Raw genomic sequence first — 56,828 nt, forward strand, 5'->3', positions numbered from 1 at the left:
AACCTGACAGCCGACGTCGACTTTGTGTAGACTCATTTGCCTCGGAAGGGCATTCGGCACGTCGCGCAGTCCGCCGGACCGAGGAAAGAGTATCCAGGCGCGAGCCGAAGGAAAGCCCATGGCGCAGGCGCCCTCATTCCGCCGCCACATCGCCCATCCGGGCCTGCGGGAACTCTATGACCACTGGCTGCAGCACAGCCGCGAGGGCATCGGCATGCCGCGCGACGCCTTCGACCCGACGGCCATGCCGCGCCTGCTGAAGAACCTGATTCTCTCCGACGTGGGCGACGGCGGCCGCGCCATCCGCTACCGCCTGGTCGGCACGGAGATCGTCGCCGCGCACGGCTTCGACTACACCGGCCTGACAATCGAGGAACTGACCAGCGGGTCGACCCTGGCGTTCGCCCGACGTCTCTACACCCTGGTGGTCAGCCGCGCCGCGCCGGTCTATTCGGAGGGGAACTTCCGCTGGGCCGAGAAGGAGTTCCACTGGACCAAGCGCCTGCATCTACCGCTCTCGCGCGGCGGCGAGGCGGTCGACATGGTACTGGTGGGCCAGTTCTACGAGGCGGTGGTGGGGGAGGACGACCTGCTTCTGCCGGCGGAGCCGGCCGAGCTGGCGGCCGACCGGGCCGCCGCTGGCTGCAGGGGGGCCTAGCTGCTGGACTGGATGATCCCGGCGATCTCGTCCTTCAGGGCCAGGCGGCGCTTCTTCAGGTTCTCGGCCCGGACGTCGGAGGCGGCTTCCACGTCCGCCTCGATACGGTGAATTTCCCGGTTAACCTCGTGATACTCGTCGGCCAGCTTGGCGAAGTGGTGATTTTCCAGCTTCAGCTTGTGCAGGGTCTCGGCCGCCTCGGGGAATTCTTCGTGCAGTTCGTGGGGGACGTGGGTCATGGAGTAAGGCTCTTTCTCGCGAAATGGGGGCTCGGACTTGGATTTAGCGCAACAGGCCCGGTTTTGCCAGAGCCCGTGTTGATCCGTCTCAAGGCCTTGATTCGGGGCACGAATTGTCCGGCGATGTGTTCTAACTGTGATTTCCCCCACGGCGCGGGGCCGCGATCTGCGCTCTTTGCTATCTTGTCCTGCCCACGGGGGCGGTCCGTAAGCCTGGGAGAAGGGGAATAGGTCGATGAGCGACGGGATCGAGGGCCTGGATAAGGCCGCGGTGACCCTGGGGCCTGGCGAGGGCCGGGCCGAGAGCAGCCTGCGCCGCCTGAGGGTCGGCGGGCAGCCGTTCTTTTTCCTGAAGCAGCGCGGCAGCTTTCCCGACATGGCCTACGACCACGGCCGCCTGCTGGCGCAGGAGATCGAGACCGGCGCCTTTCCGGAGATCGTCTCCACCATCGCCCGCAGCGTGAACCTGGAGAGCGACCTCTTCAGCCAGGTCGCCTCCGCCCTCTACCGCGCCTACAGCGACCGGGTGCTGGCCCACTCCAGCGACGAGTTCCAGGCGGCGGTGGACGGCCTGGCCGCCGGCTACCGGGACGCCCGGCCCAACCCGAAATTCTCCGAGCTGGAGGTACGCGACGCGCTCATCGCCATCGAAGTGGGCAACGTCGTCGACGGGGTGCTGCACGCCTTCTCCATTCCCGGCCTGCGCGCCGCCAAGGCGCCGGGCGTGCTGGCCCTGGTGCTCTCCCGCCTCAGTGATCCGGAGGCGCGCAGCTACCTGGAATCCGCGCAGCAGGACACCGCCAAGCAGAAGGACGTGGCCCGGGTGCTGCAGGCCCTGGGCGGGCCCAACAACCGCGTCGACTTCGCCTGCACCGGCTTTGCGGTGCCGGCGCCGCTGGCCGCCAGAGGACTGCACCTGCACGCGCGTAACCTGGACGCCGATCTCTACAACTGGAACAAGGCGCCGGTGCTGTCCCTGCTGGACGAGACCGGCGGCAACGCCGCCTGGCACAAGTACGCGGCTTTCGGCACCGCCGGTCTGATCTACCCGGGCGGCATCAGCGGCCTCAACGACGCCGGCATCGCGGTCTCCCTGCACCAGATGTCGACCACCGAGGTGGAAAGCGGCTTTCTGTTCGACAGCGGCGACATCGCGCCCTTCGTGCAGCAGCGCATGCTGCGCGAGGCGGGCAGCGTCGACGACGCGGTCGCCATCGCCGAGGACACCCGCCACTTCGCCGCCTGGACCTTCTTCGTTTCCGACGCCAAGAGCGGCAAGGTGCGCCGCATCGAGGTGAACGGCGAGCGGGTGCGCGTCACCAGGCACGAAGGCGAGGCGGTTGCCCAGACCAACCACTTCCTGCACCACGACATGATGGAGCGCGTCTTCGACGGGGAGGACAACCATTTCACGCCGACCTTCGGCAAGTGGCTGGAGACCCACGCGCGCTTCGATTCGGTCTCCGCGGCGCTGAAGGCCGACGCCGGGCAGCAGCGCATCGACGTTGGCTGGGCCATCGACTGGCTGGCCTCCAGCCGCGACGGCAGCCTGGAGAAGATCCGCCGGCAGCTGCCTCATCCGCCGGACCCGCTGGCCGCCGAGCGCGCCTTTGGCCGTGTGCCGCGCAAGGTCTACGGCCAACTCGGCAGCATCGTGCTGGCCGACCCCCAGCGCCGCCCCTGGCGCGATCAGGTCTGGATGACCACCGGCGACCGCCAACCCAGCCCGCACAGCAGCTACGTCGGCTGGCAGGTCGACTGGGAGGGCTTCGAGCTGAATCCCCTGGCCGATCCGACCCTGCGCCGGGTCGAGCACTACGAGAAGCAGGGCCGGCGCAACTGGGAGGTCTCGCTGGAGCGCTATCTCTGGGCCCGCCTCGCCCGTTCGCGGCCGCGCGACGCCGCGGGCGAGCTGCTGCGCCGCCGCCCCACCGCGGCGGAGGACCGCGACGGCGTGAACGGCGCCATCCACCTGTTGGGCTCGGCCATCGACCTGGCGGCCCTGGACCGCTTGGTCGAGGTGCCCTACCACTACATGCGCGCGCGGTTCAACCACGACGCCGGCGACTACGCCGCGGCCGAGAAGGACTGGCGTTTGCTGCGCGCCATCTGGGCCTGGCAGAACGACGCCCCGGCCATTCCCGCCGACTGGCCGGTCTCGGTCCCGCGGGTCATGCCCTTGATGAACGCCTACGACGGCGCCCTGGTGGCTCTGCTGTCGACGGCGACGGAAGACCTGCTGCAGGGGAACACCGCCTGGGACGGGCGCGGGGAGCGCCTGGACCAGGCCCGCAGCCTCTTCGCCCAGGTGAAGCAGGAATGCTTCGGCGACAAGCCGCCCCACTTCGACCTGGCGGCCTGGATCGACCTGGTCGACGAGGTCGACACAAAGGGCGGCGGGAGGGTCGAGCTGCCGGAGCCCAACTTCATTACCGCCGAATAGCGGCGGCTGTGATGCCGGGCCAGGTTCTTTGACTCGGCCCGGCGGAAGGGCTATGGCAGAGACGTAGCGCAATCACCTGTCAGGATCGCCCGATGTTGCTGAAGTTCTGCGGGGCCGCCGGCACGGTGACCGGCTCCTGCTACTGGATGCAGACCGATCGCTGTCAGTTCCTTGTCGACTGCGGCATGTTCCAGGGCTCGAAGACCCTGAAGGAACTGAATTACGGCGCCTTCCCCTTCGATCCCGCCAAGATCGACTTCCTGCTCGTGACCCACGCCCACATCGACCACTCGGGGCTGATTCCCAAGCTGGTCAAGCAGGGCTTCAACGGGCCGATCTTCGTCACCGAAGGCACCTTCGATCTGCTGACCTACATGCTGCCCGACAGCGCCTATATCCAGGAAAGCGAGGTCATGCGCCTCAACAGCCGCAATGTTCAGCGTGGCAAGGCGGCGGTTGAGCCGATGTACACCCGCGACGACGTGGACGTAGCCCTGAAGGCTTGCTCCACGGTCGCCTACGAGACTTGGCGCGAGGCCGGCGAGGGGGTGCGCGTGCGCTTCTGGAACGCCGGCCATATCCTCGGGGCCGCTTCCATCGAGGTGGAGATCGCCACCGGGCAGCGCGACCGCCGGCTCTGCCGCCTGCTGTTTTCCGGCGATATCGGCCCGGAGCACAAGCTGTTCCATCCCGACCCCGAGGCGCCCGACAACTTCGACTACGTCTGCTGCGAATCGACCTACGGCGGGCGCAAGCGCCAGGACGCCACCCCCGAACAGCGCCGGGCGATCCTGGCCCGGGAGGTCAAGTCGGCGCTGGCGCGCGGTGGCAACCTGCTGATCCCGGTCTTCGCCGTGGAACGCACGCAGGAGCTGCTGCTGGACCTCACACTGCTGTTCGACAGCGGCGAGCTGCCCAAGGTGCCGGTCTTCCTCGACTCGCCGCTGGCCATCAAGGCGACCAGCGCCTTTGAGAAGAATGCCGACGCGCTGGAGGATATTGCCCGGGTCCCGAACCTTTTCCACCGGCCGAATATCCGCTTCACCGAGTCGGTGGAGCAGAGCAAGATGATCGCCCGCTTTGCCGGCGGGACCATCATCATGGCGGGCAGCGGTATGTGCGATGCCGGGCGCATCCGCCATCACCTGAAGCACAACCTCTGGCGCGGCGACGCCACCGTCCTGCTGGTCGGCTACCAGGCGCCAGGCACGCTGGGCTCGCTGCTGGCGCGCGGCGTCTCCGCCGTCAAGATTCAGGGCGAGGACCTGCGGGTGAAGGCGGCGATCCGCCAGATCGACGTCTACTCCGGCCATGCCGACGGAGATCAGCTGGTCGACTGGGTGAAGCAGCGCCTGCCGGTGAAGTCGGCGGTCTTTCTGACCCACGGCGAGGAGGAATCGCTGGAGGCCTTGCGCGAAGCCCTGGAGAAGGAAGGCGTCCCGGCGGAGCGTATCATCGTGCCGCAGCTCGATGACGTGGTCGACCTGCTGTCCGGCGACGGCGAAGTGCAGTTCCGCCCGGTGCCGCACCGCCTGGCGCGCGAATCCCTGCGCGGGCGCGACTGGCACAACGAGCTGGCGGAATTCTCCCTGGATCTGCGCGAGCGCCTGGAAAAGGCGGCGGACGACAAGGCGCGCGGCGTGATCCTGCGCCGACTCGTCGGCGCCCTGGAGGGCAAGGAAACGCAGGGCGGAAAACACAAGGATACGCACAGGAGCAAGCACAGGGAAAAGCGCAAGGGCCGGCACTGACGCGCTTTGCCCGCGGCGTCAGCGGCCGCTTTGCTGCAGCTCCTCCTCGGCGGGCGCTTGTTCCGCTGCGCCGTTTTCCTGTGCCCTGGTCTCGATCTCGTCCAGCAGCATCAGCGAGGCCTTGACCAGCTGCTCGACCATGCGCCGGGTGCTGCTCATGGCGTCCAGCAGGTGATCGGCCTGCTCGATGGACAGCAGGTGCACGGCGGCGGCCCGCAGCACCACCGCCTTGGTTTCCTGATAGCGGGCCTCGAAGTCGAGCTGATCTTCGTCGAGGCGTTCGCGCCAGTCGTTCTCGTAGCCGGTCTCGGCACAGACCATGAGACAGCTCTGGGCCGAGGCCAGCAGGGTCAGCACGCTGGCCTGGGTGGCGTCGTCGGTGATGCGGTGGCTTTCGATACTGAGGCTGTGGGTCCGCGACAGCAGAGTCGCGGCCTCGTCCAGATAGCGGGCGACACGCAGCAGGCGCGCCAGATACTCCGCCACCGTGCGGGACATGCCCTCCATGCGCACCTCGACGGCGAAAGCCGCCACCGCCCGGCCCAGTTGGGCAATGGCCTCCGCCCGGCGCTCGATGACGCGGGCGCGGTCCTTCTGCCCGGCGATGGCCGCCAGGCCGGTGCCGCAGACCAGGTCCTGCATGCGGCGCAGTTCCTGCTCCAGGGCCGGCACGGCGAAGGCCGGAGTCGCGGCGACGGTGCGATCCAGGTGGCGGGGCCGGCTGATGTCCTCCTCGGCGGTGGTGAAATGGCGCGACAGGAAGCGGCCGAGGCGGCCGATGAAGGGCAGCATCAGCGCCACGCCGAGCAGATTGAAGACGGTGTGGAACAGGGCCAGCACGATGGCCGGCTGGCGCGTCAGGCCCAGCAGTTCGCCCAGCGCCTCGACACCCCACAGCAGCGCCGGCAGGATGGCCAGGGCGATCAGGCCGGTGCCGGCGTTGAAGAGGATATGGCCGGCAGCCACCCGCTTGGCGTTGGGGGTGGCGCCGATCACGGCGAAGGCGGCGGTCGAGGTGGTTCCCACGTTGGCGCCGATGACGGCCGCCGCGGCCGCGCCCAGGCCCAGCACCGACTGGCTGGCCGCGGTGATGATCAGGGCGATGGCGGCGCTGGACGACTGGGTCAGCACCGTGGCGATCAGGCCGAACAGGGCGAAGAGGGCGATGCCGCCCACGCCGCTGACGGCGGTTGTGGCCAGCGTCGTGGTACCGAAGGTCGCGGCGACCTCCGAAAAGCTGTCCTTCAGGATCGAAAGGCCGAGGAAGAACAGGCCGAAGCCGGTCAGCGCCTCGCCCAGCCCGCGCAGGCGCTTTTCCTGCAGGGTCACGCGCAGGGCGACGCCCAGGGCGATGATCGGCAGGGCGAAGGCCTCGATCTTGAAGTTGAAGCCGACCAGGCTGACCAGCCAGCCGGTCATGGTGGTGCCGACGTTGGCACCGAAGATAACGCCCAGCGAGTGCTGCAGCGACAGCACGCCGGCGTTGACGAAGCCGATGGTGGCCACGGTGACGGCGCTGGACGACTGCACCAGCGCCGTGATGAAGGCGCCCGCCGCCACGCCGCGTAGCGGCGAGGAGGTCCAGCGCTGCAGGGAACGCCTCAGGCGCTCGCCGCCGAAGACCTTCAGGCCTTCGGTCATCATCGCCATGGCCAGGAGAAAAATGCCGAGGCCGCCGGCGGCGTTCAGGGCTAGGCCCATAGGTTCTTGTCCGTAATCTGACTACGGTCCTATGGTCGCGCAGTGAGGCGGCGAAAGTCTAGAGTCAGGACGCGCTTTCCGCACAGGAGCGATGACTGCTTCGAGCCCGGAGTCGGCCCTCTCTCAAGGTTAGATCTACTGCAAGGTCGGAGCACATCGGGTGTCGGTCCCGCGTCGCCCGACCGGGCGACTAGGACTAGGTCGTGTACTCATAAAGACGACTAGGCATTCCAGCTTGGGCGTGATCTCATCGCAGCCGCCCATCTTGTTGCGTGATGACAGTGTGCCGGTATGGGTAGTTTCAACGCATCCGCAATCCAAAGGACTGTCATGGCTTGTACATCAGCCATGGAAAATGTGTTTCCAGCAATAAAGGCACGGCCATCCGCCATCTCGGTTTCGAGCCAGGACCATTTCCCGGGAATGGCCGCTTTCAGGCTTTCGGCGAAGGCGGGGATTTGATCGACCACCTCCGCAAAGAGCGGAATGGAATGCCGGACAAGCAAGCCGTAGGTCATAAACAACTGCCCGTATATCCGCTGACTCCACATCTCAATATGACCCTGCTCGGCGGGATCCCGTCCCATCAGACTTGGCTCAGGGAAAGCCGCTTCGAGATACCTGCAGACGGCGAGACTTTCGGTGATGATCTGACCGTCATCCAATTCCAGCACCGGAACTTCGCCAAGGGGGTTGATCTTCAGGAATTGCGGCGCGCGCGTATCGACGCCAAGCTCAAGATCAACGCGCGGAATATCGATGCCTTTTTCGGCAATGAAAATTCGTACCCGCTTGGTGTTGCCGGAATTGGCATTATAGAGCTTCATCGCGCCCGCCCCCCTTCCAGAAGAACGGCAAGCGATTCCAGACCACCAGCCCAACCGCCGGTGAGCGCGCGGCGCGCTTCTGCCGACTGAAGCTGTTCATGGCTGACGCAAACTTCCACACCGCCGTTGCGGGGAAAGAATTCCACGGTCACGCGTGTCGGCGCACCGGTTTCATCCCGCCAGCCCTCAACCAACTCCTCGGATGCCCACGTGAATACAAGCCGGCGAGGCGGATCGATTTCGAGAAATGTTCCGAAATGATGAGAGCAATCGCCATTGGCGCCGATCATCCGAAACCGCCACGCACCGCCCACATAAAGGTCATGCGTGAGGATTTCGGCGCGGTAATCAGGCGGGCCGAACCATCTTTCCAGCAACGCCGGGTCGGTCCAGGCGTTAAACGCCGTCTCGGGCGAGACACTATAAACACGGGCGGCTTGCACAGTATGAGGGAAGAGAGCAGCGGCGCCTTTGATCATCGTCCAGGCCCCGCTGAGGTTGAGCGGCGTTTACACCGGTAGATGCTCATCACGACACCGTTCGCCGTTGTCGCCGACTTTGTGAGCGCGAGTTCTTGTTTGGTCGCAGCGGTGGAACCGAAGAGACGCTTGCCGGGACCGACCATCACTGGAAAAGTCCAGAGACGAATCTCATCCACGAGGTCGTGTGTGAACAGCGATTGTATTAGTGCCCAACTCCCATGAACCTGTAACAGCGGGCCAGTTTGCGTTTTTAACTGAGCAAGTTGCGCCGGGACATCACCGGTGATTGGGATCGAATTCTTCCAGTCGAGGTCTTTCGGCGTGTTTGTCGCCACATATTTTGTTGCGGCATTCATCATGCTCGCTTCGTCGTCGCCCTCAAGTTCTGAAAAGTGCGAAGCAAATAGCTCATAGGTCTTCCGGCCAAGCAGAAGATCATAGGGCTCAACCATTGCCTCATGGCGCACTTGCGCCATGACCTCATCCCACCACGGCATAGCCCAGCCTCCGTGACTGAAACCTCCCGAGCAATCTTCTTCGGGTAAGGCAGGCGCCTGCATCACGCCGTCGAGGGTCGTAAACGTCAACAACGCGAGCTCTCTCATATGGATGCCTTTACTTCTTTTTGCGCCACAGTTTTACGACCTACTAGATCGAGATAGCGTTGCAGGCTGATCAACGCGGCCTCCCATCCGCTCTCATGAATGCTGCATGCCCGATCGGACGGCAGCCCCTCATGAGTAATTGCAACTTCCGTTTCCCCGCCGTTGTCCACAAGCTCGACGAGAATGCGCATGGGAATGTTGGCCAGCGGATCGGGCGCCTGCCAAATCTAGGAAAACCCGATCCTGACCGGCGGCTCAATGCATTCATAGGCGCCGCTAACCGTTGGCCGACGGCCATCAGGCATTCGATAGCGAAAACGAAATCTGCCGCCGATCTCAAAGGTCAAAATTTCTATGTCAACGATAATGTCCGCACGCGGCGTAGACCAATGGGATAGCGATTCCGCATTCGAAAACGCATCGAAAACCCGCTCGCGCTCAGCAGAAATTGTCCTCCGAACAATCAAAGGTATTTGGCTGTCGGTCATCTTCGCCCCCCGGATTTATCCGTATCGAGAACGAAGCGCTCAAGGCTATCTAGCGTCCCTTCCCAGAATTGTTTCTGGCGTGTGATCCAGTCTTCGGCCTGACGCAGCGGCGCCGGGTTGAAGCGGCAACGGATTTTGCGCCCTTCCTTGATGCGGCTCGCAAGCCCGGCGCTCTCCAACACCTGAATGTGTCGTGAGACGGCGGCGAAAGACATGTCGTGCGGTTCGGTCAGCTCCGTTACATAGGTGTCGCCTTGCGCGAGCCGAGCCAAGATCGCCCGCCTTGTAGGATCGGCCAGGGCCGTGAACACACCATCCAAATCTGTTCGCGCTTGTCGTGCCATTTCGTCCCCTCAGTCATTCAACAAATTTGTAAAATAAAGCAAAAGAGCCCATTATTCAATAAAAATGTTGAATGATTGGGATTACTGATGCGCTATGAGCTATCCCAGTATGAGTGGGATGTTGTTTGCCCCGTTCTCAACGGCATCTTCTGGATTTTGCGTTCGGGCGCGCCATGGCGTGACTTGCCTGGAGAGTATGGCCCCTACACAACCTGCTATAACCGCTTCAACAAGCGGAGAAAGGCCGGTATTTGGGATGCCATTTACGACGCCGTAGCGAGGCTCGAAAATGCCGCGACTCAAATGATTGATACGTCGATCGTGCGAAAGGACCTGGGCGGAAAACGCACCTAAGCCCCCACCGGAACCGCGACGTTGTCGATGAGGCGCACCTTGCCCATCCAGCCGGCGACGAAGAGGCGGGCCGGGCGGTCGAGCTTCACCAGTTCCTCCAGGCTGTTGTCGGCGCGCAGCTGCAGGTAATCGAGGTTTTCGATGCCGCCGGCGGTCAGCTCGGTGTGGCCCCAGGCCAGGATTTCGGCGACCGTCTCGCCGGCGGCCAGCCGGCGGGCCATGGCCGCCAGGGTGCGGTGGATGACGGGGGCCTGGGCGCGTTGCTCGGCGCTCAGCAGGGCGTTGCGCGACGACAGCGCCAGGCCGTCGGTGTCGCGCACCGTAGGCACCGGCACGACCTGCACCGGGATGTCGAGGTCGCGCGCCATGCGCCGCACGACGAGCAGCTGCTGGTAGTCCTTTTCGCCGAAGTAGGCGCGCTCGGCGGCGGTCATGAGGAACAGCTTGGCGACCACCGTGGCCACGCCGTCCATGTGGCCGGGCCGGGTCAGGCCGCAGAGACAGTCGGAGAGGACAGGGACCGAGACCTTGGTCTGGAAGCCTTCGGGATAGACCTCCTCCACCGGCGGCGTGAAGAGCAGGTCGACGCCGGCCGCGTTCAGCTTGGCCGCATCGCTGGCCTCGTCGCGCGGGTAGCTGCTGAGGTCGTCGGGCCGGTTGAACTGCTTGGGATTGACGAAAATGGTGGCGATGACCCGGTCGCAGTCCTGCCGCGCCGCCTCGACCAGGGCCATGTGGCCGGCGTGCAGGGCGCCCATAGTGGGCACCACGCCGACCCGCTCCCCGGCCCGCTTCCAGCCGCCGACGACCGCGCGCAGTTCCGCGACTCCGCGGGCCACCGCCATGCTTCCGTAGGTTTCCTTGAGCTCTGCGCCCGCCACCTGTCACCTCCCCCACCGGTCTTTGTGGGCCCGATAAGAAGCACCTTGGGCCGGGGGCCGCAAGCCGGGAGGCCATCGTGGCGGGAAACCGCGCTTTCTTGCCGGGCCGTTTTCGGGACCGGTGGCGCGCTCAGGCCTGCTCGGCGCCGCGGAAGGCCCAGCCGACCAGCCGCCGCTCGGCCAGCGCGAAGATCGCGTACATGCCGACGCCCATCACCGCGATGACCAGCAGGCCGGCGAAGACCAGCGGCACGCGGAAGCTGGAGGCGGCGGTCAGCATGAGGTGGCCCATGCCGGCGTTGCCGGCCACGGTCTCGGAAATCACCGTGCCGACGAAGGCCAGGGTGACGGCGACCTTCAGCGAGGCGAAGAAGTAGGGCATGGAGCGCGGCACGCCGACCTTCAGCAGGATGTCCAGCTTGCGCGCGCCCAGGGCGCGCAGCACGTCGCGCAGTTCGGGCTCGAGGGTGGCCAGGCCGGTGGCGACGTTCACGACGATGGGAAAGAAGGAGATGGTGAAGGCGGTGAGGACCGCCGGGATGGTGCCGATGCCGAACCACACCACCAGCACCGGCACGATGGCCACCTTGGGGATGCTGTTGAAGCCGACCAGCAGCGGATAGATGGCCGAATAGACCAGCGCCGAGGCGCCGGTGACGATGCCCAGCGCCAGGCCGAAGACCACGGCCAGGGCGAAGCCCAGCAAGGTGACCCAGAAGGTGTAGAAGGCGTTGTGCCAGATCGCCGGCCCGTATTCGATCAGCGCCGCCACCGTCTTGCTGGGCGCCGGCAGCACGAACTCGGGGATGGCGAAGAGGCGGCAGGCGGCCTCCCAGAGGATGAACAGCCCGATGGTGGCGACCCAGGGCGCCAGCTTGACCGGGGTCAGTTTCAGGGAAGAGATCAAGCCGCCCGCACCTCGCTGATGTGGTCGCGCAGGACGTGCACCAGGGCGACGAAGTCCTCCTCGAAGGTGGTCTCCAGGCTGCGCGGCCGGGGCAGGGCCACCGGGCGCTCGTAGACGATGCGGCCCGGGCGTTTGCTCATGACGTAGACGCGGTCGGCCAGGTAGGCCGCCTCGCGCAGGTCGTGGGTCACCAGGATCACGGTGAACTTGCGCTGCAGCCAGAGGTTCTGCAGCACGTCCCACAGCTCCTCGCGGGTGAAGGCGTCCAGGGCTGCGAAGGGTTCGTCGAGCAGCAGCAGCTCCGGCCCGTGAATCAGCGCCCGGCACAGCGAGGCGCGCTGCTGCATGCCGCCCGACAGCTCGTAGGGCGCGTGATCCTCGTAGCCTTCCAGGCCGACGACTTTCAGCAGGTTGCGTGCGGCCTCGATGTGCTCGGCTTTCTTGCGGCGGAAGGTGGCGCGGGTGTCGCGGCTGACCTCCAGCGGCAGCAGCACGTTTTCCAGCGTCGAGCGCCAGGGCAGCATGGTGGCGTTCTGGAAGGCCATGCCCACCGAGGCCCTGCCGCCCGACGCCTGGGAGCCGGCGATCTCCCGGCCGTCAATACGGGCGTGGCCGCTGTTTGCCTTGGCGAGCCCGGAAACGATCTTCAGCAGGGAAGACTTGCCGCAGCCGGAGGGCCCGACCAGGGCGACGAACTCGCCCCGCTCGATATGGAGCGTCGCGTCGGCGACGGCCGGCAGCGCGCCGGCGGCGCCACCATAGCTCATGGTGACGCCGCTCAGTTCGATGAAGGCCGTCACAGCGACGGCCGCAAGGCGGCAAAGGAAAGAAAATCGGGCATCACTTGGCCAGCATACGCTCCTCGGCCGGCGGCAGGAACTCCGAGGTCCAGATGGCCGCGGGCTCCGGTGTCGTCTCCAGGCCGTAGGCCAGGGCGAGCTGGGCGATGGAATTCTTCAGGCGGGACTCGACCACGTCGCCGATGCCGTGCTCCTTCACGTAGGGCGTCAGCACGTTGACCTTCAGGGCCAGCTTCAGGCGCTCCAGCTCCAGGGACTTTTCAATCAGGGCGTCGTACTTGGCGACGATCTCGATGGCGCCCTCGGGGTCGGCGATGATGTCTTTCCAGCCGCGCAGGGTGGCGCGGTTGAAGGCGGCCACGGCGGCCGGGTGCTCGGCGATGAAGGCCCCCGAGGCGATGACGGCATTGCCGTAGAAGTCCATGCCGTAGTCGGCGTAGAGGAAGTACTTGATGTCCTCTTCCTTCACCCCCTTCGACTTCAGGTCCAGCATGGAGGAGAAGAAGTGGCCGGAGATGAAGTCGACCTGGCCCTGGACCAGCATGGTCTCGCGCAGGGCCGGGTCCATGTTGACCCGCTCCACCGCTTTTTCGTCGATGCCGGTTTCGTGGGCGAAGGCGGGGAACAGCTTGTAGGAGGCGTCGAAGACCGGCGCGCCCAGCTTGCGCCCCACCAGGTCCTCGGCGCTCTCGATGCCGTTCTTCTTCAGGGTGAAGAGGGAGAAGGGCGGCGCGTCGTAGGCCATCATCACGGCCTTCACCGACTGGCCCGGGTTCTTGGCGTTGAAGTCCACCAGCGCGTTGATGTCCGCGAAGCCCATCTGGTAGGCGCCGCTGGCGACCCGGGTGACGGCGCCGGCCGAGCCGTTGCCGCTGTCGATCGAGACGTCCAGGCCCTCCTCGGCGTAGAAGCCCTTGTCGGCGGCGACCAGGAAGGCCGCGGTCGGGCCCTGGAACTTCCAGTCCAGGGTGAACTTGATGCCGATCTCGTCGGCCGAAGCCGGGGTCGGGGCCTGGGTGGCGGCCAGCGCCAGGACGGCGGCCAGGGACCAACGGGTGGCGGCGCTGCGCAGGGTCTTCAACGAAAACATTTGATTGTGTCTCCCACTTCCGGTTCGGCGGAGCCTGAAACTGCACAGGGAGCAATTCCCATGCCATGGGGCAGGCATAGCCTTTCCCGGCCTTTCCCGCGCCCGCCCGCGCTGATGGGAGCATAACTTGTGCAGGTTGCGCGCGGAATGGGCATTGACTGGGGATAACCCCAAGGGGATGTGGCCGCGGCCACGGGCCCCGGGCTAGTCTTGGCCGGACACGCCACCGGGACCGGAGCCATGACAGACCGCCTTTTCGCTCGTCTTTGCCTGCCCCGGCGCCTCGCCTTGGGCTTGGCGCTGCTGCTGGCCGCCCCCCTGCTGGCCGCCCCCTGCAGGCCGCTGAGCCGGAGACGCTGGCCCGTTCCGGGACGCCGCAGACCCTGGAGGGCGACGGCGACCGGGTGCTCCTGGTCGAGGGGCCCTTCACCCTGGAATGGCGGACGGCCGGCGGCAGCTTCGCGGTGAACGTGGCGACCGCTGAGGCGCCGGCAGGCGAGGGCGGCGGCGCCACGGTGCTGTCGAGCACGGCCAAGACCGCCGCGGCGGGCGCCACCACGGGCCAGGGCCAGGGGCGCATCAAGGTGGGCGGCGCCAAGCACTACCGCGTGGCCATCACCGCCAGCGCCCCCTGGACGGTTACGGTCATCTGGTAAGCCGCTTCAGTTCTCGCCCTTGGTCTTGTTGTAGACGTCGAAGATCACGGCGGCGAGCAGCACCAGGCCCTTGATGACCTGCTGCCAGTCGATGCCGACGCCCATGATCGACATGCCGTTGTTCATCACGCCCATGATGAAGGCGCCGATCACCGCGCCGATGATCTTGCCGACGCCGCCGGACATGGAGGCGCCGCCGATGAAGACGGCGGCGATGACGTCCAGCTCGAAGGCGACGCCGGCCTTGGGCGTGGCGGTGTTGAGGCGGGCGGCGAAGATCAGGCCGGCGAGCGCCGCCAGCATGCCCATGTTGGCGAAGGTCAGGAAGGTCAGGCGCTCGGTCTTGATGCCCGACAGCTTGGCCGCCTTCTCGTTGCCGCCGATGGCGTAGATGCGCCGGCCGGGCACCGACTTGTTGGTGAAGAAGGTGTAGGCGGAGATCAGCACAGCCATGGTGATCAGCACGTTGGGCAGGCCGTTGTAGGTGGCCAGCAGGTAGGTGATGTAGATGATCGCCGCGGCGATGATGCCGTTCTTGGCCAGGAAGAAGCTCAGCGGCTCGTCCAGGTGCGAGAAGCGCGCCTGCTTGGCACGCGCGCGCAGGCCGAAGATGATCATCCCCGCGCCCACGCCGACGCCCAGCAGCAGGGAGAGCAGCTTGAAGTCCAGGCCGAAGGGGTCGGGGATGAAGCCGGAGCTGAGCGCCTGGAAGGATTTGGGGAAGGGGCCGATGGACTGGCCCTCCAGCAGCGCCAGGGTCAGGCCCCGGAAGACCAGCATACCGGCCAGGGTGACGACGAAGGAGGGGATGCGCCAATAGGCGATCCAGTAGCCCTGGGCCGCGCCGATCAGGGCGCCGGCCAGGAGGCAGACCGGCACGGTGACGATGACCGGCAGGTCGTAGCTGACCATCATCACCGCGGCCAGGGCGCCGATGAAGCCCACCACCGACCCCACGCTCAGGTCGATATGGCCGCAGACGATGACCAGCAGCATGCCCAGCGCCATGATGATGATGTAGCTGTTCTGCAGGAACAGGTTGGTCAGGTTCAGCGGCTTCATCAGCACGCCGTCGGTCCAGATCTGGAAGAAGGCCATGATGACGACCAGGGCGACCAGCATGCCGTAGTCGCGGATGTGGTGCTTCAGGTAGTCGCCCACCGAGACGTGGGTTTTCTGGGTCTCGGCGATTTCGGAAGATAGGGTCGTCATGGCTGCTTGCCTCTTACGATCATGCTCATGATCTTTTCCTGACTGGCCTCCGCCGCGCTCAGTTCGCCGACGAATTCGCCTTCGTTCATCACGTAGATGCGGTCGCACATGCCGAGCAGTTCCGGCATTTCGGAGGAGATCATCACCACGCCCTTACCCTCGGCGGCGAGCTGGTTGATGATGGTGTAGATTTCGAACTTGGCGCCGACGTCGATGCCGCGCGTCGGCTCGTCGAGGATCAGCACCTGGGGGCCGGCGAAGAGCCACTTGGACAGCACCACCTTCTGCTGGTTGCCGCCGGAAAGGTTGCCGACCTTCTGGAAGACGTTGGGGGTGCGGATGTTGAGGGCGTCGCGGAAGTCCAGCGCCACCTTGCGTTCCGCGCTCTCGTCGATGATGCCGTGGGAGGAGACCTGCTCCAGGTTCGACAGGCTGATGTTCTTCGCCAGGGTCTCGTCCAGCACCAGGCCCAGGGCCTTGCGGTCCTCGGTCACGTAGGCGATGCCGGCCTCGACCACGCGGCCGACGCTGGAGACGTCGACGTCCTCGCCGTTCATCTTCACGCGCCCGGAGATGTTCTGGCCGTAGCTGCGCCCGAAGAGGCTCATGGCCAGCTCGGTGCGCCCGGAGCCCATGAGCCCGGCGATGCCGACCACCTCGCCGCGGCGCACGGTCATGTTCACGCCCTTGACCACCTGGCGGTCCGGGTGCTGCGGATGGTGGGCGGTCCAGTCGAAGACCTCCATGAGGACGCCGTCGACCTGCGGGGTGCGCTCGGGATAGCGGTGCGCCATGTCGCGGCCCACCATGTCCTTGATGATGCGCGCCTCGTCGATGGCTTCGGCGTGGCAGTCCAGGGAGGAGACCGCGGCGCCGTCGCGCAGCACGGTGATGGAATCGGCGACGCGGCTGACCTCGTTCAGCTTGTGGGAGATCAGGATCGAGGTGATGCCCTGGCCCTTGAACTCCAGCAGCAGGTCCAGCAGCTTCTGGCTGTCGTTCTCCTGCAGGCTGGCGGTCGGCTCGTCGAGAATCAGCAGCTTCACGCGCTTGGACAGCGCCTTTGCGATCTCGACCAGCTGCTGCTTGCCGACGCCGATGTTGGTGATGAGGGTGGAGGAAGGCTCCTTCAGGCCCACCTTGCGCAGCAGTTCGTCGGCGCGCGCGTAGGTCGCCGGCCAGTCGATCGAGCCGGCGCGGTGAATCTCGTTGCCCAGGAAGATGTTCTCGGCGATGGAGAGCAGCGGCACCAGGGCCAGTTCCTGGTGGATGATGATGATGCCGCCGCCTTCGCTGTCGGCGATGCCGCGGAACTTCTGAACCTCGCCGTCATAGACGATGTCGCCCTCGTAGGAACCATGCGGGTAGACGCCGCTCAGCACCTTCATCAAGGTCGACTTGCCGGCGCCGTTCTCACCGACCAGCGCGTGAATCTCGCCGCGCTTCACCTTCAGGCTGACGTTGTCCAGCGCTTTGACCCCGGGAAAGGTCTTGGTGATCCCGCGCATTTCCAGAATGGCATCCATGCGACCCGCTCCGCCCCTCTGCTGGGGTCGTGGCTCAGCCCCACCCCCCGAGGCCGGGGGGCGGAGCCGATGCACGCAAGAACTCTAGTGCTATCCTTTGATCTGGTCGACGGTGTAGTAGCCGGAATCGATCAGGATCTTCTCCCAGTTGGTCCCGTCGACGGCGACGGGTTCCAGCAGGTAGGACGGCACGACCTTGACGCCGTTGTCGTAGGTCGTGGTGTCGTTGATCTCCGGCTTACCGCCCTGCAGCAGGGCGTCGACCATGCCGACGGTGACGCGCGCCAGCTCGCGGGTGTCCTTGAAGATGGTGGAGTGCTGCTCGCCGGCGAGGATCGACTTCACCGAAGGCACCTCGGCGTCCTGGCCGGAGACGATCGGCATGGGCTGGCTGGCGCTGCCGTAGCCGACGCCCTTCAGCGAGGAGAGGATGCCGATGGAGAGGCCGTCGTAGGGCGACAGCACGGCGTCGACGCGCGCGTCGCTGTAGTAGGCGGACAGCAGGTTGTCCATGCGCGCCTGGGCCACCGCGCCGTCCCAGCGCAGGGTGCCGACGGTATCCATACCCATCTGGCCGGAGCGCACCACCAGCTTGCCCTCGTCGATCAGGGGCTGCAGCACGCTCATGGCGCCGTTGTAGAAGAAGTAGGCGTTATTGTCGTCGGGCGAGCCGCCGAACAGCTCGATGTTGTAGGGGCCCTTGCTCATATCGAGCGCGTCGACGATGGAGCTGGCCTGCTGCACGCCGACCTTGAAGTTGTCGAAGGTGGCGTAGTAGTCGACGTTGCCGCTTTCGCGGATCAGGCGGTCATAGGCGATGACCTTGATGCCGCTGTCGGCGGCCTGCTGCAGCGCGTTGGACAGGGTGGTGCCGTCGATGGCGGCGATGACCAGCACGTCGACGCCCTTGACGATCATGTTCTCGATCTGCGCCAGCTGGTTGGGGATATCGTCCTCGGCGTACTGCAGGTCGGTCTTGTAGCCGGCGGCCTCGAACTGCTCGACCATGGAGTTGCCGTCGGAGATCCAGCGTGCCGACGACTTGGTCGGCATGGCGATCCCGATGGTCCCCTTGTCCTGCGCCAGGACCGGCGTGGCGGTCGACAGCGACAAGGCGCCGGCGGCCACGGCGAGTGACGCCAAAAGTGATGTAATCCGATTCATGAAGCATTCCTTCCTTTGCCCTGTCGGCCCGGCTTTACGCCGGACTTTATTCTTAGTTGCCGCGCCAGCAGCGCAGACTTGGCGGGGTGCAGCGACGCGCTGCTCCGTAATCGCAGGGTGGTCGGTAATCCCATACCAATCAAATCATATTTTTAACAGGTGATATGACTTTTCTGGTATATAAATCCTCTGCGGCCCTTTGGCCGAAAAAACTGGGAGAACAAGGCCTTGTCGGACGCGGCCGACCGTATCGCCCGGCGCCTGAAGCTGCCGCATCTGCGGCTCACCCTGGCGCTGGCCAACACCGGCCAGATCTCCGCCGCGGCGCGGGCGCTCAACATGTCGCAGCCGGCGGCCTCGCGCATGCTGGCGGAGATGGAGCGCATCCTCGGCGCCCCGGTCTGCCTGCGCGGCCCCAAGGGCGTGCACCTCAGCGAGACCGGCGGCGCCCTGGCGGAGCGCGCCCGGCGCATCCTCACCGAGCTCTCGGAGGCCGGGCGCGACGTGGTGGAGATCAGCGCCGGCATGGCCGGGACGGTTTACATCGGCGCGGTCACGGCGCCCGCCATCAACCTGGTGGTGCCGGCCCTGCAGCGCCTCAAGGCGGAGCATCCGACCCTGGAAGCCAACGTGGAGGTCGGCACCTCCGACGTCCTGGTGCCGCGCCTGCTGGAAGGCCAGCTCGACTTCGTCATCGGCCGCGTGCCGGGCCACATGGACCTTGCCTCCTTCGACGTGCGGCCGGTGCAGGGCGAGATGGTGCGGCTGCTGGTGCGCCACGACCATCCCCTGGCCGGCGAGCGCCGGGTGGCGCTGGCGGCGCTCACCGACTTCGAGTGGGTCATGCAGCCGCCGGGCACGCCGCTGCGCCGGGCGATGGACTACAGCTTCGCCATCCACGGCCTGCCGCTGCCGCGCGTGTCCCTGGTCTCCACCTCGATCCTGCTGTCGCTCAGCATGGTGCGGCGCTCCGACGCCGTGGTGCCGGTCTCCGATGAGACGGGGGCGCTGCTCGCCGGAACGCCGGGGCTCAGCCCGGCCGTCACCCTGCTGGACCTGGCCGAACGCATCGACGTCAGCCCCTACGCCATGATCACCCGCGCCGGCCGCCACCTCTCGCCGACGGCGAGCCTTTTCTATGAGGAGATCGGTCGCTTGATCGACGACCAGGCGGAAGGCCGCGTCGCCGCGCGCCAGGGCCTGGCAGGGCACAGCGGCTGGCAGGGCGGCTACCCGGAATAGCCCCCTTGCGGCGGACAATCCCACCGCCGCTCAGCCTGCCCGCGCAAAATAGCGGCGCACGATAGCCAGCAGCCTGCGGTGGACGTGGCGGTGGCGCAGGTGGGTGGCCAGGTAGACCGTCTGCGGGATCGGCGCCACGTCCTCGACGTAGCGGCAGGTGCCGGCCGCCACCAGGTCGCGCGCCGATTCCTCCAGCACGAAGGCGCTGCCGCCCAGCGCGCTCAGGAGCCCGCAGACCGCGGCGCTCTGGCCGCTGGCCACGGGGGCGTCGGGGAAGTCCTGCACCACCTGGCGGTGGGCCCTGTCGAAGGCCGGCGAGTAGTTGGCGAAGATGTAGCGCTCGCGGTCGACCTCGGCGAGGCGCGCCGCCTGGGTGCTGACCATGCGGTAGGCGATCTCGCCGACACTTTCGTAGTGCAGGTCGGGCAGGTGGCGCGGTGTGAAGAGGACCGCCAGGTCAAGCTCGCCGGCCAGCACGTCGGCGCTCATCTGGATGGAGTAGTCGAGCTCGATATAGAAGGATGTCTCCGGCAGCGCCTTGCGGAACTCGGAGACCCAGTCGCCGATGTGGCTGGCGGCGAGATCGTTCTGAATGCCGATGCGCAGCAGCTGGGCGAAGTCGCCGCTGCGCTTCACCGCGCGCCGGGCCTCGTTCCACTCTCGGCGCATGGCGCGGGCGTGGTCGACCAGCCGCTGGCCGGCGGCGGTCGGCTGCGTGCCCGCGCGGCTGCGGGTGAAGAGGCGCTTGCCGAGCGCGGTCTCCAGGGATTTCACCCGGCTGGACACCGTCGACTGGGTCAGGCCCAGGCGCTCCGCGGTGCGGTTGAAGCTGTTGGTCTCGATCAGGTCGAGGAAGGTGTCGAGAAGCTCGATCTGCATGGTCACCCCCATTGCCGGGATTATCGGCCAGTCTAATCGAATTTCTCGATCAATAAACCGTCGTCGAATCAATTGAAGCCGCCGCGAAGCCGCCGGATACTGCCGAAATCGGCAGGTCCCAAAGCGAGCGGGGGAAGCGTGAACGAGACCAAGAGCGGCCTTCCGGCCCAGGCCCGGGTGGTGATCATCGGCGGTGGGGTGGTCGGTGTGTCGGCGCTCTACCATCTGGCGAGAGCCGGCTGGACCGACTGCATCCTCCTGGAGAAGAACGAGCTGACCGCCGGGTCGACCTGGCACGCGGCGGGCAACGTGCCGACCTTCTCGTCCTCCTGGTCGATCATGAACATGCAGCGCTATTCGGCCGAGCTCTACCGCAGCCTCGCCGAGGCCGTGGACTATCCGATGAACTACCACGTCACCGGCTCGCTCCGCCTCGGCCACACGCCTGAGCGCCTGCGGGAGTTCAAGCGGGTGGTCGGCATGGGCCGCTACCAGGGCATGGAGCTCGACATCCTGACGCCGGAGGAGATCCGCGGGCGCTATCCCTTCGCCGAGACCCACGAGTTGGCCGGCGCGCTCTACGATCCCTACGACGGCGACATCGACCCGGCGCAGTTGACGCAAGCACTTGCGAAAGGCGCCCGCGATCTGGGGGCCACCATCGCGCGCTTCTGCCCGGCGACCGGCGTGCGCCGCGACAAGGACGACTGGGTGGTCTCCACGCCCAAGGGCGAGATCCACTGCGAGATCGTGGTCAATGCCGCCGGCTACTACGCGCGCGAGGTCGGCAAGTGGTTCGGGCGCGACGTGCCGATGATGGTGATGAGCCACCAGTACCTGCTGTTCGACGCTATCCCGGAGCTGGCGGCCTGGTCGGCGGAGACCGGCCGCAAACTCCCTCTTCTTCGCGACGTCGACAGCTCCTACTATCTGCGCCAGGAAAAGGACGGCATGAACCTCGGCCCCTACGAGCGCAACTGCCGGGCCCACTGGATCGCGCCCGACGACCCCATGCCGGAGGACTTCTCCTTCCAGCTCTTCCCCGACGACCTCGACCGCCTGGAGTGGTACGTCGCCGACGCCATGGAGCGGGTGCCGGTCCTTGCCGAGGCGGGCCTCTCCAAGATTATCAACGGCCCGATCCCCTATACGCCGGACGGCAATCCCCTGATCGGGCCCATGCCCGGCGTGCCCAACGCCTTCGAGGCCTGTGTCTTCACCTTCGGCATCTGCCAGGGCGGCGGCGCCGGCAAGGTGCTGGCCGAGTGGGTCACCGAGGGCGAGACCGAATGGGACATGTGGTCCTGCGACCCGCGCCGCTTCACCGCCTTCTGCGACCGCGACTACTGCATCGCCAAGGGCATGGAGGTCTACGGCCACGAATACGCCATCCACTTCCCGCACCATGCCTGGCCGGCGGGGCGCGATAAGAAGCTCTCGCCGATCCACGAGCGCCTGAAGGCGGCGGGTGCCCAGTTCGGCGCCTACAACGGCTGGGAGCGCGCCGACTGGTTCGCGCGGCCCGGTGACGACACCAGCGAGGAAGCCACGCAGACTTTCCGGCGCGAGGGCGCCTGGTTCGCCGCGGTGCGCGAGGAATGCCTGGCGGTGCGCGACGGGGTGGGGCTGCTCGACCTGCCGGGCTTCTCCCGCTTCAATCTTGAAGGCGCCGGCGCGGCCGAGTGGCTGTCGCAGCAGATCACCGGCGCGGTGCCGCCGCCGTGCCGCATCGGTCTCGCCTACTTCGCCGACCGGGGCGGGCGTATCGTCACCGAGATGTCGGTGGCGCGGCATTCGGAGACCCTGATGACTCTCATCACCGCCGCCGCGGCCCAGGCACACGATTACGAGCTGCTGAAAGGTCGGTTGCCGGCGGGGCTCTCCCTGACCGACGAGACCGAAGGCACTTCGACGCTGATCCTCAGCGGACCGCAGTCCCGGGAAATCCTGGCAGCGGTCTGCGAGGCCGATCTCTCGCGTCCCTGGCTGACTCACCAGACGGCGCAGATCGCCGGGAAATCCGTGGACCTCATCCGCGTTTCCTTCGCCGGTGAACTGGGCTGGGAAGTGCATGCCGCCGTCGATGACCTGCCCGACGTCCACGCGGCGGTCACCGAAGCGGGGCAGCCGCTCGGTCTGAAGCCCTTCGGCATGTTCGCCCTCGACAGCCTGCGCATCGAGAAGGGCTACCGCGCCTGGAAGGGCGACCTCTCCACCGACTACACGATGCTGCAGGCCGGGCTCGAGCGCTTCATCCGGTGGGACAAGCCGGACTTCGTCGGCAAGGCGGCCCTGCTGGCGGAGCGCGGGAAGGGGCCCACAAAGCGTTTCGTCACTCTCGTCGTCGAGGCGGGCGACTGCGACGCGCCCTACATGTCGACCCTGTGGCAGGGCGACAGCGTGGTCGGCGAGACCACTTCCGGCGCCTGGGGCCACCGCGTCGGCAGGTCCGTCGCCCTGGGAGTCCTGCGCAGCGACTTGGCGGCGGCGGGAACGCGTCTGGAAGTGGAGATCTTCGGCGAGCGCTGCGCCGCCGTCGTCCAGCCCGAGGGCCCGCTGTGGGACCCCCGCAACGAAAGGCTGAAGTCGTGACCGCTGCCGAACAGAGCTCCCCGGAAAAACGAAGCCGCCGGAGCGGCGGGCGGGCGGCGCGCCAGGCGCTGCGCGCCGCGCCCCTGGCGCAGGACCTGCGCCCGGTGCGCGCCGGCTTGACCGGCGGCCAGTACAGGCCGCTGACAGAGGAGGGCGTGCAGCGCATCCACGCGGCGGCCCTGGATGCCCTGGAGACCATCGGGCTGGCCGATGCGCCGCGTTCCGGCGTCGAGGCCATGACCGCGGCGGGGGCCGTCGAAGGCGACGACGGGCGCCTGCGCTTTTCCCGCGCCCTCGTCGAGGACATGCTGGCCCTGGCCGCGCGCAACATCACCCTGCACGGCCGCGACCCGGCCCACGACCTGGAGCTTTCCGGCAGCCGCGTGCACTTCGGCACCGCCGGGGCGGCGGTCCACGTGGTCGACGTGGAACGGCGCGAGTACCGTGACTCCACGGTGCAGGACCTCTACGACGCCGCGCGCCTCACCCAGGCCCTCGACAACGTCCATTTCTTCCAGCGCGCGATGGTCTGCCGCGACATCGCCGACAACTTCGAGCTGGACATCAACACGCTCTATGCCTGCTGCGCCGGCACGGCGAAGCACGTGGGCACCAGCTTTTCCGATCCCACCCATGTCGCCGGCGGCTTCGACTTCCTGCACCTGCTCGCCGGCGGCGAGGCGGCCTGGCGGGCGCGGCCCTTCGTCTCCAACTCCAACTGCTTCGTGGTGCCGCCGATGAAGTTCGCCACGGAGAGCTGCATCGCCATGGAGGCCTGTATCCGCGGCGGCATGCCGGTGCTGCTGCTCTCGGCCGGGCAGGCGGGCGCCACCGCCCCGGCGCCGCTGGCCACCGCCATCGTTCAGGCGGTGGCGGAGTGCCTGGCAGGCGTGGTCTACGTGAACGCCGTCGCGCCGGGGCATCCGGCGATCTTCGGCACCTGGCCTTTCGTCTCGGACCTGAGGACCGGCGCCATGTCCGGCGGCTCGGGCGAGCAGGCTCTGCTCACCGCCGGCTGCGCCCAGATGCACCACTTCTACGGCCTGCCCGGCGGCGCCGCTGCCGGCATGGCGGATGCCAAGCTGCCGGACATGCAGGCCGGCTGGGAGCAGGCCATCTCCAACGTCATGGCGGGACTGAGTGGGCTCAACATGGTCTACGAGGCGGTCGGCATGCATGCCTCGCTGCTGGGCTTCTGCCTGGAGTCCCTGGTGCTGGGCGACGACATGCTGGGCCAGGTCCTGCGCTGCGTGCGCGGCATCGAGGTGAGCGAAGATGCCGTCAGCCTGGAGGCCATGCGCGAGGTCTGCCTGAGCGGGCCGGGCCACTACCTGGGCCACGCCCAGACCCTGGGCCTGATGCAGACGGAGTACGTCTATCCGGCGGTGGCAGACCGCAGCAGCCCCAAGGGCTGGGCCGAGGCCGGCAGGCCGGACCTGATTGAGCAGGCGACGGCACGCAAGAATCGTCTGCTCGCGGAATCCCAGGCGCCCTTCATCGACCCGGCGACCGACGCGGTGCTGCGGGCGGCCTTCAAGATCCATCTCTAGGCGCGGTCGACAGCCACGGGCGGCTGCGCCTATCCTTCTGCCCATGACCTACGAGGAGTTCAACGCCTTCTGCGCCGCCCTGCCGGCCACCACCCACGTGGTGCAGTGGGGCGGCTCGGACGTCTGGAAGGTGGGCGGCAAGGTCTTCGCCATCGGCGGTTGGGACGGCGAGGACGGCCAGCCGCGCTTCACCTTCAAGGTCTCGCCGCTGTCCTACGACGTCCTGAAGGAGCAGCCGGGCCTCCGCCCCGCGCCCTATCTCGCCTCGCGCGGCATGAAGTGGATCCAGCACTACGACACCCCGGGCCTCGATGACGAGGCCCTGCGGGACTACCTCAAGGAATCCCACCGCCTGGTTTCCCTGGGGCTCACCAAGAAGCTGCAGCGCGAACTGGGCCTTAACCAAGGCTGAGGGTGGCCCGGGCGCTTCGGCGGCCAAATGGAAGGCTAGAGCGCCAGTTGCCTGCGTTTGCGGGCCGAGAGCTCGCGCCTCTGCTGTTCTTCGCCCTTGCGGATCGATTTCTCCACGAAATCCAGATGAGCTCTGGCGGCCTGCGCGGCGCGCTGCGGATCGCCTTCGATAATCGCCTTTGCGATGGCCTCGTGTTGATCCAGCAATGCCTTGCCAGAGCCGTCCATGGAGCGCAGCAGGTCGCGATTGTAGAAGAGGCCTTGCCGGGTCAAGTCATAGATCGATGCCATCATGTGAATAAGCGTGACGTTGTGGCTGGCATCGACGACTGCCGCATGAAGGCGGAAGTCGGCGTGACGCGCCCCTTCTTCGTCGCCTTTCTCCCAGCATTCCTTCATATCGCCGATGATCTCGGCGAGACGTTCCTTGTCCGACGTGGTTGCGCGCTCGGCGGCCAGGCGCGCCGCAAAGGCCTCCTGCTCGCTCCGGTACTCGAGGTAGTCGTAAAAGGCTTCGCCGTGCCGGGCATAGAGCGACAGCAGGGCGGGTGACATCGCCCGGCCCGTAAGCGGCGCGATGAAGGTGCCTTCGCCGTGCCGCACCACCACGAGATTGCGGTCTTCGAGTACTTGCAGCGCGTCACGCAGCTTCGGGCGTGACACCCCCATCATCTCGGCCAATTCCCGTTCGGAAGGGAGCTTCCGCCCTTCCTTCAGGATGCCGTCGACGATCATTGATTCGAGCTGTTCGACGACCACTTCGGCGATCGTCTCGTGGCCAACGCGCTCGAAGGGGGTTGCTGGTTCCATGCCTGGTCACCCTCATCAGGGAACTTGTTGTTCACAATATTTACCAGTCGGCTGCGGATTTCAAGGGCGCCGTCCGTCCACCTATCGCTCGATAGCGGTGAGGCTAATTCCCTGATTTTAACCGGAAATGCTTGACGCTCCACCGCTCGATCGCGTGCTCCTCCGCGCGGCTCCACTCACCACCCTCGTCTCTGCGTGCCGACTCGCGGCAAAGAACGAAATCATAAGAGGTAAATTAAATTGTTGACTGAGCATAGTGGTAAATAATATTTACCTATGCTCTGACGCCTAAGGCCGCCTGCAGATGGCCGATGTTCAAACAGAGGAGGAGTTCAATGAAAAAAATTCTGATTTCCATAACCGTCGCTGCGTCGGTACTTGCCGCGCCGGCGGCATCGGCGGCCGAGAAGCTGCTGCTGAAGACCCCGATCGCCTTTTCCACCGCGCTGCCTGGCCTCGGCTCGCCGATCCCCCGCGTGGCCGAGCAGCTGGATCTGATGTCCGGCGGCAAGCTGAAGATGAAGGTTTACGAACCCGGCAAGCTGGTTCCGCCCTTCGAGATCCTGGACGCAGTCTCATCCGGCAAGATCAACTCGGGCTACACCACCGCCGGGTACTGGGCCGGCAAGATCCCGGCCGCATCGCTGTTCTCCGCCGTGCCTTTCGGGCCGGAGGCCGGCGAATACATGGCCTGGCTCTACTACGGCAACGGCCTGGACCTTTATCAGGAGATGTACGACCAGGCCGGCTTCAACGTGAAAGTCACTCCCTGCGCCATCATCGCGCCGGAGACCTCGGGCTGGTTTGCGAAGGAGATCAACGGCCCTGAAGACCTGAAGGGCCTGAAGATGCGGTTCTTCGGACTGGGCGGCAAGGTGATGCAGAAACTCGGCGTCGCCACGTCGCTTTTGCCCGGCGGCGAGATCTTCCCGGCGCTGGAAAAGGGCGCGATCGACGCGACCGAGTTCTCGATGCCCGCGGTTGATGCGCGTCTCGGCTTCCACAAGCTGGTCAAGTTCAACTATTTTCCCGGCTGGCACCAGCAGGCGACCGTGTTCGAACTGCTGATCAACAAGGATGTCTGGAAAGAAACCTCGGACCAGCACAAGGCGATCATCGAGAACGCCTGCAAAGCCTCGATGGCCGACAGCTATGCCGAGGGTGAAGCGGTTCAATATGCCGCCATGAACGACAACGTCGAAAACAACGGCGTGACGATCAAGACCTGGAGCAAGGAGATGCTCGACCTGTACCGGGCAGCCTGGCAGGAGGTCGCCAAGGAAGAAGCGGCGAATGACGCCTTCTTCGCCAAGGTTCTGGCGGACATGAACCAGTTCCGCGACGGCTACGCGATCTGGAAGGCCAACGCCTTCCTGCCGCGCCAGTAGGGGCCACCCGGCGCAGGCCGCCTGGCCTGCGCCGGTCCGACCCGAGGCGGGGCCCCGCCCGGCGCCCCTTCACCTTAACGCGGACGAAAATGGGCGCATCGCGGCGGCGCCGATAGGTGCGTGAACGCTTGCGCCAAGGAGGATGCGATGGCCGACGAGACTTTGCCGCCGCAGGACCCTGTCCAGACCTACGAGGAGATCCAGGAGCATCGCGACCGCGACAGGCAGCCGCTTGCCGTTGCGTTGGACCGCGGTGTGAAGGCCATAGGCAGTGCGGTCATGTGGGTCAACGTCCTGCTGATCGCGGCCATCGTCGCGCAGGTCGCCCTGCGGTACTTCCTGAACCAGAACTACCCGAAGCTCGACGAAATCCAGTGGCATTTCTACGGGCTGGTCACGATGGTGGGCATCTCCTATGCGCTGGTCAACGACAGCCATGTGCGGGTGGACCTGCTGCATATGCTGCTCAGCCGCCGCGCGCAGCGGATCGTCGAGGTGATCGGGATCCTGGCACTGCTCGCCCCGTTCATCTACCTGATGGTCGATCAGGGATACGACTATTTCGCCGAAAGCCTGCGGGTCAACGAACGCTCCGACAGTCCCACAGGTCTGCCGGCCCGCTGGATACTGAAAGGCGTCATTCCGGCCAGCTTCGTCCTGCTGGCCATTGCGGCCTCTGCCCGGTTGATCCACGACATCCATGCGCTCATCGCCAACCCCGAACAGGAGCGGGAAGGCAAAGGGCTCATGCCGGTGCTGCTGGCGGCTGCCGGTTTCGCCTGTGTCGCCGTCCTCCTGGCCCTGCTGGTCGAGACGACGGAGGAAAAGCTGGTCATCGCGATGTTCCTGACCTTCATCGCGACCCTGTTCACCGGCTTCCCGGTGGCCTGGGCGCTGGCCGGCACCGGCATCGCCTTTTGCGGCCTGGCCTACCTCTACGACAACGGTCTCATGAACTGGACCGGCCTGGAAGAGACACTGACCGGGCTCGACTATCTGACCTTGGGTGCGGTGGTGAACCGGATCTATGCCACCATGTCGAATGCCGTTCTGGTGGCGCTGCCCATGTTCATCTTCATGGGTCTGATGCTGGACGAATCCGGTGTGGCCGAACGGTTGATGTCCTCGATGCAGCGTCTCTTCGGTACCGTGCGCGGGGGGCTCGCCATCACCGTGACCGTGATCGGGATCATTCTCGCCGCCTCAACGGGGATCATCGGCGCCTCGGTGGTGCTGCTGGGCGTCCTGTCGTTGCCGTCGATGATGAAACAGAACTATGCCCCCAGCCTGGCGGCCGGCGTGGTCTCGGCCTCCGGCACCCTGGGCATCCTGATCCCGCCGTCGATCATGCTGGTCATCATGGCCGACCAGATGGCCCTGTCGGTGGGCGATCTGTTCATGGCCGCCGTGTTCCCCGGGGTGATCATCGGCATGCTCTACATGCTGTTCATCTTTATCATCGCGCTGGTCAAGCGCGACGCGGCGCCGACGCCCGAGGGCGCCAGCGCTCCCGACTGGGCCGCCGTCCGCGACGTGCTGATCGCCGTGCTGCCGACGCTGGGGCTGATCCTCGCTGTTCTGGGCTCGATCTTCGCGGGCCTGACGACCCCCACCGAGGCTTCGGGCGTGGGCGCCTTCGGGGCGACGATGCTGGCACTGTTCTACAGGCGGCTGACTCTCGCCAAGCTGGTGAAGGTACTGAAGGCGACCTTCAACACGACCGCCTATATCTTCGCGATCTTCCTCGGCGCGACGGTCTTTTCCTATGTCTTGCGCGAACTGGGCGGCGATGAACTGATCGAAGAGATGATCCTCGGCACCAGCCTGGGCGCGACCGGGACGATCATGATGATCCTGTTCATCGTATTCCTCCTGGGCTTCGTGCTGGACTGGATCGAGATCACGCTGATCGTCCTGCCGCTCATGCGACCCATTGTCGACGGGTTGGGAGTCGCCGTGCCCGGCTTCGGCACGCTGGACGAACCAACGCTGATCTGGTTCGTTATCCTCGTCGCGGTTACCCTGCAGACGTCCTTCCTGACACCGCCGGTCGGATTTGCGCTATTCTACCTCAAGGGCGTCTGCCCACCGGAGATCAGGCTGGCGGACATTTATCGCGGCATCGTTCCCTTTGTCCTTCTGCAGCTTCTGGGCCTTGCGCTGGTCTTTCTCTGGCCGGCGCTGGCAACCTGGTTGCCATCGGTCGCTTACTAGGGAGGCTTGGTCATGCGCTTGAAGCAGTGTCACAACTACCATGACTTTCGCGAGCTGGCGCGCAAGCGACTGCCGGGGCCGATCTTCAACTACATCGACGGCGGCGCCGACGACGAGGTCACGCAACGCGAGAACACCCGCGCCTTCGAACGCTGTGACCTGCTGCCTTCGGTGCTGAAAGGCGTTTCCGAGGTGGACATGTCGGTGACCGTCATGGGCCAGAAACTGGACATGCCGATCTACTGCTCGCCGACGGCGCTGCAGCGGCTGTTCCACCATCGCGGTGAGCGCGCCGTGGCGGCCGCGGCGGAGAAATACGGGACCCTGTTCGGTGTCTCGTCGCTCGGCACGGTCAGCCTGGAGGAGCTGCGGCAGAAGCACAAGAATCCGCAGGTCTATCAGTTCTATTTCCATCGCGACCGTGGGCTCAACCGGGCGATGATGCAGCGCGCCAAGGAGGCCGGAGTCGAGGTCATGATGCTGACAGTGGATTCGATCACCGGCGGCAACCGCGAGCGCGATCTGCGGACCGGTTTCTCGATCCCCTTCCGTCTGACGCTGGGCGGCATGATCCAGTTCGCGATCAAGCCGATGTGGGGGATCAACTACGTCACCCACGAACGCTTCCGCCTGCCGCAGCTCGAGGAGTTCGTCGATATGAGCGGGGGTGCAAGTTCGATCGGCGGCTACTTCACCGAGATGCTCGACCCTGCGATGAACTGGGACGACGTCGCCGAAATGGTGGCCGAGTGGGGCGGCCAGTTCTGCCTCAAGGGCATCATGACGGTCGAGGACGCGAAGCGGGCGGCCGAGATCGGCTGCACCGGCATCGTGCTTTCCAACCACGGCGGCCGGCAGCTCGACGGATCGCGCGCGCCTTTCGACCAGCTGAAGGAGGTGGTGGATGGCGTGGGCGACAAGGTCGATGTGATCATGGACAGCGGCATTCAACGCGGCACCCACGTTCTGAAGGCGCTTTCGCTGGGGGCAAAGGCCGTGGGTGGAGGCCGGTTTTACCTCTATCCGCTGGCGGCGGCCGGACAGGCGGGCGTGGAACGCGCGCTGGGCCTGATGCGGGCGGAGATCGAACGCGGCATGAAACTCATGGGCGTGACTTCCGTGGATCAGCTGGGACCGGCAAATCTCCGCTTCCGCTAAGGGGCAACGACGGCGCCCATTCGCTGGAACGGGGAAAGCGGTGGGGTCGCGTCTGTCCCGGCCGCAAGCCGGGGGTATGGCCCCAGGCGGCCCGGCAGTGTAGATAGAGGGCATGACCGGCCTTTCCCGCAAGCTCTCCGTCGCGCCGATGATGGACTTGCGGGGTATGCGCTACATTTCAGCCACTTAGACCATGCCGTGTGCACGGCGTGTGCAGCGACTTGTGCAATGACAGCGGCTCGGCTGACGACACCGAGATGGTCGGAGTGCGACGTCGGGCGACCGTAAGGCGGGTTGGGAGGTCGCGAGGGCGCCGGTTCGCGCGCAGGCGAACGAGCGGACAGTTCTATTTGGCTGCGGCCTGCGGTAATGCCAGACTCGGCAACCTTGTGCGCAGGCCGGCGCTGACCGACTCGTGGATGTATTCGGGGAAGCCAGGCGGCAACGCCGCTTCCATTTGGGTGATGGCGTCGTCCGTCTGTGCCCGAACTTCTTCGATGGCCTCGCGGACGATGGCTTTGGGCAGGCCGGCACGCTCTGCGGTCTGGATGAAGTGGCGGCTGTGGATCTGGTCGATGCGGTAGCGGTTGTTGTCGCCGACCGACATCGCAAGCTTCATCTGTTTGCGCTCGATCTGGCCGGCATCAAGGCTCGGCTGTGCGCTGAGGATGTCGTAGAGCGGTGTTAGAGAATAGCTACCGCCGGGGCGAAGAAAGATACTGAAGTTCTTGGCGTGGCCGTCCGTAGCTCCAATCAGCCAGAAGAGGATTTGTGTTTTCAGAACCAGCTTCTGATCTTCCGCCGGCGTGTCGCTGCCCTTGAGCAGGTTCAAGATGTCGACTATGCCGGGTCCCTCGTCGCTTTGATACTTGCGTGAAGGCGGGATGGAAAGCGCCTGACAGCAGTCTTCCTGCGGCACCCGCAGGAGGCGGCCGTCTCGGGTCCAGCGGCGGTCGAATCGTTCGATGACCAGCGCCGTCGTCTCGCCGAACGTTTGGATCTCGGCCTTGTTGACCGGAAGCTCGAACGCTTCGAAAAGCTTCAGACAGTAGTATTCGTTCTCGACACTGTTGGAGAGGTCGATCCCATTCGGCAGTTGGCCAATCTGAGTCTTGAAAAGATGCGTTGTCGGCGTCGTGCCGCGCGGCTTGAGCCACTGTCCCTCATAGCGGAGCAGCGCTGTCTTTTCCTGGGCGCCGGCGACCGAGATACGGAAGTCGTCGTCCCGGTCCAGACCGAGCGGCGCCTGGGCCAGATTGCGTAGCACCTTCTCGATGGCGACCTCATCGACGGGCTCGCCTTCAATCTCGGTGCTGTCGATTCCTTCGCCTGTTCCATCAGCGACGAACTGCAGAGCGCCCACGCAGTCGCGGCCGATCGCGGCAAGGAGGCTATACGCGTCAGTACCGCGGGAGCCGACTTTTTCGGCGACGCGTCGACGCAGGGGCTCGGAGTCCGGGAGCAGGTTCTCGAACACGGCCGCGACCGGCTCGCCCCGATAGGGATCTTCCCTCAGCGGCAGGGAGAGGGAGACCGGAATTGCCTGCTCCCAGTTCAGCCAGCTGGCGTTATAGCGAAAATCGATCGCGCCGCTCGGCTCCTTTGCCAGTTGACCGACGAGGCGGTTGTTCAGATAGAGGAGCAGCGGAGTGTGCTGGCGGCGGCGGGCCATCAGAACAGCGTCTCGATATCCGAGGGTTGGCCCTTCGATCGAGCGGCAAGCCGGAATTCAAGGTCCAACGCTGCCAGGACCGTGAGAATGGTATCCAGCCTGGTCGCTGGATTGCCTGTCTCGATGAGGGAAATCGTCTCTTGGCGCAGGCCGGTTTTTTCGCCGAGCTGCGTCTGGCTCCAGCCGCGCCGCTTGCGGGCGCGGCGCACCAGGTTGCCGATTTGTCGTGGTGTGCGGGCAAGCTCTGTCATGGAGCGGGTTATGACCCAGATCCGATAAATTGTCAATATCGGAATTGACGCATAAACAGACAATATGCGCTAGAGTCAATAAATCTGGATTATCGGAATTAACGCATAATCCGTGCGCCGGAGACGCGGCTGCGACCGTAAACGAACAGGGCCGAGGCTCAAATTCGGCTGGTAGGCAGCGGTTGGTCCGCTTTCGGCCAACAAGCGGGCCACTCCTGCTCAAGTCCCGATTTCCGTGTTTGACCCGGTGCGGAAGTAGCGCCACACTCCATCGCAAACGCTGCACCATTGCTTCGCACCGGCGCACTTGGCGATCTGGCCACTGCCGGCTTCAGCGTTGTCTTGTTTCCTGAGCAAAGGCCCCGATGTCCGTCGCAGATACCGACTGCCAGCACCGCAAACGATGTCGCCTAGTGTGGTCGATCTGCCCTCCGAAGCCCAAGAACTCCGGCCAGATTGTCGCTTACGGCCAGGCCACAGCAGTCTGAACTAACGAGTGGTATCAAACCCGGGGGCAAGTAACTATTGACTTTGTCCGAACAATAGGACAAAACGAGGTTGCGAATTCAACGGGTGCTTACGATGGAAGTTCGGACCGAAACGGACGCATACGGCGAGATTGAGATTCCAGCCGGCTCCTACTGGGGGCCGCAGACTGAACGGTCGCGCGCATTGTTTGCTATCGGGGACGAGTATCTGCCGGTTGATGTAATTCATTGCTTTGGTGCCCAGAAAGCAGCAGCAGCGCGCGCCAACTGCGTGCTTGGCAAATTACCGGAGCATATCGCGACGGCGATAATCTCGGCTTCCGAAGAGGTGAGGGATGGGCGGTTCGACGACCAGTTTCCATTACCGATCTGGCAGACCGGTTCAGGTACCCAGACGAATATGAACGCCAATGAGGTGATCGCCAATCGCGCGAACGAGTATCTCGGCCAGCCAATCGGGAAGCGCGCGCCTGTTCATCCAAACGATCACGTCAACCTCGGACAGTCTTCCAACGATACCTTCCCAACAATCATGCATCTTTGCGCTCTCCGCGCTGTCTTCGGTATGCTCGCGCCAGCGACAAAGAGGCTCGTTTCAGCCCTCTCCACACGGTCGACGGAGTTTCGCGACCATATCAAGCTCGGCATGACACATCTCCAGGATGCGCTGCCGATCACACTTGGGAACGAGTTTCAGACATGGGAACTTCAGATCAAAGCGGCTTGGGACGCGATTGAGTTTCACGCCCTAAGCCTCCGCGAATTGCCGCAAGGGGGGACGGCCAGCGGAAGCGGCGTGAATGGATCGCCGCAGTTCGCTCAGATCGTTTGCGAAGACCTTTCCAGCTTTGCCGGAGTGCCGCTTTGTCCCAGCGCGGTTCCGTCGCAGCAAATGGCGGCACACGATGCGTTTGCAGGGTTGTGCGGCGCCCTGAACATGCTGGCCACCGCGATTCTGAAGACATGCAACGACATTCGGTTGCTGACCTCCAGTCTCGCTGGGCCTCCGTCGATCCTCCTGCCCGATGAGGGCTTGTCGTCCTCCGCCATGCCTTCAAAGCGGAATGCGACAGTATGCGAGGCTGTCATTCAGGCCTGTTTCCGGGTGATTGGTAACTCTGCGGCGGTTGTCGCGGCAAGTGGGGCCGGAACTTTGCAGCTCAATACATGCAAGCCGCTCATTCTGAACGAGACGATCAATTCCATTCGGCTTTTGGCTGATGCGCAATGTGTCCTCGCGACGGGGTGCATTGAAGGGCTGCAAGCCGATCGCGACCGACTCAGGCTGTCGCTCGAGACGTCCCCCGTTCTTGGAACTGTTTTGGCGCCGGTGCTCGGATACGACGTGGCGGCGAGGCTTATCCGTGATGCGACGGTGTCCGGCAGGCCTATCCGAGAGGTGGTGGAGCAAAGCGGCCTGATGGACGCGGCCGCTTTCGACGAACACCTGGGCAAGGTGCTCGACCCGGACCGGCTCAATGGAAAGGCTTCCGCTCTAAGCGTCTGATGCCGGCCGGTGAACGGCTGGTGAATTGCAGGACAAGGGAACGTACTACGATGCAGGACTATAAGCTGCTGATCGACGGGGAAGAGCGAGTTGGTGGGGCCGGACATTGGCAAGATGTCCTGAATCCCGCGACTGGTGAGGCGATTGGGCGCGTCACCCATGCGACGACCGATGATCTGGACGATGCAATGAATACAGCCTTGCGCGGCTTGACGGAGTGGCGCTCGGTCACCCCGTGGCAGCGAGGGGCGATCCTCAAGAAGTCAGCTGATATTCTTCGTTCGCGCAAGGAAGACCTCGGTCTTGCCATGACGCATGAGCAGGGCAAGCCCTTGCGGGAGGCAATTGCAGAAGTGGACCGCTCCGCCGACTTCATGGAATGGGGCGGTGAGCAGGCGCGTCGGATAACCGCGGACGGCCTGATCGGTCGCGATATAGGGAACCGCATCGTGATCGAACGGCATCCGATTGGTGTCGTTGCCGCATTCACACCCTGGAACTTTCCCATGGCCCTCGCTGCGAAGAAGTTCGCTGGTGCCTTGGGTGCCGGTTGTTCGATCATCTGCAAGCCCGCGGAGGAGACGCCGGCCTCCGTTCTCGGATTGGTTCAGGCACTCCTTGAAGCCGGCGTCACTCCCGCCACTGTCGGTGTCGTCTTCGGCGTCCCGTCGGAAGTCTCGTCCTATATGATACCGTCGCCTCAGATTTCGAAGATCACCTTCACGGGCTCCATTCCCGTCGGGAAGCTCCTCGCCGCGGAAGCCGGAAAAGTCATGAAGCCGGTGACCATGGAACTCGGCGGACACGCGCCGGTGATCGTCTGCAAGGACACGGATCCGGAGGCTTTGGCCGACTATCTCGTCCCGAAAAAATTCTTCAACGCAGGACAGATTTGCATTTGCCCGACGCGCTTCTTTGTCGAAGACGAGGTTCACGATCGCTTCCTCGACCGGTTCGTCGCCAGGGCCAAGGAAATTCGCGTGGGCGACGGCGCGCTCGCGGAGACCCAAATGGGCCCGCTTGCCAGCGAGAAGCGGCTCCAGGCGATATCCGGACTCGTTGAGGATGCCCGCGCCAGGGGCGCCGACATTCTGACCGGTGGGCACCGTGTCGGGAACAGCGGGAACTTCTACGCGCCGACGGTTCTGGCAAACGTTCCGAACGACGCCAAGATCCTGAACGAGGAACCCTTTGGGCCGCTTGCGCCCGTCATCCGCTTCGATGACGAGGACGAGATGCTGCGCCAGGCAAACGGGCTCGAATACGGTCTGTCCGGTTATCTCTTCACGAATGACGCTTCCCGACAGCGCCGGCTGTCCGACGCGCTCCAGGTCGGAACCGTCGGCATCAACGATATTCCCACGCATATCCCGGAGGTGCCGCTCGGCGGCTGGAAGGAGAGCGGATATGGTACGGAGGGGGGGCAGTCGATCCTCGAGCCGTATCAGAAGACGAAGTTTGTGAGCCAGCGCTAAGGGGGACGTTACTGGAGGGGAAGGAGTCAGGCAGCCTTCCCCTTAGGTCGCCGCCCTATCTCCCCAATCTGGTCTGACAAGCCGTGAAACACGGAACTAGCCAAAAAGGGAGTCGGTCAAATTTGAATTTGTACGAACAAACGGACAAAAGGGGGCTCGGCGATGCGGGGCAAACCGGCGCGTAGATCGAAAAGGGAAGGAAAAGTGCCATGTTGAAGGCCCGTGATGTGACGGTCCGGTTTGGCGGCGTTGTTGCTGTCGGCGGCATGAGCATCGACGTTCATGCCGGCGAGATCGTCGGGCTCATTGGCCCGAACGGTGCCGGAAAGACCACTTTCATAAACGCGGTCTCCGGCACGTATGTCCCGACGCAAGGGACAATCAGCTGGCGCGACGAGGATATCGTTGGTCACTCGCCGAGCCGCCTCGCGCGGATCGGGGTGGGCAGAACGTTTCAGAATGTCGCTTCCCTTAACGATCTGACTGTGCTGGATGTCGTAAAGGTCGGCCGGTCTGTGCACGGCCATTCGCGGGGCCTGCGTGAATTCCTTTGCGGGAGCCGCGCCGACGATGAGGCACTGACGGAACGATTGCTGGAGCCGCTGGGCCTGGCCGACCACCGTCACAGTCCCCTCCAGATGCTCTCCTATGGCCACCGAAAGGCGGTCGATATCGCGCGCGCACTCGCAAGCGAACCGGACCTTCTTCTCTTGGATGAACCCGTTGCCGGTGTTGCGCCTGCCGAGGCTTTCGCGCTCGCCGGCTTCGTCAAGCAGGTCCGGGATCTGCTCGGCTGCGCAGTCGTCATGGTCGAGCACAAGATGGACGTGGTCATGAGCACCTGCGACCGCGTCGTCGTGATGGCGGAGGGCTGCAAGATCTTTGACGGCTCGGGTGAGGCAGCGCAATCCGACGCCGAAGTCCGTCGGGTATATCTGGGAGATTAGCGATGTTCGTCTTGCAACTCGCTGTCGCCGGTATCGCTATCGGTAGTGTCTATGCACTCATCGCTTTGGGCATCGTTCTGATCTACAAATGCTCCGGCGTAGTAAACTTCGCGCAAGGCGGCTACGCCATGCTCGGGGCTTTCATCACATATGGACTGACCTCTGTCGGGCTGCCGTCGGTGATTGCCTTGGTCCTCGCAATCGCCGTAATGGGCGGGCTCGGTGCGCTAACCCAGATCCTCGTTCTTCGCCCTATGCTGAAGGCGCCTGTCGTTGCCGTCATGATGGCGACACTCGGAATCCTGATCACGTTCCGCGCCGTCTGTCTCTTGATCTGGGGACCCGATCAGATCGGATTTCCCGCGTTGTTCCCGATCGGGGCGATCGAGCTCAGCGGGATCTTCATGACCTACAACTACATTGCCGCATTCTTGCTGTCAGCCATCCTCTGTGCGGGTTTCCTCGCCTTTTACCACTACACGCCGATTGGGCTGATGCAGCGCTGTACGGCAGACAATACGCGCGCCGCGCTCGCCGTCGGGATCCATGTCAGCAATCAGGTGACCATCGCGTGGACGGCGTCAGCCATGTTGGCCGGCCTCGGCGGTGCGCTGCTCGCCTCCCTGAACGGTCTTTCTCTCGGTCTGTCGAATATCGGTCTCGTCGCTTTCCCGGTCATCGTTTTGGGTGGAATGACAAGCCTGCCGGGCGCGGTCGTTGCGGGACTTGTTCTCGGCATTCTCCAAGCCGTGACGGACGGAGTGCTTACTCCCGCGATCGAGCGCTTTCTTCGCGAGCACACCGACATCTACTCGGTCGGGACCCTGCAACAGGTCATTCCATACGCCCTGTTGGTGCTCGTACTACTCGTACGGCCGCAGGGAATCTTCGGGACAAAGGAATCGGAGCGGGTATAGACATGTCACTGCGTCAAATCATAATTCTCATCACTGTCGCGTTGGCGGTCATGGTGGTCCTGCCGGGGCTTGGGCGTTACGGCGCCTATATCGTATACGTTGTTGCCATCGCCTCGATCGGCGCGCTGGCCCTCAATCTCTTGATCGGGTATTGCGGCCAGATTTCGTTCTGTCATGGCGGCTTGCTGGGCGTAGGCGCCTACGCCGCCGGTAACATCGGCAACGCCGGTCAGGACATGGTCGTCGCGCTTGTCGGTGCCGGGATCGTAACGGCATTCGTCAGTGTCATGATCGGGCTGCCCGCCCTGCGTCTTCGCGGTCTCTACTTCGCCATATCCACACTCGCCGCGCAGTTCATCCTGGAATATCTGTTCAGACTGATCGAACCTTGGACGCATGGCGTCTCCGGATTGCTCATCCAGCCTGCTCCCTTCTTCGGCTTGGACCTGTCGAACGACCGTGGCTATGCCGCAATAGCGGTTGGCTTGCTGGTGATGTCCTTGATTGCGGTCTCGCGCCTGTTGCGGACCGATCTTGGCAGACGCTTCATCCTGATCAGGGATAGCGAGATCGTCGCGCGGGGGATGGGTGTCAATGTGGCGCGCACAAAGCTGTGGGCATTCGCCATATCCGGCTTCCTTGCCGGCATGTCAGGGGGGCTTCTGGCCTTTACGAGCCGGATCGCCGCGCCCGAAGCCTTCGAGATCGCTCTCTCCGTCGACTATGTCGCAATGATCATCGTCGGCGGGCTGGGTTCCCTGCCGGGTGCGGTAATCGGGGCGGGGTTTGTCGTCCTGCTCCCGGAGGTGGCGCAACGCATCGGCGAAACCTTCGGCGCGGCCACTCAAACCGCGGCGCTTCGAGAAATGGTCTTCGGGCTCCTGATCATCCTGTTCCTGATCCATGAGCCGCGGGGCCTCAATTCCCTGGCAAGCCGCGCCGTTCGGCGGCTGCGCCGCACGTCCGGCCCGCTGTCCAACAACAAGAGATCCTCAGCCTCCGACTTGGAAATGACCCAAGCCCGGCTGTGAGAGGACGTATGACAGCTGCACTACACAATAGGAGGAGAATGCCATGAGAAAGTCACTTGTCATCGCCGCGTTCGGCGCGCTGCTCGCCAGCCCGTCAAATGCCGTATCGGCGGATATCAACGTCTGCATCTGGGGGACGATCACCGGACCGGACGCGCTCGTGAACGGGATGTCCTACGGCGCCCGTGATTACTTCGAATACCTGAACGAGGCGGAAGGCGGTATCGAGGGCCACAAGGTCCACACGGTGCTTCTGGACGGCCGCTACAAGCTTGACGAGGAACAGAAGAACTATCGACGCTGCGTGTCGGAAGAAAACGCTGTCTTCATCAACGGGTGGTCGACTGGCGCAGTCAAATCGCTGCGGGATCAGATCCAGAGCGATGCCGTGCCGTTCATGACCGACTCGCATTCCAGCGAAGTCCTCGACCCCAAGAAGTTTCCGTACATCTTCATGGCGGGGCCGACCTACGAGCAACAGATCCTGATCGGCCTGCGGTCCGCGGCCAAGGCCGGCGGGAAGCGCGTGGTCATCATGCACGCGAATAACGAATACGGCCGTGCCCCGGTGGAAGTGGTCCGCAAGTCGGGTGCAATCGAGGAAATGGGCCTCGAACTGGTCGACCAGATCGAGTTTCCCTTCGATACCCAGGACCTCACCGGGCAGATCCTTCGCGTGAAGAACATCGATCCGGACTTAGTGTTCGTCCAGGCCTCGACGCCGCAGATGCTGGTGGTTCTTCGCGATGCGGCGAAGGTCGGCCTCCCGGCGAGCCTGTTCATGGGGAACATGTACAACATTTCTCCGGCGATCCCGGAACAGCTCGGTGCTTCCGCCGAAGGCTTCAGGTCGATTCAGCTCTATGCCGATTTTGGATCGGACATTCCGGCGATGAAGGACATCAACAAGTACGGGGAGAGCAACACCATCGAGAAGCGCGATACCTATTACATGAAGGGCTGGTACCAGGGCATCGCCATGTCGACAGCCATCCGCAACGCGGTGAAGAAGGCGGGCGGCGTTCCGGACGATCTGGTCGCCTTCCGCAATTCCGTTCGTGACGAGATGGAGAACCTCCCCTCGCTCGACACGGGGGGCATCACGCCGGTGGTCAATTACGCTAACCACCAGGGCCCGACCCAGGCACGGATCTCGGAAATCAAGGGCGGAAGCTATACCGCTGTCGGGGAATGGATTGACGCAGAGTAGCAAACAGGGAGGGGAGCATTCCGTCATGCTCGATGTCAGTGGATTGAGCGTCCGATACGACTCGGTGATCGCCGCCCTGGAGGGTATCGATTTCGAGGTCGGGGAAGGTCGCATCGTCGCGTTGCTCGGCCCCAACGGTGCCGGCAAGTCGACGCTGCTGAAGGCGATTGCCGGAATGCTCCCCTTCGAACAGGGCGAGATCGCGAGCGGGAAGGCCGTCTTCGATGGCGTGCTGCTGAACGGCAAGCATCCCGCCGCGATCACGCGTTCCGGGATCGCCCTGGTTCAGGACGGGCGGCAGTGTTTCAGGAACCTGTCAGTCGGAGAGAACTTGAAGGCCGCATCGTTCCGTCATTCCAAAGGGGCGGAAGATAGGCTTCAACTCGTCCTCACCTATTTTCCGATCTTGGAGGAATTCTACGCCAGGCCGGCTGGGGTACTTTCCGGCGGGCAACTGCAGATGCTGGTCATTGGGATGGCCCTGATGATCCAGCCCAGGCTTCTGATGCTGGACGAACCCAGTCTGGGGCTTTCCCCGGTCATGGTGCAGTCCGTGTTTGAGATCGTGGAACGCCTCCACCAGGACCTCGGAATGACAGTGGTCGTGGCGGAGCAGACCGTCCCTCGGCTGATGGAGATAGCAGACGACGTCTACGTCCTTTCCCGAGGGCATAGCGTCCTGCACGCGCCGCCCGACGAGATCGACGAGGATCGCCTTCAATCTCTCTATCTGAGCTAGTGGAACCGCGGGTCGACGAATCGATACGGATGGCTGAAGCGACCAACCTTTAACCTGAATTTTGGGAATAAGACATGTGTGCTCTGGAAACACCAACGGCCAAATCCACCGCTGGCCGCCTTGCGGGCAAGATCGCAATCGTCACCGGTGGCGGTAGCGGCTTCGGCGAGGCGACATCCCATCTTTTCGCCGTGCATGGCGCCAAAGTCGTCGTCGCGGATCTGCGCGGCGATGCGGCGGCGCGGGTCGCGACCGAGATCGGCGATGCGGCCCACGCGGTCGAGGGGGACGTCGGCTCCGCCGCAGATGTCCGGAGGATCGTCGCCGAGACAGTGGAGACGTTCGGCGCGCCCACGGTTCTCGTGAACAACGCCGGCACCACGCATCTCAACCAGCCTCTGCTCGAAACCGATGAGGCCGCGTTCGACCGGGTGTTCCGGGTGAACGTCAAGTCCATCTACCTTTTCATTCAGGCGGCCGTTCCGGTGATGCGCGATGCCGGGGGTGGCGTGATCCTGAATGTCGGCTCGACGGCGGGTATTCGGCCCAGGCCGGGGCTCACCTGGTACAACGCGTCGAAGGGCGCCGTGAACCTGATGTCCAAGTCGCTCGCGGCCGAGCTGGCCCCTTGGAAGATCCGGGTCAACTCCCTCTGCCCCGTTGCCGGCGACACACCGCTCCTCGCGGAACTGATGGGCGTGCCCGATACGCCGGAGAACCGGCAGAAGTTCATTTCGACAATCCCGCTCGGGCGCCTGTGCAAGCCGTCCGACGTCGCGTCAGCGGCGCTCTACCTCGCATCCGACGAGGCGGAGTTTATCACGGGGGTCGAGTTTCCAATCGATGGGGGCAGGACGGTCTAGGGTCGCCTCGAAGAGCGACTGGCTTTTGGGCTTTGGCAAAAGGGAAGGAAAGTTATGAGCGTGACGATCAAGGTGAATGGTGCCGAGCACAGGTTGGAGATTGACGGCGACACGCCGCTGCTGTGGGCCATCCGGGACAATCTGGGTCTGACGGGAACGAAGTTTGGATGCGGGATCGCGGCCTGTGGGGCCTGCACCGTGCATGCCGACGGTGAAGCGATACGCTCCTGCTCCGTCTCGGTGGCGGATGCCGCCGGATGGGATATCCGCACGATCGAGACTTTGTCCGAAGAATCGCTCAACCCGATTCAGCAAGCTTGGCTGGACCTTGATGTTCCACAATGCGGTTACTGTCAGTCCGGCATGATCATGGCGGCGACAGCCCTCATCAATGAGAGCCGTAGCCCGAGCGACGCCGATATAGACGAAGCGATGTCGAATATCTGTCGTTGTGGAACCTACAATCGGGTCCGTGCCGCGATACATGCGGCGGTCCGGTCGATTTGATCTGGGGGAAAGCGATGATGTCGAATGCAAACACAGATCTTTCCCGTCGGATGGTGCTCAAGTCCGCTGCGGCATCAGCCGGCGCACTGGTTCTCGGATTTTCGCTGCCTGGTGCTGGTCGCGCCGCCTTGAATCGGTCATCGGTGACGCTCGGCGCGTGGCTGAGCGTCGAGGCGGACGGGCGCGTGCGGATCGCGCAACCGCAGTCGGAAATGGGGCAGGGCATTTGGACCTCCATGGCCCAGTTGATCGCGGAAGAGCTCGAAGTCGATTGGGAGCAGGTGGAAATCTACTCCCCGACCGCATCCGCGGCGTTCAAGCACCCCATCTACGGCTTCCAGACCACGGCGGAGAGCTTCTCGATCCGCGCTTTCTGGGAACCGGCCCGTCAGGTCGGCGCAAAGGCGCGGGAAATGCTGAAGGCGGCTGCGGGCGAGGCCTGGGGCGCGGATCCGGCAACCCTCACTGCACGCAAGGGCAAGGTCGTTAATCCAGCCAATGGTCAAACCCTTGCCTATTCGGAGTTGGTGGAGCGGGCCGCGCAACTCGACGAGCCGGCGCAGGTGTTGCTCAAGGATCCGTCGGAATGGCGTGTGATCGGAAAGTCCATTAAGCGGGCGGATACGCGCCTGAAGATCGATGGGTCCGCGGTCTATGGGATCGATGTCCGGATCGACGGGATGCTTACGGCTGTCCCGCTTTTCGCCCCGTCATTCACCGGCAAGGTGAAGGCCGTAGATGACAGTGCCGCCCTGGCTGTCAAGGGCGTGACGGATGTGGTGGCGCTCGACGATGTCGTCTACGTGGTTGCCGAAGGCTATTGGCCGGCGCGCAAGGGCGTGGAAGCCCTGCGGGTAGATTGGGACACGGGGGACGGGGGCGCTTATTCGACGGCGCAAGCATTCGAGACGTTCCGACGCGCCGTCGCGGACGGGAAGGGTGTCTCCGTCGAATCGTCGGGTGACAGCGCAGCGGCATTCGAGACCGCGGCGAAGACCGTCGACCTGTCGCTAGAGGTGCCCTACCTGGCGCATGCGACGATGGAGCCGATGAACGCAACGGCCCATTTCACGCCGGACCTGTTGACTGTCTGGGCGCCTACCCAGGCCCAGGGCCTGATGGGTTTCGTCGCCCAGGCCGCCGGCCTCCCGCCGGAAAAGGTCGTCTGCCATACGACCTTCCTTGGCTGCGGCCTCGGACGCCGGTTCGAACTGGACCTGCCGATCCATGCCGCCCTCGTATCGAAAGCCGTCAGCCGTCCCGTAAGGGTGCTTTGGGGACGGGAAGAGGACATGCGTCGGGACTTCTATCGACCGGGGTCGGTCGCGCGCTTGCAGGGGGCGCTCGACGCCGATGGTAACGTTAGCGGCTTCCGCGTGCATGTCGCAGGTTCCTCGATACTCGCGCGCTCGGTCCCGAACCTGGCCAAAGGCGATGTCGACCATACCAATGTCGAGGGATTGGCGGATGGCGCGTCGCCTGCAGGTTTGCCCTATGCCCGTCAATACGACATGGGCGGAAATGTCGATGCGGTCTTCAGCATGTGCAATACGCCGATTCCCGTCGGCTTCTGGCGGTCGGTCGGCCATTCTGCAAATGGCTGGATGATGGAGACATTCGTCAATCGACTCGCCGCTGCGGGAGGAACCGATCCGGTCGACCTTCGGCTGCGGTTGATGAAGTCCGACCGGAACCGCGCGGTGCTCAAGACCCTTGTGGAGAAGTCCGGTTGGGGGACGGCGCGGCCCGGCTGGTACCAAGGGGTCGCGGTTCACGAGTCCTTCAGCTCGATCGTCGGGCATGTGATCGAGATCTCGAAGGACGCGGACTCAAGATTTCGGATCGAGCGGATCACGACGGTTGCCGATATCGGGGTCGTGGTCAATCCGGACAATGTTCGCGCACAGATGGAGTCTGCGATCGTCACCGGCTTGTCCGCGGCGATTTTCGGGGAGATCACGGTGGAGGACGGCGTCGTCGCGCAGGAGAATTTTCCGGACTACAGAATGCTGGAGTTGGCGCAGATGCCGCCCGTCGAGGTTACCATCATCGCGAACGGTGACCCGATCGGCGGAGTGGGGGAGGCGGCCATGCCGGCGACGGCCCCGGCCTTGACGCACGCCCTCGAAAGGGCAATGGGGATCGAGATCCACTCCCTCCCCATTTCAAAGCATGGGCTCACGCTCGCCTGATTATTTTGGCAAGCAGGCCCGTGCTGGCTCGGCGCGGGCCTGCGCTCTCCGGTCGTATCAGATGGCCTGGCCGCCCGAGACTTCGATGCGCTGTGCATTGTCCCAGCGGTTCTCCTCGGATAACAGGCTTGCGATAATTGGTCCGATATCGTCCGGAAGGCCGACACGGCCGAGTGCGGTCATCTCCGCGAAGGCCTTGCGGCCAAGCTTCTCGATCTCCTTGACCACCTCGTCGGCATTGTCGGAACCTTTGAGGCAGGTGAGGACCACATCGCTGCCGTGCCGCGCGATGCTGAGGGCCGTGTTGCGCCCTAGGCCCCGGCTGCCGCCGGTGACGAGGGAAATCTTACACATGGCCGGTCTCCTGTATTTGAGCGTCCCGGAACCGGGCCGTCCGGATTGCATGTGACCGTCCGTATATGAGGCAGGCGGATAGAGGAGAGTTGCAGGAATTTTGACAATGCTTGCCTATTCCTCCAAAATTTGTTGAGCAACCTCACTCGCTGACGAAGGCCAATTGGGGCCGATGGCGCGATTTGCGGCGGTGGAGCGGAGGCTCGGCGACAGAGGCCCTGGAAAGAATTCTGGCTAGACGGAATGGGCCCGACCGAACTCCACGACATACCGAAACCGGTCGGCCGGGTAGAGCGTTCGTGTCATCTGGAACATCCTGCTGTTTGCGTCCGAATACCATCGTTCGATGACCAGAGCGGGACTGTCTTCGACGGCTCTCAAGGTTTCCGCCGCATCTTTCGGAATGACGGTCGCCGAGATTTCCTGTCGGATCGTTTCGATACGGACGTGATAGCGGTCTTCTATCAGGTCTGCGATGGGGACGCTCTTCGATCCGATCTGGTCGACGATGCCGTTGTAGAGGGCGTCGAAGAAGATCTCGACGAGACAGATCGGTGCGGCGGTCTCGCTCTGATTCCAGCGGACGCCCCCAACCCTGACGACGCTGCGGCCGGGTCCGAACCCAATTTTCGTTGCGGTTTCTTCGTCCAGAACGATTTCCTCGATCGATTTCACATGGAGTCGCACCGCCTTCGTGTGTTGCAGCAGATCCTCGACCGATTTCCAGCCGGCTTGAAACGCTTTGTGTTCGTCGGCGGAGACAACGCGGGAACCGATTGACGGGCTTCGGACGATGAGGCCGTCGGATTGGATGTTCGCCAGCGCAGTCCGCACCGTCGCACGGCTGACACCGAACCTTGTGCAGAGCATCTCTTCGGTCGGCAGTAGACCATTGACGGGAAACTCCCCAGACTTGATCCGGGAGCGCAAATAGTCCTCCACGATCCGATATTTGGGCTGACTTTGGTTGCGTGCCAAAGGTTTGGTCTTCCTGTGTTGATTTTAGCCGCTGAAATTATGCGTCATCGTAGCTTGGAACCACTACCTTTGACCAGATTTTGTACGAACAATAGAATAATACGGAATTCCAATTCGTTTTGCACCGGTTTTAGCTGGGAAAGGCGACATGCGGTGTTGATTCCCGCTGGGAACAAACCTGCCTCACATGTGTCTTTCGGTTCTGGTGCGACGGTCAAGTTGCTGTTTTTCGCCTTCCCGGTTTTAGCCTGATGGGCTGAGCTGTTCTTGAACCGGAAGCTGTCGTTTCCGGTCTCAATGATATGGCAATGATGGGTCAGGCGGTTGAGCAATGCGGTCGTCATCTTGGCATCGCCGAAGACGCTCGCCCATTCACTGAAGCTCAAGTTGGTGGTGATGATGACGCTGGTGCACTCGTAGAGCCTGCTCAAGAGATGGAAGAGCAGCGCGCCGCCGCATGCACTGAACGGCAGGTAGCCGCGGCGGCCGGGGAACAGCCAAAGCCCGGGCTTCCTCTTGGTCGCCGCCAGATAGGCATCCACCGCGTCTCGGGTCTGCTCTGTGATCTCAAACCGAACCGGTCGGCCGGTCTTCCTCTGCTGGACGGTAGCTCGTTGGGCGGCGTATCCGTGGGAAGCTACATCCTCGGCGAGGAGCCGGACCAGGTCGCAGGCGCGGAGCTTGCTGCCTACAGCGAGGTTGAAGAGAGCCAGATCACGGAGGCGGCCGTCCAGCTGCAGACGCGTGTGGATCGACCAGACGTGCTTCGGCTGAAACGGTGGTCTCGGGCGGCGCCCTGGGCGGAGTGCGTGCCCAGGCGCACCTGAAGTATTCGCTGCAAGGGATGCTGGCGGAGGTCTTCGTCTGCAGGGAGATCGTGGTCACGGATGCGAATTCCAAGGTGGTGGATGATGTCCGGGTCGACGACGTGATCCTGGATTTCGCCGAAGCCAACCTGCGGCGCTTCCTGGACCGGCTTAAAGACTGATCGCCGTGGCCAGTCAGGCCGAACCCGGTCCTACTGCAAACGCGTTTCTCCTCCTGACACTTAGCTGCTCTCTTCAGGATCGGTACACTCGTCCGCCCTGCATCTGGCAGGCGACGTAGACCAGATGTATTGCCGAGTGTGTCAGCTAAGGGGCGCTTACCGGAAATCCATTCAGGGCTGGCTGAAGGTCAGTTCGTGACTCGGTGCGGACTCAAGTGACCTTGAGCCGGGCGCCGGTACTTCTGGAGGGGATCTGGCAGAAAGGGCGCGAGGTAGCCGGTGTCGTCGCCGCTACGGGTCGATCACGAGACCAACTGGACGGGATCGTGGCCGAACTCTTAGCCATTCGCCGCAAATTAGATAATGCGGAAATCGACTTGTCAGCTTGCCCCGCGACCAATAGGGGGCGCCAGCCCGGCGGCTGGCTCCGCGACGCCCCATGGAGGTAGCTTTAGAAAGCGCTCTTTGCTTCCAACGGCCGAATCACAACTAGCCTTGTGACGTGCCGAACTGCGGTAGGACAAGACATGAAAGTCGTCCTGCCCCTCCGCTGCTTCTGAGAAGTCCCGTCACGCTACCGTCCGAAGGCGCATCTTGGCGGCCTTCATGTCGCGCGCCGGGGGCAATCCGAACATCCGGCCGTATTCGCGGGTGAATTGCGGGATGCTCTCATATCCCACCGCATAGGCGGCATTGCTAATCATCTGGCCGTCCGCAAGCATGAGCCGCCGTGCCTCTATCAGCCTGAGTTGCTTCTGAAACTGGAGGGGCGAGAGCGAAGTCACCGCACGGAAGTGCTCGTGGAACGACGACTGGCTCATCCCGGCCGCCGCTGCCAACTGTTCCACTCTGAGCGGCTTAGCCAAGTTATCACGGATGAGCGCGACGGCCCGACCCACGCGCTGAACATGGCTTTCCGGAACGCCCAACTTTCGGATTGCCCCTCCATGGCGGCCCAACAACAGCCAGAAATGCAGCTCCCGGATGAGTTGCTTCTCCAGGATCAGCAAGGATGCGGGCCGGTCGAGAAGGCGGAGAAGGCGCAAGGCAGCATCGGCAACTTCCATCTCGGTCGGGTCGACGCGAACCGGAGCGCCAGCGAGGAACGGGGTTGGCCCCATTTCCACCACCAAGCTCTCGATCACAGCGGAATCGAGATCAAACACGAGCGAGAGATAGGGCTCACGGACGCTCGCCCGAGTAATTTGGCTCACGGTGGGCACATCAGCCGTGATCAGGAGCGACTCGCCCGCGCCAAAATCAAACGTGTCGCTTCCCACCGTCACTCGCTTGGCGCCTTGCAGCACAAGAGCGACAAGCGGCTTTGATACCGCGTATTGTAGGGCGCTGGGGGAAGTTTGCCGGACAACTGTCACGCCCGAGATTGGCGTGACGGCGACACCGTCGGCATCCGCATGTGCCTGCGCGTAGCGCTTGGCAGCCTCGAGCAATGTGTGTGTCATAAGCTCAGGATAGATCCCGCCACCCTGGCAAGCAATGCCTCAGGAGGGATAGGCAAGAATACCGGAGGTATGAGCAAGCCGCCATCTCCGCTCCGTGATGCGGTCACGTGCCTTTCAGCCTAAGCGAACTCGCCTGCTGGTAATATCGCCGTCGTCAATCTAGGAAGGCAAGTTCTAGCCGCCGAAAGCGCCAAGGATTTCGCCCACGCTGATCGTCGTTGCGCCGGTCAGCTTCTTCGCCCAGCCGGCCAAGTTGCGTCCGGTCTCGCCGTCGACTTCAGGGAATTCCGGCCCCCGGAAGCGGCGCTGCGAGCAATGGGGGATGCCGGCGCCGGCGCTGACCAGAGGCTCGAGCCATTGGGCCATCTCGTTAGGAGTAGTGGCAAGGCGCGCGCCAAAGCTCTGCGGCTTCCACTGGCTGAGCCGAAGAATGGCCGGGAACGCCGGCCCTACCGCGGCACGCACCGCAGCGACGACCTCGGCCGCGAACCGCGACCTTTCGGCGATCGTCGCTCCGCCATAGCGGTCATCGCGACGATTGGTGCCCGACCAGAAGAACTGGTCGATCACATAGCCATGGGCGCCATGGAGTTCGACCACATCGAAGCCGAGCCTCTTGGCATCGGCGGCTGCGCGCGCGAACGCAGCGATCGTGTCTGCGATGTCATCAACTATCTCGGCTCAGCCGGCGCGGCGGTCGATCGCGTCCTGCACGCGGTCAGGCCCTGTCTTAATAGGAATAGGCAAGAATGGCCGAGGATTCGACAACACGGCTCCGGATCGGTCGACCATAGTGCGGATAGCCCAAACACCAGCCAACCATGGAGCCTTCGATGACCACCATTTCGATCGTTACCGGCGCCAACCGCGGTCTCGGCCGCAACACCGCCATCAGCATCGCCCGCCACGGCGGCGACGTGATCTTCACCTATCGCAACGGCGCCGACCAAGCCCGTGAAGTCGTCGCCGAGATCGAGGCGCTGGGCCGCAAAGCGGTCGCCATCCAGCTCGACGTCTCCAACATCTCGGCCTTTGCCGGTTACGCCTACAAGGTCCGAGCGACGCTGCAGTCGTGGGGCCGCGATACGTTCGACCACCTGGTCAACAATGCCGGCCATGGCGAGATGGCCGGTATCGCCGAGACCACCGAAGCGCAGTTCGACCAGCTGTTCAACGTCCATGTGAAGGGCGTCTTCTTCCTGACCCAGACGCTGCTCCCGCTGATGGCCGATGGTGGCCGCATCGTGAACTTTTCGTCGGGCCTGACCCGCGTGTCCTATCCGGGCTTCTCGGCCTATTCGGCAGCCAAGGGCGCCGTCGAGATCCTGACGCTCTACATGGCAAAGGAATTCGGCAGCCGTGGCATCACCGCCAACACCATCGCGCCGGGCGCGATCGAGACCGACTTCCTGGGCGGCGCCGTTCGCGACACGCCGGCCTATAACGAGGCTTTCGCCGCGATGACCGCGCTCGGCCGCGTCGGCCTGCCGGAGGACATCGGTCCAGCGGTCGCCAGCCTGCTCGGCCCGGACAATCGCTGGGTCACCGCGCAGCGCATCGAAGTGTCGGGCGGCCAGAACATCTGACCCTCGACGAACCGATCCGGGCATTCCCCCGAACCCGAGTCGGACACGAGGCCGCCGCGCAGCTGCGCACGACGCGGCGGCCTCCGCCTTCTTAAGTGGGATTAAGGCGCTTTCGGGGACTTCCGCTGCTGGCACGAAGCGGACTTCGGCCGGTTGGGGTTTGGATGTCTGCTTTTGACCCGGTGCGGAAGTAGCGCCACATTCCATCGCAAACGCTGCACCATTGCTTCGCACCGGCGCACTCGGCGATCTGGCCACTGCCGGCTTCAGCGTTGTCTTGTTTCCTGAGCTAAGGCCCCGATGTCCGTCGCAGATAGAGCCAGGAGTTCGTTGAACGCTGCAGCCGTGAGTCCTCGATTTTCCATTGCGGCGGCTTCGCCGGACGGCATGCAGCTATCACGCTGAGCTCTCGGCCCGCGGCTGCGCGTTCATTCCTTGCTCAAAACTAGCTGGAAGGGGGATACAGCGATCAAGGGTCCGAATGGTCGATTGGCTCAGGGCGCGCCAAATCAGGTCCCTGCCACGAGCCAAAGGAACGTGGGGCATCGCGCTCTATTCTTGGCGCGTTGGCGGGATCCTGCCTTTGCGATCAAGATGAGCCACACCAGTGTCTCCAGGGGAGGTCGCAGATCTTCACCTATCCGCGTGGTGAGCCTGCAGCTTCTGCTTCGCCTTTATTTTTAGCCAGAAACAGACTGCGCTTTGTCAGATCGAGTGGCGCCCTGCTATACGCGTTGTTGACGTGAACGAGCTTGGACAGAAGACCGAGAAATATTGCCTGTTCATCTTCGTCGAGCGGTTCAAGAAGCCTGCGTTGAACTGCCGCGATAGATTCCGTTGTCTCCAGCAGGAGTTTTTCACCGGCCTCGCTGATCGTCGCGGTCTTAATTCTCTGATTGCTTGTCGGAACGGTGCGGTGAATCAGGGACTTGTTCTCCAGCGTCTTCAGGACGGTCCCCACGGTCGAACGGTCAATCGCGATGATCTTGCTCAAGCTCCGTTGGTCGATTCCAGGCTGATCTCGAATCGCCAGCAGCGACGCGTATTGGATTGGGGTCAAACCGAATTCCCCTAGTTCTTCGGCGAAAAAAGATACCGAAATCTGCTGACAACGCCTGACGAGATGCCCCGGCGATTCATATATGTCGTCGATCTTGGGCGGCGTCTTGTTGGCCGCATCTCCGCTCCAAAAGCTCATTTCTCTCATACCTTTGTTGCGCCGCGACCCTGCATTTCTCGGCCCATCACGTCCCCATAATCACCTGATTGACAGTATCCTGTCGATAAAATATAGCTGTCAACCGACAGTGCTCTGACGGTTTGAGGCGAAGGGAGGGTGCAGATGAAGATCTGTCGATTCGATGGGGGCCGCATCGGATGTGTGGACGGCGACGAAGTGGCAGACGTGACCGACTGCTTCGCAAAGCTGCCATCCTTTTCGTACCCGTTCCCCCAGCACGACCTGATGGTTGCCGAGTTGCCGAATCTTCTGGCTGCGGTTCGCAGCGCGGTTCCGTCGGCACCGCGTCGTCGCGTATCCGAGGTAAAGCTCGAAGTGCCGGTCGCCAATCCTGGCAAGATCATCGCGGCGCCGGTGAATTATAAGAAGCACCTCGATGAGGTGCGCGAGCAGGCCGATCTCCATCACGGCAATGAGGCGCACATGCGCCAAATTCGCGAGATCGGGCTGTTTCTTAAGGCGAACTCCTCTCTAATCGGCCCCGCCGAGGCGGTGCGGATCGGCATGCCGGACCGACGCAACGATCATGAAATCGAATTGGCGGTCGTCATCGGAAAGACGGCCAAGAACGTATCGGCTTCCGACGCGCTCAACTACGTGGCGGGGTACTCCATCGCCTTCGACATGACTGTCCGCGGTCCGGAGGACCGCAGCTTCCGTAAATCGCTGGATACCTATTCGGTCCTTGGGCCATGGCTCGTGACGGCCGACGAGATTCCCGACCCGAGCAATCTCGGGTTCGAGCTCAAGGTGAACGGCGAGACTCGCCAGAAGGCCAACACCAGGGACCTCGTTCTGGGGGTCGGTGAACTCATCGAATTCGCCTCGAGCTTCTACACGCTCCACCCCGGCGATCTGATCTTTACCGGCACACCCGAAGGCGTGGCGCCGGTCGTGGCGGGCGACCGAATGGACGCGACTTTCGACGGTATTGGCGCAATGTCCATCGAAGTGCTCGCCTGAAGGGAGGAAGCATGCCGAAACTTGATCGGAATGTGATCGTCATCGGAGGTGGCATTGGCGGGCTCTCCGCTGCCTATGCCCTGTCCCTTATCGGTAAATCGGTGACCGTTCTTGAGCAGGCTGAGGAATTCGCCGAGATCGGCGCCGGCATCCAGCTCGGACCCAACAGCTACAAGATGTTCGGGCGCCTCGGCATCGTAGACGACGTTAACGCCGTCTCCGCGTTTCCCGACCACCTCATGATGCGCGACAGCATCACAGCCGAGGTAGTGACAAAGATCAGGGCGGCGGAGGAATTTCGCAAGCGATTTGGCTATCCCTATGCGGTGATCCACCGGGCAGACCTGCACTCTGTGTTGCTGCGCCGCTGCCAGGCATCCGACAACGTGCAGCTCCGCGTGAATTCCAGGGTAACAGATATCCAGGAAGCAGGGCACGGCGTCGAGGTGACAACCGAAGGCGGCCGCGTATTTTCGGCGGAGAGCCTGATTGGAGCGGATGGCATCCGCTCGATGACGCGCGAGCTGATTGCCGGAGACCGTGTGCGTCCGGCGGACCATATCGCCTACCGCGCAGTCCTCCCCGCTGCGGAGATTCCCGACGAACTTCGCACCAACACTATGACGCTCTGGGCCGGCGAGAAAACCCACCTGGTCCAGTATCCGCTGCGTGGTGGCGATCTTTTCAATCTGGTTGCCGTATTCCATTCCGACAGGTTCGTCGAGGGGTGGAACGCAGAGGGCGATCCGGAGGAACTCCACGCCAAGTTCGCCGACAAGTGCGACGAGGTGCAGACGCTGCTCGGCAAGATCGATAGCTGGCGGATGTGGGTTCTGAACGACCGCGAGCCCATCCGTGACTGGGTGAAAGGACGCATCGCACTTCTCGGCGATGCGGCACATCCCATGCTCCAGTATCTGGCGCAAGGCGCCAACATGGCCGTCGAAGATGCGGTCTGTCTCGCGGACATGCTCGTCAATGAATGCGGCGATTACGAAAAGGCGTTCCTCCGCTATCGGGATGCGCGGTACCTGCGCACGACACGCGTGCAAATGACCGCGCGCCTCTACGGAGAAATCTATCACGCCAGCGGTGCCGCGCGCGATTTCAGGAATGCGGAGCTGAGTTCGTGGCCCGAAGAACGGCACTACCAGGGCATGTCCTGGCTCTACGGGATATCACCGACATGGCGGGATGATGGGGGCACCGAGCCCTTGGAGGAAAGGGCGGTGGGCACCACAGCTTGAACTAATAGAACAACTGGGGAGGAAAGTATGAAACGAATTGCATTTGGCGCTATGGCCGCCGCCGTGACGCTTGCTGCGAACGGCGTGCACGCCCAAGAGGTGACGTTGCGCTACAGTGAGTGGTTGCCGCCGACTTACTTCATGAACGAGCGGGGACTTTACCCCTATTTCGAAGAGATCGAGCGCGTTACCGAAGGGCGCGTGGTCGTCGAGAAGTCGGCCGCACCGCTTGGGCCACCGCCGCGCAACTATCAGCTCGCGCTCGACGGTATCGCGGACATCACCTGGGGGCTTCATGGCTATACGCCTGGCACATTCCCTCTGAGCGAAATGGTCGAGCTGCCGTTTCACTCGACTGATGCCGAGAAAAACTCGGTGGCTTACTGGAGAGTTTTCAAGGAGTTTCTCGAACCTGCGGGCATGCATCCGGGCGTCCACACGCTAACGGTGCACACCCAGCCGCCGGGACAACTCTTCAACAGGGTCCGGCCGATCGGAGCGCCCGGAGATTTCCAGGGGCTTAAGATCCGGTCCACCAACAGTGGTGTTGCAAACGCGATTGCGCGGCTTGGCGCCACCCCGGTCGGAATACCGGTGACTGAAATGCGCGAAGCGCTCGAGAAGGGAATCGTTGACGGTGTGTCCCTCACCGATGAGGCGCTCTTCAACTTCCATATCCAGGAATTCGTGTCCTACGAGATGGCAGTGCCTGGGGGACTCTACAACGCATCCATGTTCCTCGTGGTCAACGAGGCGAAATGGAACCAGATCTCGCCCGAGGATCGCGAGGCGATCATGTCGATCTCTGGTGAGACCCTTGCGCGCAAGCTGGGCAGGGTCTGGCAGGATGAACAGGATGCAGCGGTGCAGAAGGCACGTGACGCGGGGATCGATATCTCGGTGCCAGAGGGCGAACTGCTCGACTATTTGCACGAACAGCTCGACAGCCTCGAAACCGAATTGGTTGAGAAAGTCGATGCCAAGGGCGTCGACGGCGCGGCGGTGCTGAAAGCCTATCGTGACCTTTCCGGCAGTGATGGCTGAGCCATGTATCCACAGCTCGTCACTCAAATTGAGGTGGCGTTCAAGATCGCGGCGAGCGCGCTGATGGCCGGACTGGTGGCGATCACGTTCGTGGACGTGATCGGCCGCCAGTTCGGGGCACCGATTTCGGCAGCATTCGAACTCACGCAGATCGCTGTCGGCACCATGTTCTACATTGCGCTGCCCTTCGTCACGCTGCGCCGGGAGCATATCACGGTCGATCTGGTTCCCTTCATGGAAGATGGACCGACCGGGAAGGCAATCGGTGTCGCGATTGACCTTCTGTCCACCGTCCTTGTTGGCGTGGCGGCGTGGCAGCTCTGGGTGCAGGCCGACACGCTGGAAATGTTCACCTCGGTCATGATGTTCCTCGGTTGGCCCCTAGCGCCCATCGTACGCGTGATGGCGATCCTCACGGGGCTGACCGCGGCCGTCTGTTTGGCGCTGGCGATCACACGCGCGACATCGGCCACGTTGCACCCATCAGAAGATGAGCAGAACACATGATCGTTTTGATCGGATTCACGCTGCTCTTCGCCCTTCTTTTGCTGCGCATGCCGATAGGTTTCGCGTTGGGACTGGTGGGCACCCTCGGCTTCGGCTGGATCGTGGGGATGACCCCGGCACTCAAGAGCGTCGGAACCACCGCATCGGACGCAGTGATGAGCTACAATTTCGCCGTCATCCCGATGTTCATCCTGATGGGAAACCTCGTCGCGCGCTCCGGGATTTCCGACGACCTGTATGAGGCGTCGCACACCTGGTTCGGCGGTATGAAAGGCGGCCTGGCGCTCGCGACCATCGCCTCCTGCGGCGGGTTCAGTGCCGTATGCGGATCAAGCCTGGCGACAGCCGCGACGATGTCGCGGGTCGCGGTCCCCCCGATGCGCAAATGCGGATACTCACAGGCATTGTCGGCCGGTGCCGTTGCCGCAGGTGGAACGCTCGGCATCCTGATTCCGCCGAGCATTGCCCTCGTGCTCTACGGTATCATGACCGAAACCGATATCGGCGCGCTGTTCGCCGCCGGGATCGTCCCAGGACTGCTCGGTATCGTGCTCTACATGGGTGCGGTCAGCGTCTGGGTACATATTGATCCCGCCGCCGCGGCACCGGCCGGCCGCACCACCTGGCGCCACAAGGCCGTCGCACTGCGTGGTGTCGCGGGAATGCTACTCCTTTTCATCATTGTTATGGGAGGGCTCTATGTTGGCTACTTTACGCCGACGGAAGCAGCGGGCATCGGGGCAGGAGGTGCTTTCCTGATTGCGCTCGGTCGCGGTCGGCTGACCTTCCGGTCCATTTTCGACACACTCTATGACTCCGCACGCACGTCGGTTGCACTGCTGGCGATACTGATCGGTGCGTTGCTGTTCGCCAATTTCATGAATGTCGCCCGTGTTCCCCAGGATCTCGGTGCCTGGGTGGAGGAGCTCGAGGTTGCGCCCCTCATGGTAGTGCTCGCAATTGTCGCGCTCTACGTCGTCATGGGCTGTTTCCTCGAGTCCATCTCGATGATGCTGCTGACAGTTCCAATTTTCTATCCGATCGTCCAAGGCCTCGGTTTTGATCTCATCTGGTTCGGGATCGTCGTGATCGTCGTGATCGAAATCTCGCTGATCACGCCCCCCGTCGGCATGAACATCTTCGTTATTCGCAGCGTTCTGCCTGACATCCCGATATTCACCGTCTTCAAGGGTGTGCTCCCATTCGTCGCAGCCGATCTGGTGCGCGCCGCGCTGTTGATCGGTATTCCCGGGCTCTCGCTGTGGCTGCCCGGTCTCATGCGCTGAGTCCGTACACCATTCAGGAAGGAGGGCCGGAGATGGCTGAGAGAACCTATCCTTTCAATACATGGTACGCTGTTGCGTGGGATTACGAGATCGCCGAGGGACGCCTGTTGCCGCGGCGCATATGTAACAAGCCATTGGTCTTCTACCGCAAGAAGGACGGCACCGCGGTTGCCATGGACGATGCCTGTTGGCACCGTCTTGCCCCCCTGTCCAAGGGCAAGGTGGTGAATGACAACGTGGTGTGCCCTTACCATGGTCTGGTCTTTGAACCTGGCGGGCGTTGCGTCCACATGCCCTCGCAAGAGACCATCAATCCGTCCGCCTGCGTCCGCACATATCCGTTGGTCGACCGGCACAGGCTATGTTGGGTCTGGATGGGCGATCCTGCGTTGGCGGATCCGAACCTAATCCCCGACCTGCACTGGAACGACGATCCAGAATGGGCGGGAGATGGCACGACGCTGCACCTCAAGGCCAACTACCTGCTCGCCGTGGACAACCTGATGGACCTCACGCATGAGACCTTCGTCCACCAGGGCTCCATCGGCAACGACGCGGTGGCCGAAGCGCCATTCCGGACGACCCACGGTCCGGGCACGGCGACAGTCACGAGGTGGATCCTGAACCAGGAGCCGCCGGCATTCTGGGGCGAGCAACTCGGCAAACCTGGACCCGTCGATCGCTGGCAGATCATCCACTTCACCGCACCATCGACCATTGCGCTCGACGTGGGAGTCGCGCCGGCAGGCACAGGAGCGCCCGAAGGGGACCGCTCGCAGGGCGTGAATGGCTACATCACCTTCGCGATCACCCCCGAAACCGAAACGACCACCCACTATTTCTGGGCGGCCAATCGCAATTTCGACATCGACAACCAAAGCCGGACCACCATCTGGCGCGAGGGCGTCCGCAAGATTTTTGCTCAGGACGAAGCCATCCTCGAATCTCAGCAGCAGGCCATTGAGGCCAACCCCGACAAGACCTTCTACGATCTCAACATC

General features: G+C 63.6%; 51 protein-coding genes and 3 pseudogenes (1 of these 54 running past the window's edge). 30 read left to right on the top strand and 24 right to left on the bottom strand.

Going from position 1 to position 56,828, the window contains the following annotated elements:
• Positions 1 to 118 precede the first annotated feature (118 nt).
• Positions 119 to 658 (top strand): PAS domain-containing protein, encoded by a 540-nt coding sequence (locus tag H7X47_RS15555; RefSeq protein WP_193369631.1) that lies wholly within the window; start codon positions 119 to 121, stop codon positions 656 to 658.
• On the opposite strand, the gene H7X47_RS15560 is transcribed toward H7X47_RS15555, so the two are convergent.
• Positions 655 to 897, bottom strand: coding sequence for an HP1242/YdcH family protein (locus H7X47_RS15560; protein WP_193369632.1), 243 nt, complete (start codon positions 895 to 897; stop codon positions 655 to 657). The genes H7X47_RS15555 and H7X47_RS15560 overlap by 4 nt on opposite strands.
• Positions 898 to 1,132: 235 nt before the next feature.
• Here H7X47_RS15560 and H7X47_RS15565 point away from each other — a divergent pair, with 235 nt between their 5' ends.
• Together H7X47_RS15565 and H7X47_RS15570 are read left to right on the top strand one after the other, a co-directional pair.
• Positions 1,133 to 3,340: a C45 family autoproteolytic acyltransferase/hydrolase gene (locus tag H7X47_RS15565; protein ID WP_193369633.1), complete on the top strand. Its 2,208-nt coding sequence runs from the start codon at positions 1,133 to 1,135 to the stop codon at positions 3,338 to 3,340.
• 92 nt (positions 3,341 to 3,432) lie between these two features.
• Positions 3,433 to 5,091 carry an MBL fold metallo-hydrolase RNA specificity domain-containing protein gene (locus H7X47_RS15570; protein WP_193369634.1) on the top strand — a complete coding sequence of 553 codons (1,659 nt, stop codon included), beginning with the start codon at positions 3,433 to 3,435 and terminating at the stop codon, positions 5,089 to 5,091.
• Positions 5,092 to 5,109: 18 nt separating this feature from the next.
• Here H7X47_RS15570 and H7X47_RS15575 read toward each other — a convergent pair whose 3' ends face one another.
• From H7X47_RS15575 to H7X47_RS15605, 6 genes and pseudogenes are all read right to left on the bottom strand, one after another.
• Entirely contained in the window at positions 5,110 to 6,792 is a 1,683-nt protein-coding gene (locus tag H7X47_RS15575) for a Na/Pi cotransporter family protein (RefSeq protein ID WP_193369635.1), read from the bottom strand.
• A 221-nt stretch (positions 6,793 to 7,013) separates the two neighbouring features.
• Positions 7,014 to 7,619, bottom strand: a complete 606-nt coding sequence (locus H7X47_RS15580; protein ID WP_193369636.1) for a glutathione S-transferase family protein — start codon at positions 7,617 to 7,619, stop codon at positions 7,014 to 7,016.
• Positions 7,616 to 8,098, bottom strand: a complete 483-nt coding sequence (locus H7X47_RS15585) for an SRPBCC family protein (RefSeq protein WP_193369637.1) — start codon at positions 8,096 to 8,098, stop codon at positions 7,616 to 7,618. The genes H7X47_RS15580 and H7X47_RS15585 overlap by 4 nt, the downstream gene beginning before the upstream one ends.
• Complete coding sequence (locus H7X47_RS15590; protein WP_264373093.1) at positions 8,095 to 8,688, bottom strand: dihydrofolate reductase family protein; 594 nt, start codon at positions 8,686 to 8,688, stop codon at positions 8,095 to 8,097. Before H7X47_RS15590 ends, H7X47_RS15585 begins: the two co-directional genes overlap by 4 nt.
• A 14-nt stretch (positions 8,689 to 8,702) precedes the next feature.
• Positions 8,703 to 9,194: pseudogene (locus H7X47_RS25860) on the bottom strand (SRPBCC family protein).
• On the bottom strand, positions 9,191 to 9,538 hold the full coding sequence (locus H7X47_RS15605) for an ArsR/SmtB family transcription factor (RefSeq protein ID WP_193369641.1): 348 nt from the start codon (positions 9,536 to 9,538) through the stop codon (positions 9,191 to 9,193). Before H7X47_RS15605 ends, H7X47_RS25860 begins: the two are co-directional and overlap by 4 nt.
• Positions 9,539 to 9,622: 84 nt before the next feature.
• Here H7X47_RS15605 and H7X47_RS15610 point away from each other — a divergent pair.
• Positions 9,623 to 9,865, top strand: a pseudogene (locus H7X47_RS15610) (transposase); the annotation flags it as partial.
• Positions 9,866 to 9,888: 23 nt separating this feature from the next.
• On the opposite strand, the gene panC reads toward H7X47_RS15610, so the two are convergent.
• The 4 genes from panC to H7X47_RS15630 all read right to left on the bottom strand — a co-directional run bounded on the left by panC (position 9,889) and on the right by H7X47_RS15630 (position 13,570).
• The gene (gene panC, locus H7X47_RS15615) at positions 9,889 to 10,773 is read right to left on the bottom strand and encodes a pantoate--beta-alanine ligase (RefSeq protein WP_319633618.1); all 885 of its coding nucleotides are present in this window, start codon (positions 10,771 to 10,773) and stop codon (positions 9,889 to 9,891) included.
• Positions 10,774 to 10,903: 130 nt separating this feature from the next.
• A complete protein-coding gene (locus tag H7X47_RS15620; RefSeq protein WP_227010527.1) occupies positions 10,904 to 11,680 on the bottom strand; it encodes an ABC transporter permease in 777 nt (258 codons plus the stop codon).
• On the bottom strand, positions 11,677 to 12,480 hold the full coding sequence (locus H7X47_RS15625; protein WP_322096495.1) for an ABC transporter ATP-binding protein: 804 nt from the start codon (positions 12,478 to 12,480) through the stop codon (positions 11,677 to 11,679). Before H7X47_RS15625 ends, H7X47_RS15620 begins: the two co-directional genes overlap by 4 nt.
• Before the next feature lie 40 nt (positions 12,481 to 12,520).
• Positions 12,521 to 13,570 carry an ABC transporter substrate-binding protein gene (locus H7X47_RS15630; RefSeq protein WP_227010528.1) on the bottom strand — a complete coding sequence of 350 codons (1,050 nt, stop codon included), beginning with the start codon at positions 13,568 to 13,570 and terminating at the stop codon, positions 12,521 to 12,523.
• A gap of 404 nt (positions 13,571 to 13,974) precedes the next feature.
• Here H7X47_RS15630 and H7X47_RS15635 point away from each other — a divergent pair, with 404 nt between their 5' ends.
• Positions 13,975 to 14,226, top strand: coding sequence for a hypothetical protein (locus tag H7X47_RS15635; protein ID WP_193369643.1), 252 nt, complete (start codon positions 13,975 to 13,977; stop codon positions 14,224 to 14,226).
• A 6-nt stretch (positions 14,227 to 14,232) separates the two neighbouring features.
• Here the strand turns inward: H7X47_RS15635 and mmsB are convergent, their stop codons facing one another.
• From mmsB to chvE, 3 genes are all read right to left on the bottom strand, one after another.
• The gene (gene mmsB / locus H7X47_RS15640; protein ID WP_193369644.1) at positions 14,233 to 15,438 is read right to left on the bottom strand and encodes a multiple monosaccharide ABC transporter permease; all 1,206 of its coding nucleotides are present in this window, start codon (positions 15,436 to 15,438) and stop codon (positions 14,233 to 14,235) included.
• A complete protein-coding gene (gene mmsA, locus H7X47_RS15645) occupies positions 15,435 to 16,964 on the bottom strand; it encodes a multiple monosaccharide ABC transporter ATP-binding protein (RefSeq protein WP_193369645.1) in 1,530 nt (509 codons plus the stop codon). Before mmsA ends, mmsB begins: the two co-directional genes overlap by 4 nt.
• Positions 16,965 to 17,054: 90 nt before the next feature.
• Positions 17,055 to 18,128, bottom strand: coding sequence for a multiple monosaccharide ABC transporter substrate-binding protein (chvE, locus tag H7X47_RS15650; protein ID WP_193369646.1), 1,074 nt, complete (start codon positions 18,126 to 18,128; stop codon positions 17,055 to 17,057).
• A 228-nt stretch (positions 18,129 to 18,356) separates the two neighbouring features.
• On the opposite strand from chvE, the gene H7X47_RS15655 reads away from it, so the two are divergent.
• A complete protein-coding gene (locus H7X47_RS15655; RefSeq protein ID WP_193369647.1) occupies positions 18,357 to 19,370 on the top strand; it encodes a LysR family transcriptional regulator in 1,014 nt (337 codons plus the stop codon).
• 30 nt (positions 19,371 to 19,400) lie between these two features.
• On the opposite strand, the gene H7X47_RS15660 is transcribed toward H7X47_RS15655, so the two are convergent.
• Positions 19,401 to 20,249: a LysR family transcriptional regulator gene (locus tag H7X47_RS15660; RefSeq protein ID WP_193369648.1), complete on the bottom strand. Its 849-nt coding sequence runs from the start codon at positions 20,247 to 20,249 to the stop codon at positions 19,401 to 19,403.
• Positions 20,250 to 20,387: 138 nt separating this feature from the next.
• Here H7X47_RS15660 and H7X47_RS15665 point away from each other — a divergent pair, with 138 nt between their 5' ends.
• Genes H7X47_RS15665 through H7X47_RS15675 form a run of 3 tightly spaced genes read left to right on the top strand, consistent with a single transcriptional unit; the run spans position 20,388 to position 24,803 of the window.
• Positions 20,388 to 22,841: a GcvT family protein gene (locus H7X47_RS15665; RefSeq protein WP_193369649.1), complete on the top strand. Its 2,454-nt coding sequence runs from the start codon at positions 20,388 to 20,390 to the stop codon at positions 22,839 to 22,841.
• Positions 22,838 to 24,391 carry a trimethylamine methyltransferase family protein gene (locus H7X47_RS15670; RefSeq protein WP_193369650.1) on the top strand — a complete coding sequence of 518 codons (1,554 nt, stop codon included), beginning with the start codon at positions 22,838 to 22,840 and terminating at the stop codon, positions 24,389 to 24,391. Before H7X47_RS15665 ends, H7X47_RS15670 begins: the two co-directional genes overlap by 4 nt.
• A 43-nt stretch (positions 24,392 to 24,434) precedes the next feature.
• Positions 24,435 to 24,803, top strand: a complete 369-nt coding sequence (locus H7X47_RS15675; RefSeq protein ID WP_193369651.1) for an MmcQ/YjbR family DNA-binding protein — start codon at positions 24,435 to 24,437, stop codon at positions 24,801 to 24,803.
• Between the two features lie 35 nt (positions 24,804 to 24,838).
• Here H7X47_RS15675 and H7X47_RS15680 read toward each other — a convergent pair whose 3' ends face one another.
• Positions 24,839 to 25,612: a FadR/GntR family transcriptional regulator gene (locus tag H7X47_RS15680; protein WP_193369652.1), complete on the bottom strand. Its 774-nt coding sequence runs from the start codon at positions 25,610 to 25,612 to the stop codon at positions 24,839 to 24,841.
• Positions 25,613 to 25,947: 335 nt separating this feature from the next.
• Between H7X47_RS15680 and H7X47_RS15685 the strand changes: the two genes are divergently transcribed.
• The 3 genes from H7X47_RS15685 (at position 25,948) to H7X47_RS15695 (ending at position 30,372) form a co-directional block, all read left to right on the top strand.
• Positions 25,948 to 27,000: a TRAP transporter substrate-binding protein gene (locus H7X47_RS15685; protein ID WP_193369653.1), complete on the top strand. Its 1,053-nt coding sequence runs from the start codon at positions 25,948 to 25,950 to the stop codon at positions 26,998 to 27,000.
• Between the two features lie 147 nt (positions 27,001 to 27,147).
• Positions 27,148 to 29,214, top strand: a complete 2,067-nt coding sequence (locus H7X47_RS15690; RefSeq protein ID WP_193369654.1) for a TRAP transporter large permease subunit — start codon at positions 27,148 to 27,150, stop codon at positions 29,212 to 29,214.
• A 12-nt stretch (positions 29,215 to 29,226) separates the two neighbouring features.
• Positions 29,227 to 30,372 (top strand): alpha-hydroxy acid oxidase, encoded by a 1,146-nt coding sequence (locus H7X47_RS15695; protein WP_193369655.1) that lies wholly within the window; start codon positions 29,227 to 29,229, stop codon positions 30,370 to 30,372.
• A 346-nt stretch (positions 30,373 to 30,718) separates the two neighbouring features.
• On the opposite strand, the gene H7X47_RS15700 is transcribed toward H7X47_RS15695, so the two are convergent.
• Positions 30,719 to 32,044, bottom strand: a complete 1,326-nt coding sequence (locus tag H7X47_RS15700) for a type II toxin-antitoxin system HipA family toxin (protein WP_193369656.1) — start codon at positions 32,042 to 32,044, stop codon at positions 30,719 to 30,721.
• Positions 32,044 to 32,295 (bottom strand): helix-turn-helix domain-containing protein, encoded by a 252-nt coding sequence (locus H7X47_RS15705; protein WP_193369657.1) that lies wholly within the window; start codon positions 32,293 to 32,295, stop codon positions 32,044 to 32,046. The genes H7X47_RS15700 and H7X47_RS15705 overlap by 1 nt, the downstream gene beginning before the upstream one ends.
• 582 nt (positions 32,296 to 32,877) lie before the next feature.
• Between H7X47_RS15705 and H7X47_RS15710 the strand changes: the two genes are divergently transcribed.
• From H7X47_RS15710 to H7X47_RS15755, 10 genes are all read left to right on the top strand, one after another.
• Entirely contained in the window at positions 32,878 to 34,290 is a 1,413-nt protein-coding gene (locus H7X47_RS15710; protein ID WP_193369658.1) for a lyase family protein, read from the top strand.
• Between the two features lie 50 nt (positions 34,291 to 34,340).
• Positions 34,341 to 35,765 (top strand): NAD-dependent succinate-semialdehyde dehydrogenase, encoded by a 1,425-nt coding sequence (locus H7X47_RS15715; RefSeq protein ID WP_193369659.1) that lies wholly within the window; start codon positions 34,341 to 34,343, stop codon positions 35,763 to 35,765.
• Positions 35,766 to 35,974: 209 nt separating this feature from the next.
• A complete protein-coding gene (locus H7X47_RS15720) occupies positions 35,975 to 36,712 on the top strand; it encodes an ABC transporter ATP-binding protein (protein ID WP_227010529.1) in 738 nt (245 codons plus the stop codon).
• A gap of 2 nt (positions 36,713 to 36,714) precedes the next feature.
• Positions 36,715 to 37,629, top strand: a complete 915-nt coding sequence (locus H7X47_RS15725; protein ID WP_193369660.1) for a branched-chain amino acid ABC transporter permease — start codon at positions 36,715 to 36,717, stop codon at positions 37,627 to 37,629.
• A gap of 2 nt (positions 37,630 to 37,631) precedes the next feature.
• Positions 37,632 to 38,660 (top strand): branched-chain amino acid ABC transporter permease, encoded by a 1,029-nt coding sequence (locus tag H7X47_RS15730; RefSeq protein WP_193369661.1) that lies wholly within the window; start codon positions 37,632 to 37,634, stop codon positions 38,658 to 38,660.
• Positions 38,661 to 38,703: 43 nt separating this feature from the next.
• Positions 38,704 to 39,870, top strand: a complete 1,167-nt coding sequence (locus H7X47_RS15735) for an ABC transporter substrate-binding protein (protein WP_193369662.1) — start codon at positions 38,704 to 38,706, stop codon at positions 39,868 to 39,870.
• Positions 39,871 to 39,895: 25 nt separating this feature from the next.
• On the top strand, positions 39,896 to 40,609 hold the full coding sequence (locus tag H7X47_RS15740) for an ABC transporter ATP-binding protein (protein WP_193369663.1): 714 nt from the start codon (positions 39,896 to 39,898) through the stop codon (positions 40,607 to 40,609).
• Between the two features lie 74 nt (positions 40,610 to 40,683).
• Positions 40,684 to 41,472 (top strand): SDR family oxidoreductase, encoded by a 789-nt coding sequence (locus tag H7X47_RS15745; RefSeq protein ID WP_193369664.1) that lies wholly within the window; start codon positions 40,684 to 40,686, stop codon positions 41,470 to 41,472.
• A gap of 54 nt (positions 41,473 to 41,526) precedes the next feature.
• Positions 41,527 to 41,979 (top strand): (2Fe-2S)-binding protein, encoded by a 453-nt coding sequence (locus H7X47_RS15750; RefSeq protein ID WP_193369665.1) that lies wholly within the window; start codon positions 41,527 to 41,529, stop codon positions 41,977 to 41,979.
• Positions 41,980 to 41,993: 14 nt separating this feature from the next.
• Positions 41,994 to 44,171: a xanthine dehydrogenase family protein molybdopterin-binding subunit gene (locus H7X47_RS15755; RefSeq protein ID WP_193369666.1), complete on the top strand. Its 2,178-nt coding sequence runs from the start codon at positions 41,994 to 41,996 to the stop codon at positions 44,169 to 44,171.
• 57 nt (positions 44,172 to 44,228) lie between these two features.
• Here the strand turns inward: H7X47_RS15755 and H7X47_RS15760 are convergent, their stop codons facing one another.
• From H7X47_RS15760 to H7X47_RS15770, 3 genes and pseudogenes are all read right to left on the bottom strand, one after another.
• On the bottom strand, positions 44,229 to 44,525 hold the full coding sequence (locus tag H7X47_RS15760) for an SDR family NAD(P)-dependent oxidoreductase (RefSeq protein ID WP_193369667.1): 297 nt from the start codon (positions 44,523 to 44,525) through the stop codon (positions 44,229 to 44,231).
• 234 nt (positions 44,526 to 44,759) lie between these two features.
• On the bottom strand, positions 44,760 to 45,503 hold the full coding sequence (locus tag H7X47_RS15765; RefSeq protein ID WP_193369668.1) for a GntR family transcriptional regulator: 744 nt from the start codon (positions 45,501 to 45,503) through the stop codon (positions 44,760 to 44,762).
• A gap of 242 nt (positions 45,504 to 45,745) precedes the next feature.
• Positions 45,746 to 45,982 (bottom strand): annotated as a pseudogene (locus tag H7X47_RS15770) (ATP-binding protein); the annotation flags it as partial.
• A gap of 299 nt (positions 45,983 to 46,281) precedes the next feature.
• Between H7X47_RS15770 and H7X47_RS15780 the strand changes: the two are divergent.
• Positions 46,282 to 46,491, top strand: a complete 210-nt coding sequence (locus H7X47_RS15780) for a hypothetical protein (RefSeq protein ID WP_193369669.1) — start codon at positions 46,282 to 46,284, stop codon at positions 46,489 to 46,491.
• 569 nt (positions 46,492 to 47,060) lie between these two features.
• On the opposite strand, the gene H7X47_RS15785 is transcribed toward H7X47_RS15780, so the two are convergent.
• Entirely contained in the window at positions 47,061 to 47,942 is an 882-nt protein-coding gene (locus H7X47_RS15785) for an AraC family transcriptional regulator (protein ID WP_322096497.1), read from the bottom strand.
• Positions 47,943 to 48,128: 186 nt separating this feature from the next.
• A complete protein-coding gene (locus H7X47_RS15790) occupies positions 48,129 to 48,629 on the bottom strand; it encodes an oxidoreductase (protein WP_322096500.1) in 501 nt (166 codons plus the stop codon).
• A gap of 158 nt (positions 48,630 to 48,787) precedes the next feature.
• Between H7X47_RS15790 and H7X47_RS15795 the strand changes: the two genes are divergently transcribed.
• Positions 48,788 to 49,540 (top strand): SDR family NAD(P)-dependent oxidoreductase, encoded by a 753-nt coding sequence (locus H7X47_RS15795; RefSeq protein ID WP_193369671.1) that lies wholly within the window; start codon positions 48,788 to 48,790, stop codon positions 49,538 to 49,540.
• Between the two features lie 637 nt (positions 49,541 to 50,177).
• Here H7X47_RS15795 and H7X47_RS15800 read toward each other — a convergent pair.
• On the bottom strand, positions 50,178 to 50,738 hold the full coding sequence (locus H7X47_RS15800; protein WP_227010530.1) for a MarR family winged helix-turn-helix transcriptional regulator: 561 nt from the start codon (positions 50,736 to 50,738) through the stop codon (positions 50,178 to 50,180).
• A 144-nt stretch (positions 50,739 to 50,882) separates the two neighbouring features.
• On the opposite strand from H7X47_RS15800, the gene H7X47_RS15805 reads away from it, so the two are divergent.
• The 6 genes in view from H7X47_RS15805 to H7X47_RS15830 are tightly spaced (at most 32 nt apart) and all read left to right on the top strand, a layout consistent with a single transcriptional unit that may run on beyond the window.
• On the top strand, positions 50,883 to 51,743 hold the full coding sequence (locus tag H7X47_RS15805) for a fumarylacetoacetate hydrolase family protein (protein WP_193369672.1): 861 nt from the start codon (positions 50,883 to 50,885) through the stop codon (positions 51,741 to 51,743).
• Between the two features lie 11 nt (positions 51,744 to 51,754).
• Positions 51,755 to 52,990, top strand: coding sequence for a 3-hydroxybenzoate 6-monooxygenase (locus tag H7X47_RS15810; protein ID WP_193369673.1), 1,236 nt, complete (start codon positions 51,755 to 51,757; stop codon positions 52,988 to 52,990).
• A gap of 27 nt (positions 52,991 to 53,017) precedes the next feature.
• A complete protein-coding gene (locus H7X47_RS15815; RefSeq protein ID WP_193369674.1) occupies positions 53,018 to 54,034 on the top strand; it encodes a TRAP transporter substrate-binding protein in 1,017 nt (338 codons plus the stop codon).
• A 3-nt stretch (positions 54,035 to 54,037) separates the two neighbouring features.
• Complete coding sequence (locus tag H7X47_RS15820) at positions 54,038 to 54,541, top strand: TRAP transporter small permease (RefSeq protein WP_193369675.1); 504 nt, start codon at positions 54,038 to 54,040, stop codon at positions 54,539 to 54,541.
• Positions 54,538 to 55,827 (top strand): TRAP transporter large permease, encoded by a 1,290-nt coding sequence (locus H7X47_RS15825; protein WP_193369676.1) that lies wholly within the window; start codon positions 54,538 to 54,540, stop codon positions 55,825 to 55,827. The genes H7X47_RS15820 and H7X47_RS15825 overlap by 4 nt, the downstream gene beginning before the upstream one ends.
• A gap of 32 nt (positions 55,828 to 55,859) precedes the next feature.
• Positions 55,860 to 56,828, top strand: the 5' portion of a protein-coding gene (locus H7X47_RS15830; RefSeq protein ID WP_193369677.1) for an aromatic ring-hydroxylating dioxygenase subunit alpha. 81 nt of this gene lie beyond the right edge of the window; 969 of the gene's 1,050 nt are visible here — the first part of the coding sequence; its start codon is at positions 55,860 to 55,862; the stop codon falls past the right edge of the window.

It is taken from the genome of Pelagibius marinus (assembly GCF_014925385.1).
Lineage (GTDB): Bacteria > Pseudomonadota > Alphaproteobacteria > Kiloniellales > Kiloniellaceae > Pelagibius > Pelagibius marinus.

Bases quoted from the DNA above. Each gene is read 5' to 3' on its own strand.
- H7X47_RS15720 (WP_227010529.1), top strand. From the start codon at position 35,975: ATGTTGAAGGCCCGTGATGTGACGGTCCGGTTTGGCGGCGTTGTTGCT.
- H7X47_RS15660 (WP_193369648.1), bottom strand. From the start codon at position 20,249: ATGCAGATCGAGCTTCTCGACACCTTCCTCGACCTGATCGAGACCAAC.
- H7X47_RS15605 (WP_193369641.1), bottom strand. From the start codon at position 9,538: ATGGCACGACAAGCGCGAACAGATTTGGATGGTGTGTTCACGGCCCTG.
- H7X47_RS15820 (WP_193369675.1), top strand. From the start codon at position 54,038: ATGTATCCACAGCTCGTCACTCAAATTGAGGTGGCGTTCAAGATCGCG.
- H7X47_RS15710 (WP_193369658.1), top strand. From the start codon at position 32,878: ATGGAAGTTCGGACCGAAACGGACGCATACGGCGAGATTGAGATTCCA.
- H7X47_RS15740 (WP_193369663.1), top strand. From the start codon at position 39,896: ATGCTCGATGTCAGTGGATTGAGCGTCCGATACGACTCGGTGATCGCC.
- H7X47_RS15680 (WP_193369652.1), bottom strand. From the start codon at position 25,612: ATGGAACCAGCAACCCCCTTCGAGCGCGTTGGCCACGAGACGATCGCC.
- H7X47_RS15695 (WP_193369655.1), top strand. From the start codon at position 29,227: ATGCGCTTGAAGCAGTGTCACAACTACCATGACTTTCGCGAGCTGGCG.
- H7X47_RS15705 (WP_193369657.1), bottom strand. From the start codon at position 32,295: ATGACAGAGCTTGCCCGCACACCACGACAAATCGGCAACCTGGTGCGC.
- chvE (WP_193369646.1), bottom strand. From the start codon at position 18,128: ATGAATCGGATTACATCACTTTTGGCGTCACTCGCCGTGGCCGCCGGC.
- H7X47_RS15750 (WP_193369665.1), top strand. From the start codon at position 41,527: ATGAGCGTGACGATCAAGGTGAATGGTGCCGAGCACAGGTTGGAGATT.
- H7X47_RS15570 (WP_193369634.1), top strand. From the start codon at position 3,433: ATGTTGCTGAAGTTCTGCGGGGCCGCCGGCACGGTGACCGGCTCCTGC.
- H7X47_RS15575 (WP_193369635.1), bottom strand. From the start codon at position 6,792: ATGGGCCTAGCCCTGAACGCCGCCGGCGGCCTCGGCATTTTTCTCCTG.
- H7X47_RS15795 (WP_193369671.1), top strand. From the start codon at position 48,788: ATGACCACCATTTCGATCGTTACCGGCGCCAACCGCGGTCTCGGCCGC.
- H7X47_RS15700 (WP_193369656.1), bottom strand. From the start codon at position 32,044: ATGGCCCGCCGCCGCCAGCACACTCCGCTGCTCCTCTATCTGAACAAC.
- H7X47_RS15800 (WP_227010530.1), bottom strand. From the start codon at position 50,738: ATGAGCTTTTGGAGCGGAGATGCGGCCAACAAGACGCCGCCCAAGATC.
- mmsA (WP_193369645.1), bottom strand. From the start codon at position 16,964: ATGGATGCCATTCTGGAAATGCGCGGGATCACCAAGACCTTTCCCGGG.
- H7X47_RS15565 (WP_193369633.1), top strand. From the start codon at position 1,133: ATGAGCGACGGGATCGAGGGCCTGGATAAGGCCGCGGTGACCCTGGGG.
- H7X47_RS15805 (WP_193369672.1), top strand. From the start codon at position 50,883: ATGAAGATCTGTCGATTCGATGGGGGCCGCATCGGATGTGTGGACGGC.
- H7X47_RS15735 (WP_193369662.1), top strand. From the start codon at position 38,704: ATGAGAAAGTCACTTGTCATCGCCGCGTTCGGCGCGCTGCTCGCCAGC.
- H7X47_RS15755 (WP_193369666.1), top strand. From the start codon at position 41,994: ATGATGTCGAATGCAAACACAGATCTTTCCCGTCGGATGGTGCTCAAG.
- H7X47_RS15685 (WP_193369653.1), top strand. From the start codon at position 25,948: ATGAAAAAAATTCTGATTTCCATAACCGTCGCTGCGTCGGTACTTGCC.
- H7X47_RS15730 (WP_193369661.1), top strand. From the start codon at position 37,632: ATGTCACTGCGTCAAATCATAATTCTCATCACTGTCGCGTTGGCGGTC.
- H7X47_RS15725 (WP_193369660.1), top strand. From the start codon at position 36,715: ATGTTCGTCTTGCAACTCGCTGTCGCCGGTATCGCTATCGGTAGTGTC.
- H7X47_RS15760 (WP_193369667.1), bottom strand. From the start codon at position 44,525: ATGTGTAAGATTTCCCTCGTCACCGGCGGCAGCCGGGGCCTAGGGCGC.
- H7X47_RS15745 (WP_193369664.1), top strand. From the start codon at position 40,684: ATGTGTGCTCTGGAAACACCAACGGCCAAATCCACCGCTGGCCGCCTT.
- H7X47_RS15690 (WP_193369654.1), top strand. From the start codon at position 27,148: ATGGCCGACGAGACTTTGCCGCCGCAGGACCCTGTCCAGACCTACGAG.
- H7X47_RS15580 (WP_193369636.1), bottom strand. From the start codon at position 7,619: ATGAAGCTCTATAATGCCAATTCCGGCAACACCAAGCGGGTACGAATT.
- H7X47_RS15815 (WP_193369674.1), top strand. From the start codon at position 53,018: ATGAAACGAATTGCATTTGGCGCTATGGCCGCCGCCGTGACGCTTGCT.
- H7X47_RS15585 (WP_193369637.1), bottom strand. From the start codon at position 8,098: ATGATCAAAGGCGCCGCTGCTCTCTTCCCTCATACTGTGCAAGCCGCC.
- H7X47_RS15560 (WP_193369632.1), bottom strand. From the start codon at position 897: ATGACCCACGTCCCCCACGAACTGCACGAAGAATTCCCCGAGGCGGCC.
- H7X47_RS15825 (WP_193369676.1), top strand. From the start codon at position 54,538: ATGATCGTTTTGATCGGATTCACGCTGCTCTTCGCCCTTCTTTTGCTG.
- H7X47_RS15555 (WP_193369631.1), top strand. From the start codon at position 119: ATGGCGCAGGCGCCCTCATTCCGCCGCCACATCGCCCATCCGGGCCTG.
- H7X47_RS15675 (WP_193369651.1), top strand. From the start codon at position 24,435: ATGACCTACGAGGAGTTCAACGCCTTCTGCGCCGCCCTGCCGGCCACC.
- H7X47_RS15810 (WP_193369673.1), top strand. From the start codon at position 51,755: ATGCCGAAACTTGATCGGAATGTGATCGTCATCGGAGGTGGCATTGGC.
- H7X47_RS15630 (WP_227010528.1), bottom strand. From the start codon at position 13,570: ATGTTTTCGTTGAAGACCCTGCGCAGCGCCGCCACCCGTTGGTCCCTG.
- H7X47_RS15715 (WP_193369659.1), top strand. From the start codon at position 34,341: ATGCAGGACTATAAGCTGCTGATCGACGGGGAAGAGCGAGTTGGTGGG.
- mmsB (WP_193369644.1), bottom strand. From the start codon at position 15,438: ATGACGACCCTATCTTCCGAAATCGCCGAGACCCAGAAAACCCACGTC.